At 67.9% G+C, this 57,309-nt stretch carries 48 protein-coding genes and 1 riboswitch (2 of these 49 only partly in view); of the genes, 32 read left to right on the top strand and 16 right to left on the bottom strand.

The window, feature by feature from the left end:
• The 5 genes from lanKC to ACFVWG_RS00790 form a co-directional block, all read left to right on the top strand.
• A protein-coding gene (lanKC, locus tag ACFVWG_RS00810; RefSeq protein ID WP_391541030.1) for a class III lanthionine synthetase LanKC crosses the window boundary here: on the top strand, nucleotides 1–2,515 show its 3' portion. Its footprint begins 110 nt before the window's first position; the window shows 2,515 of its 2,625 coding nt (coding positions 111–2,625); the start codon falls outside the window, past its left edge; its stop codon occupies nucleotides 2,513–2,515.
• 3 nt (nucleotides 2,516–2,518) lie between these two features.
• Nucleotides 2,519–2,653: a SapB/AmfS family lanthipeptide gene (locus tag ACFVWG_RS00805; protein ID WP_391541029.1), complete on the top strand. Its 135-nt coding sequence runs from the start codon at nucleotides 2,519–2,521 to the stop codon at nucleotides 2,651–2,653.
• Nucleotides 2,654–2,761: 108 nt separating this feature from the next.
• Nucleotides 2,762–4,699, top strand: a complete 1,938-nt coding sequence (locus ACFVWG_RS00800; protein WP_391541028.1) for a prolyl oligopeptidase family protein — start codon at nucleotides 2,762–2,764, stop codon at nucleotides 4,697–4,699.
• The gene (locus ACFVWG_RS00795) at nucleotides 4,696–6,348 is read left to right on the top strand and encodes an ABC transporter ATP-binding protein (RefSeq protein WP_391541027.1); all 1,653 of its coding nucleotides are present in this window, start codon (nucleotides 4,696–4,698) and stop codon (nucleotides 6,346–6,348) included. Before ACFVWG_RS00800 ends, ACFVWG_RS00795 begins: the two co-directional genes overlap by 4 nt.
• Nucleotides 6,349–6,412: 64 nt before the next feature.
• Entirely contained in the window at nucleotides 6,413–8,101 is a 1,689-nt protein-coding gene (locus tag ACFVWG_RS00790) for an ABC transporter ATP-binding protein (protein WP_391541026.1), read from the top strand.
• On the opposite strand, the gene ACFVWG_RS00785 is transcribed toward ACFVWG_RS00790, so the two are convergent.
• A complete protein-coding gene (locus ACFVWG_RS00785) occupies nucleotides 8,080–8,670 on the bottom strand; it encodes a DNA-binding response regulator (protein WP_391541527.1) in 591 nt (196 codons plus the stop codon). The two genes, ACFVWG_RS00790 and ACFVWG_RS00785, sit on opposite strands and share 22 nt — an antisense overlap.
• A gap of 106 nt (nucleotides 8,671–8,776) precedes the next feature.
• On the opposite strand from ACFVWG_RS00785, the gene ACFVWG_RS00780 reads away from it, so the two are divergent.
• Together ACFVWG_RS00780 and ACFVWG_RS00775 are read left to right on the top strand one after the other, a co-directional pair.
• On the top strand, nucleotides 8,777–9,313 hold the full coding sequence (locus tag ACFVWG_RS00780; protein WP_391541025.1) for a DUF5946 family protein: 537 nt from the start codon (nucleotides 8,777–8,779) through the stop codon (nucleotides 9,311–9,313).
• Between the two features lie 252 nt (nucleotides 9,314–9,565).
• On the top strand, nucleotides 9,566–10,201 hold the full coding sequence (locus ACFVWG_RS00775; protein WP_391541024.1) for a transglycosylase family protein: 636 nt from the start codon (nucleotides 9,566–9,568) through the stop codon (nucleotides 10,199–10,201).
• A gap of 26 nt (nucleotides 10,202–10,227) precedes the next feature.
• Here ACFVWG_RS00775 and ACFVWG_RS00770 read toward each other — a convergent pair whose 3' ends face one another.
• The 3 genes from ACFVWG_RS00770 to ACFVWG_RS00760 are packed head-to-tail and all read right to left on the bottom strand — an operon-like array spanning nucleotide 10,228 to nucleotide 12,062.
• Nucleotides 10,228–10,872 (bottom strand): hypothetical protein, encoded by a 645-nt coding sequence (locus ACFVWG_RS00770; protein ID WP_391541023.1) that lies wholly within the window; start codon nucleotides 10,870–10,872, stop codon nucleotides 10,228–10,230.
• A gap of 10 nt (nucleotides 10,873–10,882) precedes the next feature.
• Entirely contained in the window at nucleotides 10,883–11,461 is a 579-nt protein-coding gene (locus tag ACFVWG_RS00765; protein ID WP_391541022.1) for a Pr6Pr family membrane protein, read from the bottom strand.
• Nucleotides 11,462–11,501: 40 nt separating this feature from the next.
• Nucleotides 11,502–12,062 carry a 2TM domain-containing protein gene (locus tag ACFVWG_RS00760; RefSeq protein WP_391541021.1) on the bottom strand — a complete coding sequence of 187 codons (561 nt, stop codon included), beginning with the start codon at nucleotides 12,060–12,062 and terminating at the stop codon, nucleotides 11,502–11,504.
• Between the two features lie 76 nt (nucleotides 12,063–12,138).
• Here ACFVWG_RS00760 and ACFVWG_RS00755 point away from each other — a divergent pair, with 76 nt between their 5' ends.
• From ACFVWG_RS00755 to ACFVWG_RS00745, 3 genes are read left to right on the top strand one after another with little or no spacing between them, the layout of a single operon-like run.
• Complete coding sequence (locus tag ACFVWG_RS00755; RefSeq protein WP_391541020.1) at nucleotides 12,139–12,831, top strand: TetR/AcrR family transcriptional regulator; 693 nt, start codon at nucleotides 12,139–12,141, stop codon at nucleotides 12,829–12,831.
• Between the two features lie 30 nt (nucleotides 12,832–12,861).
• Nucleotides 12,862–13,374 (top strand): phosphotransferase, encoded by a 513-nt coding sequence (locus ACFVWG_RS00750; protein ID WP_391541019.1) that lies wholly within the window; start codon nucleotides 12,862–12,864, stop codon nucleotides 13,372–13,374.
• Nucleotides 13,375–13,409: 35 nt separating this feature from the next.
• A complete protein-coding gene (locus tag ACFVWG_RS00745; protein WP_391541018.1) occupies nucleotides 13,410–15,500 on the top strand; it encodes a molybdopterin-dependent oxidoreductase in 2,091 nt (696 codons plus the stop codon).
• A 292-nt stretch (nucleotides 15,501–15,792) separates the two neighbouring features.
• Here ACFVWG_RS00745 and ACFVWG_RS00740 read toward each other — a convergent pair whose 3' ends face one another.
• Nucleotides 15,793–16,863: a LacI family DNA-binding transcriptional regulator gene (locus tag ACFVWG_RS00740; RefSeq protein WP_391541017.1), complete on the bottom strand. Its 1,071-nt coding sequence runs from the start codon at nucleotides 16,861–16,863 to the stop codon at nucleotides 15,793–15,795.
• Nucleotides 16,864–17,145: 282 nt separating this feature from the next.
• Between ACFVWG_RS00740 and ACFVWG_RS00735 the strand changes: the two genes are divergently transcribed.
• The 8 genes from ACFVWG_RS00735 (at nucleotide 17,146) to ACFVWG_RS00700 (ending at nucleotide 25,744) form a co-directional block, all read left to right on the top strand.
• Nucleotides 17,146–17,895: a sugar phosphate isomerase/epimerase family protein gene (locus ACFVWG_RS00735; RefSeq protein WP_391541016.1), complete on the top strand. Its 750-nt coding sequence runs from the start codon at nucleotides 17,146–17,148 to the stop codon at nucleotides 17,893–17,895.
• A 76-nt stretch (nucleotides 17,896–17,971) separates the two neighbouring features.
• Nucleotides 17,972–19,069, top strand: a complete 1,098-nt coding sequence (locus ACFVWG_RS00730; RefSeq protein WP_391541015.1) for a Gfo/Idh/MocA family protein — start codon at nucleotides 17,972–17,974, stop codon at nucleotides 19,067–19,069.
• A 10-nt stretch (nucleotides 19,070–19,079) separates the two neighbouring features.
• Nucleotides 19,080–19,688, top strand: a complete 609-nt coding sequence (locus ACFVWG_RS00725) for an SGNH/GDSL hydrolase family protein (RefSeq protein ID WP_391541014.1) — start codon at nucleotides 19,080–19,082, stop codon at nucleotides 19,686–19,688.
• A 78-nt stretch (nucleotides 19,689–19,766) separates the two neighbouring features.
• The gene (locus ACFVWG_RS00720) at nucleotides 19,767–22,199 is read left to right on the top strand and encodes a glycoside hydrolase family 2 protein (protein ID WP_391541013.1); all 2,433 of its coding nucleotides are present in this window, start codon (nucleotides 19,767–19,769) and stop codon (nucleotides 22,197–22,199) included.
• A 255-nt stretch (nucleotides 22,200–22,454) separates the two neighbouring features.
• Nucleotides 22,455–23,201 carry a 3D domain-containing protein gene (locus ACFVWG_RS00715; RefSeq protein WP_391541012.1) on the top strand — a complete coding sequence of 249 codons (747 nt, stop codon included), beginning with the start codon at nucleotides 22,455–22,457 and terminating at the stop codon, nucleotides 23,199–23,201.
• A 196-nt stretch (nucleotides 23,202–23,397) separates the two neighbouring features.
• Nucleotides 23,398–24,072 (top strand): polysaccharide deacetylase family protein, encoded by a 675-nt coding sequence (locus tag ACFVWG_RS00710; RefSeq protein WP_391541011.1) that lies wholly within the window; start codon nucleotides 23,398–23,400, stop codon nucleotides 24,070–24,072.
• 38 nt (nucleotides 24,073–24,110) lie between these two features.
• Nucleotides 24,111–24,524 carry a hypothetical protein gene (locus ACFVWG_RS00705; protein WP_391541010.1) on the top strand — a complete coding sequence of 138 codons (414 nt, stop codon included), beginning with the start codon at nucleotides 24,111–24,113 and terminating at the stop codon, nucleotides 24,522–24,524.
• Nucleotides 24,524–25,744, top strand: a complete 1,221-nt coding sequence (locus ACFVWG_RS00700; RefSeq protein ID WP_391541009.1) for a glutathionylspermidine synthase family protein — start codon at nucleotides 24,524–24,526, stop codon at nucleotides 25,742–25,744. Before ACFVWG_RS00705 ends, ACFVWG_RS00700 begins: the two co-directional genes overlap by 1 nt.
• A gap of 33 nt (nucleotides 25,745–25,777) precedes the next feature.
• Here the strand turns inward: ACFVWG_RS00700 and ACFVWG_RS00695 are convergent, their stop codons facing one another.
• Together ACFVWG_RS00695 and ACFVWG_RS00690 are read right to left on the bottom strand one after the other, a co-directional pair.
• Nucleotides 25,778–27,238, bottom strand: a complete 1,461-nt coding sequence (locus tag ACFVWG_RS00695; protein ID WP_391541008.1) for an NAD-dependent succinate-semialdehyde dehydrogenase — start codon at nucleotides 27,236–27,238, stop codon at nucleotides 25,778–25,780.
• Nucleotides 27,239–27,258: 20 nt separating this feature from the next.
• Complete coding sequence (locus ACFVWG_RS00690) at nucleotides 27,259–28,332, bottom strand: MsnO8 family LLM class oxidoreductase (protein ID WP_391541007.1); 1,074 nt, start codon at nucleotides 28,330–28,332, stop codon at nucleotides 27,259–27,261.
• 556 nt (nucleotides 28,333–28,888) lie between these two features.
• Between ACFVWG_RS00690 and ACFVWG_RS00685 the strand changes: the two genes are divergently transcribed.
• From ACFVWG_RS00685 to ACFVWG_RS00665, 5 genes are all read left to right on the top strand, one after another.
• A complete protein-coding gene (locus ACFVWG_RS00685) occupies nucleotides 28,889–31,771 on the top strand; it encodes a type 2 lanthipeptide synthetase LanM family protein (protein ID WP_391541006.1) in 2,883 nt (960 codons plus the stop codon).
• Between the two features lie 28 nt (nucleotides 31,772–31,799).
• Nucleotides 31,800–32,015: a hypothetical protein gene (locus tag ACFVWG_RS00680; protein WP_391541005.1), complete on the top strand. Its 216-nt coding sequence runs from the start codon at nucleotides 31,800–31,802 to the stop codon at nucleotides 32,013–32,015.
• A 50-nt stretch (nucleotides 32,016–32,065) separates the two neighbouring features.
• Nucleotides 32,066–32,287, top strand: a complete 222-nt coding sequence (locus ACFVWG_RS00675) for a hypothetical protein (RefSeq protein ID WP_391541004.1) — start codon at nucleotides 32,066–32,068, stop codon at nucleotides 32,285–32,287.
• Between the two features lie 109 nt (nucleotides 32,288–32,396).
• Entirely contained in the window at nucleotides 32,397–35,321 is a 2,925-nt protein-coding gene (locus ACFVWG_RS00670; RefSeq protein WP_391541003.1) for an AAA family ATPase, read from the top strand.
• A 70-nt stretch (nucleotides 35,322–35,391) separates the two neighbouring features.
• Nucleotides 35,392–36,621, top strand: a complete 1,230-nt coding sequence (locus tag ACFVWG_RS00665) for an ROK family protein (RefSeq protein ID WP_391541002.1) — start codon at nucleotides 35,392–35,394, stop codon at nucleotides 36,619–36,621.
• Here the strand turns inward: ACFVWG_RS00665 and ACFVWG_RS00660 are convergent.
• Both ACFVWG_RS00660 and ACFVWG_RS00655 read right to left on the bottom strand, forming a co-directional pair.
• Nucleotides 36,618–37,364 (bottom strand): alpha/beta fold hydrolase, encoded by a 747-nt coding sequence (locus tag ACFVWG_RS00660; protein ID WP_391541001.1) that lies wholly within the window; start codon nucleotides 37,362–37,364, stop codon nucleotides 36,618–36,620. The two genes, ACFVWG_RS00665 and ACFVWG_RS00660, sit on opposite strands and share 4 nt — an antisense overlap.
• On the bottom strand, nucleotides 37,300–38,046 hold the full coding sequence (locus ACFVWG_RS00655; RefSeq protein ID WP_391541000.1) for a DUF998 domain-containing protein: 747 nt from the start codon (nucleotides 38,044–38,046) through the stop codon (nucleotides 37,300–37,302). Before ACFVWG_RS00655 ends, ACFVWG_RS00660 begins: the two co-directional genes overlap by 65 nt.
• Nucleotides 38,047–38,155: 109 nt before the next feature.
• Here ACFVWG_RS00655 and lysX point away from each other — a divergent pair, with 109 nt between their 5' ends.
• The 3 genes from lysX (at nucleotide 38,156) to ACFVWG_RS00640 (ending at nucleotide 43,387) form a co-directional block, all read left to right on the top strand.
• Nucleotides 38,156–41,512, top strand: a complete 3,357-nt coding sequence (gene lysX, locus ACFVWG_RS00650) for a bifunctional lysylphosphatidylglycerol synthetase/lysine--tRNA ligase LysX (RefSeq protein ID WP_391540999.1) — start codon at nucleotides 38,156–38,158, stop codon at nucleotides 41,510–41,512.
• 80 nt (nucleotides 41,513–41,592) lie between these two features.
• The gene (locus tag ACFVWG_RS00645) at nucleotides 41,593–42,498 is read left to right on the top strand and encodes a hypothetical protein (protein WP_391540998.1); all 906 of its coding nucleotides are present in this window, start codon (nucleotides 41,593–41,595) and stop codon (nucleotides 42,496–42,498) included.
• Between the two features lie 61 nt (nucleotides 42,499–42,559).
• Entirely contained in the window at nucleotides 42,560–43,387 is an 828-nt protein-coding gene (locus ACFVWG_RS00640) for an alpha/beta fold hydrolase (protein WP_391540997.1), read from the top strand.
• Between the two features lie 259 nt (nucleotides 43,388–43,646).
• Here the strand turns inward: ACFVWG_RS00640 and ACFVWG_RS00635 are convergent, their stop codons facing one another.
• Complete coding sequence (locus ACFVWG_RS00635) at nucleotides 43,647–45,020, bottom strand: L-serine ammonia-lyase (protein ID WP_391540996.1); 1,374 nt, start codon at nucleotides 45,018–45,020, stop codon at nucleotides 43,647–43,649.
• 79 nt (nucleotides 45,021–45,099) lie between these two features.
• Nucleotides 45,100–45,197: riboswitch (glycine riboswitch) on the bottom strand.
• On the bottom strand, nucleotides 45,195–45,569 hold the full coding sequence (locus ACFVWG_RS00630) for a DUF3817 domain-containing protein (RefSeq protein ID WP_391540995.1): 375 nt from the start codon (nucleotides 45,567–45,569) through the stop codon (nucleotides 45,195–45,197). It overlaps the preceding riboswitch by 3 nt.
• Before the next feature lie 97 nt (nucleotides 45,570–45,666).
• Between ACFVWG_RS00630 and ACFVWG_RS00625 the strand changes: the two genes are divergently transcribed.
• Entirely contained in the window at nucleotides 45,667–47,064 is a 1,398-nt protein-coding gene (locus ACFVWG_RS00625; protein WP_391540994.1) for an alpha/beta fold hydrolase, read from the top strand.
• Nucleotides 47,065–47,187: 123 nt separating this feature from the next.
• On the opposite strand, the gene ACFVWG_RS00620 is transcribed toward ACFVWG_RS00625, so the two are convergent.
• From ACFVWG_RS00620 to ACFVWG_RS00610, 3 genes are all read right to left on the bottom strand, one after another.
• Nucleotides 47,188–47,415 (bottom strand): hypothetical protein, encoded by a 228-nt coding sequence (locus tag ACFVWG_RS00620; protein WP_391540993.1) that lies wholly within the window; start codon nucleotides 47,413–47,415, stop codon nucleotides 47,188–47,190.
• A gap of 174 nt (nucleotides 47,416–47,589) precedes the next feature.
• A complete protein-coding gene (locus tag ACFVWG_RS00615; protein ID WP_391540992.1) occupies nucleotides 47,590–49,014 on the bottom strand; it encodes an aminopeptidase P family protein in 1,425 nt (474 codons plus the stop codon).
• 47 nt (nucleotides 49,015–49,061) lie between these two features.
• A complete protein-coding gene (locus ACFVWG_RS00610; protein ID WP_391540991.1) occupies nucleotides 49,062–49,784 on the bottom strand; it encodes a GntR family transcriptional regulator in 723 nt (240 codons plus the stop codon).
• A gap of 105 nt (nucleotides 49,785–49,889) precedes the next feature.
• Between ACFVWG_RS00610 and ACFVWG_RS00605 the strand changes: the two genes are divergently transcribed.
• From ACFVWG_RS00605 to ACFVWG_RS00595, 3 genes are read left to right on the top strand one after another with little or no spacing between them, the layout of a single operon-like run.
• Nucleotides 49,890–50,642 carry a LamB/YcsF family protein gene (locus ACFVWG_RS00605; protein WP_391540990.1) on the top strand — a complete coding sequence of 251 codons (753 nt, stop codon included), beginning with the start codon at nucleotides 49,890–49,892 and terminating at the stop codon, nucleotides 50,640–50,642.
• Entirely contained in the window at nucleotides 50,642–51,247 is a 606-nt protein-coding gene (locus tag ACFVWG_RS00600) for an allophanate hydrolase subunit 1 (RefSeq protein ID WP_391540989.1), read from the top strand. Before ACFVWG_RS00605 ends, ACFVWG_RS00600 begins: the two co-directional genes overlap by 1 nt.
• Nucleotides 51,244–52,086 carry a biotin-dependent carboxyltransferase family protein gene (locus tag ACFVWG_RS00595; RefSeq protein ID WP_391540988.1) on the top strand — a complete coding sequence of 281 codons (843 nt, stop codon included), beginning with the start codon at nucleotides 51,244–51,246 and terminating at the stop codon, nucleotides 52,084–52,086. Before ACFVWG_RS00600 ends, ACFVWG_RS00595 begins: the two co-directional genes overlap by 4 nt.
• Before the next feature lie 126 nt (nucleotides 52,087–52,212).
• On the opposite strand, the gene ACFVWG_RS00590 is transcribed toward ACFVWG_RS00595, so the two are convergent.
• Nucleotides 52,213–55,278, bottom strand: a complete 3,066-nt coding sequence (locus ACFVWG_RS00590; RefSeq protein ID WP_391540987.1) for a glycoside hydrolase domain-containing protein — start codon at nucleotides 55,276–55,278, stop codon at nucleotides 52,213–52,215.
• A 113-nt stretch (nucleotides 55,279–55,391) separates the two neighbouring features.
• Nucleotides 55,392–56,372, bottom strand: a complete 981-nt coding sequence (locus tag ACFVWG_RS00585) for a GlxA family transcriptional regulator (protein WP_391540986.1) — start codon at nucleotides 56,370–56,372, stop codon at nucleotides 55,392–55,394.
• A gap of 58 nt (nucleotides 56,373–56,430) precedes the next feature.
• On the opposite strand from ACFVWG_RS00585, the gene ACFVWG_RS00580 reads away from it, so the two are divergent.
• Together ACFVWG_RS00580 and ACFVWG_RS00575 are read left to right on the top strand one after the other, a co-directional pair.
• Nucleotides 56,431–57,069 (top strand): HD domain-containing protein, encoded by a 639-nt coding sequence (locus ACFVWG_RS00580; protein ID WP_391540985.1) that lies wholly within the window; start codon nucleotides 56,431–56,433, stop codon nucleotides 57,067–57,069.
• A gap of 170 nt (nucleotides 57,070–57,239) precedes the next feature.
• On the top strand, nucleotides 57,240–57,309 hold the 5' end (the start) of the coding sequence (locus ACFVWG_RS00575) for a UBP-type zinc finger domain-containing protein (protein WP_391540984.1). It continues 278 nt past the right edge of the window; the window shows 70 of its 348 coding nt (coding positions 1–70); it begins with the start codon at nucleotides 57,240–57,242; the stop codon falls past the right edge of the window.

Raw genomic sequence — 57,309 nt, 5'->3', positions numbered from 1 at the left:
GAGCGTGGAGCATCCGGACTTCGAGCCGGCCACGCGGCCAGTGCCCGAAGGCTGGCAGCACGTCGCGGGCGACACCTGGATGCACTACGCACCTGAGGGTCTGCAGTTGCCGGCGCAGGGCTGGAAGATCCACGTCTCGGCCCGGCTCGCGGATGTGGAGCGGACGCTCGAGGCCGTCTGGGAGTACTGCGTACCCCGCGGCATCGCGTTCAAGTTCCTCCGCAACGAGGCCGTGCTGGTGATGGCGAACTCGAAGGCCGCACCGCGGGGCTCCAGCGGCAAGCTGGTCACGATCTACCCGACCGACGAGGCGCAGCTGGAGCTGGTCCTCAAGGAGCTCGACGACGTCCTCGACGGCGTCCAGGGCCCGTACATCCTGAGCGACCTGCGCTACGGCAACGGCGCCCTCTTCGTCCGGTACGGCGCTTTCGTGAGCCGCTTCTGTCTGTCGCCGAGCGGCGAGCGGGTGCTCGCTCTCGAGGACGACCACGGCCGGCTCGTGCCGGATCACCGCGGCCCGACGTTCAGCCTGCCGTCCTGGGTACAGCTGCCGAGCTTCCTGCAGCCGCATCTCGAGGCCCGCAACGCGGTCTCCACCAACGATCTTGCCTACACGATCGAGAGCGTCATCCAGTTCTCCAACGGCGGCGGCGTGTACCTCGGCCACCACAAGGAGTCCGGTGACCGCGTCGTCCTGAAGGAAGGCCGTCCGTACGCAGGCCTCGACCTGGCCGGCCGGGACGCAGTCACCCGGATCGCCCATGAGTACGAGATCCTGCAGCGCCTCGAAGGCCTGGACGTCGTCCCGAAGGTCTACGAGCATCTCGAGCTCGGCGAGCACCACTTCATGGTGCAGGAGCACATCGACTCGGTGTCGCTGCAACGCGAGCTGGTCGGTCGCTACCCCCTGAGCAAGCCGGATGCCACCGAGGAAGACCGCGCTGCTTTCGCCGAGTGGGCGACGCAGGCAGTCGAGCGCGTCGGTCAGGCCGTCGCCCAGCTACACGAGCGTGGCGTGGTGTTCTGCGACCTGCATCCGGACAACGTGCTGCTCGATGTCGACGGCCGGATGGTGCTGATCGACTTCGAGGTGGCGACACTCGCCGAGGACCAGGCCCGCTCCACGCTGGCCCACCCCGGGTACGCCGCACCGGCGGATCGCCAGGGTGTCGACGTCGACCGCTACGCGCTGGCTTGTATCGGCCTCGGTGTCTACGCACCGCAGACGACGATCCTGCTCAATCTCCATCGGGGCAAGGCGTTCCAGCTCGCCGACATGATCACCGAGACCTTCCCGGTGCCGAGGGCAACGATCGACGCGGCCGTCCGCGCCGTCGTCGGTCCCGATGTCATCGGCGACCCGGAGATGGCCGAGCTCGCCCTGCCCGGCAAGGCCGCGTGGACCGACGTCCGCGCCGCGCTGACCAAGGCGATCGTGGCCTCGGCAACGCCCGAGCGCACCGACCGGCTGTTCCCCGGCGACATCGCCCAATTCCACGGTGGCGGCGGAATCGACCTCGCGACCGGCGCCGCCGGTGTCCTCTACGCACTGGCCAAGTCCGGAGCCGGCCGCTTCGAGCAGTACGAAGACTGGCTGCGCGAGCGAAGCCTCAGCACCGAGGCGGGCCCCGGCCTGTACGACGGCCTGCACGGGGTAGCGCATGTGCTCGACGAGCTCGGTCATCGTCAGCACGCACTTGACCTGGTCGAGCGCACTCTGGCCGACGACTGGAGCACTCGCGAGCTCGGGCTGCACTCGGGTCTGGCCGGTATCGGCCTCAGCCTCCTGCACTTCGACACCGAGCCTGCCCTGCGGGCCAAGGCGGTCCGGGTGCTCGATCTGGTCGCAGACCGGCTCGGCGACGTGAACGACGTACCGGAGATCAGCGGCGGGCAGTATCCGCACGCCGGGCTGATGTACGGCTCGTCCGGACCGGCGCTGCTCTTCATCGCAGCGTTCGAGCAGCTGGGTGACACCGGCCTGCTCGACCTGGCCGAGATCGCGATCCGGCAGGATCTGCGGCGCTGCTCGGTATCGCCCGACGGAGCGATGCTCCAGGTCAACCAGGGCTGGCGGACCTTGCCGTACCTCGAAGAAGGTTCGGCCGGGATCGCCCTCGCTCTCGCGCGTTACCTGAAGCACCGCCCGACCGACGAGCTGCAGGCGGTCCTCGCCCAGCTCGAGCGGGTGGCGCACTGCTCCTTCTACGTCCAGCCCGGCCTGTTCATGGGTCGCGCCGGTCTGCTTCTCACCGCAGCCTCACTCGGTGCGCAGCAGGCAACGGTCGACGACCTCGTGTCCGGACTCGGCTGGCACGCGATGCCTTACGCAGGTGGCCTCGCGTTCCCCGGTCAGCAGCTGCTCCGGCTGTCGATGGACCTGTCGACCGGATCGGCCGGCGTCCTGCTGGCCCTGGGATCGGCGCTGCACGCGGCGCCCACGTCCCTCCCGTTCCTCGGACCTCCCCAGTGGTCCGAGTCCCCATCCCTACTACATGCTTCGAAGGAGGTGTAAATCATGGCACTTCTCGACCTTCAGGGCCTCGAAACCCCGGGTTACGGCGGCGGTCACCACCACGGTGGCTCCACGCTGACGGTGCTCGGCTGCGCGTCGCAGACCCCGAGCAACCTGAGCCTTCTGCTCTGCCACTGATCGGATCCTGGGTGACCAGGTTCCGGAGGCCCTGGGTGGGCGGCATACCCACCCAGGGCCGAACCTGTCTCCAGATCCGGTCCGTCCCGACCGACGGAAGGAGCTCTGTTGTCCGATTCCGTGCAGTCCTATCCATGCGCCGAGCGGCTACCGCTCGTGGAGCAGGTGCACGGCCACACCATCGCGGATCCCTACCGCCGGCTGGAGGACCCCGAGTCCTCCGAGACCAAGCGCTGGCTCGCGGCCCAGGACGAGCTCTGGCTGAATCATGCGGCCACCCTGTCCGGCCGGTTCCAGTTCCGTCACCGGGTGAAGGCCCTTTCGAACGTCGGCACTGTCTCTACTCCGTCCTGGCACGGCGGGCGCTGCTTCACGCTGCGCCGCGATCCCGGACAACAGCACCCGGTCCTGTACGACGGCCGGCGCGCGATCCTCGACCCGATGGCTCTCGACCCCACCGGGCTCACCACCCTGGACGCCTGGCAGCCCTCGCCGGACGGATCCCTGGTCGCGTATCAAGTCTCCCGCGGTGGCACCGAACAGTCCGTCCTGTATGTCCTGGACGTCGACAGCGGTGAGCTTCTCGGCGATCCGATCGACGGCTGCCGCTACTCCCCGGTCGCCTGGTTGCCCGACGGGAAGTCCTTCTATTACGTGCGTTTCCGGCAGGTTCGCCGCCGGCACCTCGACCTCCCCGACGACAAGATCGAGCTGTCGACCGAGGCATCGTACGGGCTGGAGCTCAGTGCTGATGGTCGCTGGCTGACCATCTCCGCCGCTCGCGGCGGGGCGAACGACCTGTGGCTGCAGGATCTCGAGAACGCTGAACCACCGCGCCCGATCCAGCAGTGCATCGACGCGCTGACCGTGATGTCGGTCGGCCCGGACGGCCGCTTGTACGTCGTCACGACCAAAGACGCGCCAACCGGCCGGGTCTGCGTCGGCGACCCACACAATCCGCTGATCTGGCAGGACCTGGTCACTCCGAACGCGCCGCTCACCGGCCTCGCGATTCTGGACGACGCACTGCTGCTCGCGAGCCCGACGGGGATCGCCGTCCACAACCTGCAGACCGGAGCGCACGTCAGCGATGTTGTGCTCCCCGGTACCGGTTCGGTCGGCTCGCTGACCACTCTCCCGGACGGCGGACCGCAGGCCTGGTTCAGCTACACGGACAGCGTGACTCCGTCGGCCGTCTACTGCTACGACCACATCACCGGCCAGGCAACACTCTGGTCGCAGGCTCCTGGTGTGACCGCGAAGGCAGCGTCGCACAGACTCGTCGCGGCCAGCCCCGACGGCACCGAGGTGCCGCTCCTGGTGATCGCCAGGCCCGGCGACCGCGGCCCGCGACCGACCCTCCTTTACGGGTACGGCGGATTCGGGCAGACGCTGACTCCGACGTACTCGGCGTTTGCACTCGCCTGGGTCGAGGCCGGCGGCATCTTCGTCACCGCCGGCACTCGCGGCGGCGCGGACTCACATCAAGCCGGGATTCTGGATCGCAAGCAGGACGTCTTCGACGACTTCATCGCAGCGGCTGAGCACCTGATCGCTACCGGCTGGACGACGGCCGAGCAGCTCTCGTTGTGCGGCGAATCCAATGGTGGCTTGCTGGTTGCAGCCGCACTGACTCAGCGGCCGGAGTTGTTCGCCGCTGCCGTCTGCTCGGCGCCACTCACGGACATGCTGCGCTACGAGCTGTCCGGGCTGGGTGCGCGCTGGGTGCCGGAGTTCGGATCCGCCAAGGACGCTGCGCAGTTCGAGAACCTGTTGTCCTACTCTCCGTACCACCGGGTCCGCGAGGGTGTGAAGTATCCGGCTGTGCTGTTCACAGTGTTCGGCAACGACACCCGCGTCGACCCACTGCACTCCCGCAAGTTGTGCGCGGCCTTGCAGCACGCGACGGCAAGCGAAGGGCCGGTCATGCTGCGGCTGGACCCAGATGCCGGTCATGCCGGCGGCTCCGCGAGTCAGGGCATCGGCCTGGCCGCGGACATGCTCGCGTTCCTTGCTGACCGCACCGGCCTTCGGGTGTCGTCGTGATCACCTTCACGTCGGTCGCGAAACGCGGCGGCGGCTGGCTGCCGCTGATCGGGCTGAACGCATTGATCGGCAGCGCGGTCACGTTGGCTCTGCCGACGATCCTCGGCCGCTCGGTGGACTCGATCATCGCCGGGACCGGCTACACCCGCTGGCTGATCATCGCCTCGGCCGCTATCGGTCTCGGAATCGTGGCGAGTCTGATCGACGCCTTCGCCGGCGCTGCCTGTGTCGCCGAAACGGCTGCCTGGCTGCGGCATCGCTTGGTCCGGCAGGTGGTTCGCGGTGGACCCGACGGCAGCCGTGGCTTCGAGACCGGTGATCTCGTCACCCGGGTCTCGGCCAACGCGAACGACGCAGCGCAGGCCGGCCCCGCCGCGGTGACAGCGATCGCGGCCATCGCACCGCCAATCGGCAGTCTGGTGCTGCTGGCCCTGATCGATCCTTGGCTGGCGGCCGCGTTCTTCGGTGGCGTGCTGCTGGTGATCCTGGTTCTGCTGGCTTTCGCCAAGCGGACAGCCGATGTGAGCCTGGCCTATCAGGAGACGCAGGGGCGGATCGCCGCGCGGCTCTCCGAGTCGCTGACCGGAATCCGCACCATCGCCGCCGCCGGGACGGCGGGGCGCGAGGAGCGACGCATCCTCAGTCTCCTGCCTGAGCTGCATAAACAAGGTGTCGTCACCTGGCGCATCCTGGCGCGTTCCGGAGCGCAGGCCGCCATTGTCGGTCCGCTCGTCTTGGTCGCAGTGCTCGCCGTCGGCGGGGTTCAGTTGGTCGCCGGGCACATCACCACTGGCGATCTGTTCGCCGCTTCGCAGTACGCCGTACTCGGTGCCGGCCTTGGGACGCTGACCGGTGTGATCGGTGAGATCGCGCGGGCGAAGGCCGGGGTTCAGCGGTCCGCCGAGGTGGACGCGATCGCCACGGTGCCGCATGGATCGCTGGCTCTGCCGAGTGGTGCGGGGCATCTGACTTTCGACCACGTCAGTGTCGTTGCGGACGGCAACATTCTGCTGCGGGACGTGAACCTGGATCTACCGGGTGGGCTGACCGTTGCGGTCGTCGGACCGAGCGGCGCCGGCAAGTCGGTGCTCGCCGCGGTCGCCGCGCGGTTGCGTGATCCGTCCACCGGTCATGTCTCGCTGGACGGCGTACCGCTCCAGGCCGTCAGCCGGCATGCGTTGCGGCGCGCCGTCGGCTGCGCCTTCGAGCGACCACAACTGGTCGGCCGGACGATCGGGGAGTCGATCGCTCCCAACGCGATCAGCCCGGTCCGGACCCTGGCCGCAGCCCGAGCTACCCACGCACACGACTTCGTCAGTCGGCTGCCCGACGGATACTTCACTTCGTTGCGCAGGGCCCCTATGTCGGGCGGCGAGCGGCAGCGGCTCGGCCTGGCTCGGGCTTGGCCGGCCGAGCGCTTGCTGGTGCTGGACGACGCCACCTCGAGCCTCGACACCGCAACCGAACGGCAGATCGGCCGAACCCTCACCGAGGACCGTCACCACCGCACCCGCCTCATCGTCACCCACCGACCCGCCACCGCCGCGCGAGCCGACCTGGTCGTCTGGCTCGACCACGGCCAGGTCCGCGCGGTTGCTCCCCACGCCGACCTCTGGAACGACACGTCGTACCGGGAGGTCTTCGGGTGACCCATCCCCTCCACTCCGACCGGCCCCTCCGCGCATCGCGGTGGGGCCTGAAGGCGTTGGCGGGATGAAGCGGGAACTCAAGTACGGCGGCGCGTCGTTGCGGAAGCGGGCCACGATCAAGCTGGTGGCTTGGTCGGTGCCCGAGATCCTGCCGACGGCGATCTACGGGGTTGCGGTTGCGCGGGCGACGGACAACTTCCTGGCCGGTCATGTCTGGCAGGGGATCGCCTGGCTCGGCGGACTGGTCGCGACAGCCGGTCTAGGCGCTGCGGGAGCGCGTCAGGTCTACACGCGGCTGGGTGATCTGGTCGAGCCGGTTCGGGACGACCTGGTACGACGGGTTGTGGTCGGCGCCCTGCGGACGGGAGACGACAGCGCGGTCGCGAGGCTGAACCGGCAGGTCGAGATCGTCCGGGACACCTTTGCCGGGCTCGTGCTGGTGATCAGGAGCTTCGCGGTCACCCTGTTCGGCGTACTGGCGGGTCTGTTGTCTTTGGCGCCGATGGTGGCGGCGTTCGTCGTACCGCCGTTCCTGCTGGGATTTGCGCTGTCCGTGGCAGTGCTGGGGATGGCATCCGATCGGGTCCGGGCGTCGCTGCAGGCTGATGAGGATCTGGCCGCTTCGGCCGGGATGGTGTTCGGCGGGGTCCGCGACATCACCGCGACCGGCACCGAGGAGTACGCCGAGTTCCTGGTCGGTCAACCGATCGAAGCGCACGCATCGGCTGAGCGGGCGCTGGCCAAGGTAGCGGCGCTGCGAACGCTCTGCTTCGCGGTCGGCGGTTGGCTGCCGCTGCTGATTCTGCTCGCAGCTGGACCGTGGCTGGTCGGGCGCGGCGTGAGCACCGGGACCTTGCTGGGCGGTCTCACCTACGTGCTGATCGGACTGCAACCGGCACTCAGCCAGGTGATGGGCGCACTGGGCGACAGCGGCCTGCGGTTCGTGATCACGCTGGGCCGGATCCTGGATATCAGTCAGCCGGACGAACCCTTGCGGCCGGTCGACGTCACCTCCGGGTACGACGTCCGCACCGACCGGCTGACCTTCGCGTATGGGCCAGCGGCTGAGCCTGTGCTCGACCGGCTCGAGCTATCGATTCCTGAGGGCGACCACCTGGCTGTGGTCGGACCCAGTGGGATCGGGAAGTCGACCTTGGCCGCGTTGATCTGCGGAATGCTGACGCCGACCGGGGGACGGATATTGCTGGGTGGAGTGCCGCCGACCGTTGTGAGCACCGACAAGTTGGCGGAGACGCGCGTACTGATTCCACAGGAGGCTTATGTCTTCAGCGGGACCGTCGCGGAGAACCTCTCCTACTTACTTCCCGATGCGACCGCTGCGGAGTTGCATGCGGCCGTCGACACGATCGGCGCGACCGCACTCATCGAACGGATCGGCGGCCTTGAGGCGGTCGTCAAGCCTGGCGATCTCTCCGCCGGTGAGCGGCAACTGCTCGCGCTCGTGCGGGCCTACCTGTCGCCGGCGCCACTCGTCGTACTGGATGAGGCGACCTGCTTCCTCGATCCGGAGGCGGAGCGGCAGGCTGAGGAGGCGTTCGCCCAGCGCGGCGGGACGCTGGTGGTGATCGCGCACCGGATCAGCTCAGCTCTCCGCGCCCGCCGGATCCTCGTCCTCGACGGCAACCAGGCCGCGCTGGGCACTCATCACGCCTTGATGCGCAGCTCCAGCCTGTACCGCGATCTGCACGGCAACTGGGACCCGATCATCAGTCAGATCCAGCCGGCGTCTTGAGCCTTGTTGATCGCCTCGATGCGGCTGCGGGAACCGGTCTTCGCCAGGATGCGGGACAGGTAGTTGCGCACCGTGCCCGCACTCAGGCTGAGCGTCCGCGCGACCTCCTGCGCGGTTGCCCCCGTGGTGACCTGCCGGAGCACCTCGCACTCGCGATCGGTGAGCGGGTTGTCACCCGCCTTGAGCGCCGCCACCGCGAGCCGGACGTCGACGACCGGCAGCCCCTTCGCCACGTCGCGAACCGCCTGGACCAACTGGTCGGTGGTCGAGTCCGTCGCGATCAGGCCGATCCGTGGCGCCTGCTTGACCAGCGCGAGACTGGTCGCGGCGATCGCCTCGTGGTCGATCACCACCAGCACTCCGCGGCCGGTGAGCTTGCGGCAGAGCTCTTCGATCCGGATCCGTCCTGGCAGCTGTGGATCGAGCAGCACGACGTGCGGTCGTCGGCCGGCCACCTGGAGGACGTCCTCCGAGCGGTCCAGCTCGGCCACGACCTCCATGTCCGTCTCCCTTGCCAGCACCGCGGCCAGTGCGCCTCGCACCATCGTGCCGCGGTGGCCGAGAGCCACTCGGATCAACGCATGCCCCCATCACGTCCGTCGCCTCATCTGCCGGCCACCACCCGCACGGCGAAAACCAGCTGCCGGACGGCGGTGCCCGTGTTTCCATCAACGAGTGAACTCCGCAGATGACACGCACGAATCCACCCGCTGCCCCGGCTGCCGGGTCGAGCTGCCGGTGACTGCGTGGCCGGAGAACCCGAAGTCGAACGCTTCGGCGGCGTGTCTGAAGGTCGCCGGTGACCTGCTCGGCTTCGAGCTCGAGCACCAGGTCAAGCTCGGTTATCTGCACCAGCTGCGGATGGACGCCTATCACGCTCAGCACGTACACCAGAACGCTCCGCGGATCGGCCCGGTCTTCGCGCTGAACGGCCTGTACATGTTCCTCGAGCGCGGTTCCGGCAACATCGACGTCCGCACCGCACACGGCATCATGGCGAACTCGTTCGACGACTGGCCCCGGCTCACCGCACCAGACGAGGTCGGGCCGCTCACCGCGTACGACGTACTGGCGGCCGGCGGTCCGGAAGACGTCGAGCGGGCGATGCTGATCTGGGCTGCCCAGGTGTGGGATTCCTGGCCGGACAGTGACCGGGATCTGGTCCGGAAACTCACGATCGAGCTCGTCCCGGCGCGGTATTTCCACCGCTAAAAACCGATCGGTTTATGGCCCGGAAACCGTTCTGTTGTTGGGCTTTCGGTACGTCAAGGGACAGAAAAAATCGGGGCAGATCCCGATCTGGCCTTGCGTTCCCGGCAGTCGTCCCACAGGATGACTCACATCGCGTCGTGACCTGGACGTGATCATCCGGACTCCCTTTCGTTACCTGTCCGGGTGCCCCCTCCCCTGCCTGGGGGGCTGGTGTTCTCCACCATGCCCAAGCTCACAAGGAGCGCCTTACCGATGTCCAAAGCCCGACATGCGCGCCCCCGGCGAAGTACCCGCCGGGTGGTCCGGACTCTCACCGTCGCCGGTCTCGGCGCCGGCATCACCGTCGCCGCCACCGGCGCGGCGTTCGCGACCGACTACAAGGTGAAGGCCGGAGACACGCTCTCCGAGATCGCGCAGGCGAACGGCGCCGACTGGCACCAGCTGGCGAAGCTCAACAACCTGAAGGACCCCGATCTCATCCTGATCGGCCAGACCCTGACGCTGGACGGCACGGCCAAGGCCACCGCCCCGAAGCGGGTCTCCCCGAAGACCAAGGTCGTGACGAAGAAGAAGGTCGTCGCGAAGCAGACCGTGCGCAAGCCGCGGACCAACCGCTCCGCCGAGCGCCCGTCGAACAGCGGCTCCGTGAGCATGAGCGCCGCCTGGCGCAAGGTCGCCAACTGCGAGTCCGGCGGCAACCCCCGCGCCGTCAACCCGACCGGCAAGTACTTCGGCCTGTTCCAGTTCGACAAGCAGACCTGGCGCAGCGTCGGCGGCAGCGGCAGCCCGGCCTCGGCCTCGGCGGCCGAGCAGCTGATGCGCGCGAAGAAGCTCTACGCGCAGCGCGGCAACTCGCCGTGGCCGGTCTGCGGGCGCTTCCTCCCGTAACACCGACCGGCACGCACTCGGACCCCTCAGGAGTGCGTGATGACGAGCATCTCGTCGGCGCCCGTCTGGAACTCGTAGGGAACCTTGCGAATCTCCCAGCGGACGCCGTCGAGCTCGTCGAGCACCTCGGGCAGGAACGGCACCGGATCGCCGGTCCCCTGCAGCACCAGCGGGAACACCCGGACCTCCTTGCTGCTCACCCGGATCAACTCCCGCAGCGCGGCCAGATGCCAGGCCCGGTCGAAGGTGTCGGCCCAGGTGAAGAGCAGGTGCGAACACAGCGCCAGCTCGAACTTCCCGTCCTCGAACGGCAACTCGGGCAGCCCGCCCGCGACGTACCGGTCCGGTGCCTCGCCGATGTCCTGCAGGAACCGGTCGGCCGCCTCGAGCCGGAGGTCGTCCCGCCGCTGCGGCGTCCCGTACCACTGCCAGACGAACCGGTCCTCGTTCGCGTCGATGATCTGCATCCCGTGCGGCAGACTGCGCCGTACCGTGTCGACGAGCTCCGGCATCGACAACGCGTACGCCGGGTCCACCGCCACCACGTCGACCCCGCGCGCGGCGGCCTCGGCGGTGAAGCTCGAGCCGCCGGCGGAACAGTCGAGCACGGAGGCGGGGAGTTCGGTCAGGTCGAACATCGCTTCGTACTCGGCGTACGAGCGAGAGGTCACCAGCAAGGTCTTACCTTTCGACGGTGGTCCGTAGCCGGCGATCCAGGGCTGTGGCCCCGGCCGCCAGAGCCAGGAACAGTACCGCGACGAGCAGACAGTTCAGCAGAACCTGTCCATATCCGTGCTCGGTGACATTGACGAACGGATACGGATAGAACCCGTCGGCCGCACCGCGGATCAGCGTGAACGCCAGCCACGCCAGCGGGTAGATGACCGACAGCCCGGCGATCCGCCAGCTGGTCAGACCGCGGGGGCCGAAGAACACCCAGCCGAGGACACCGAGCAGTGGACTCAGGGTGTGGAGCAGGAAGTTCGCTACCGCCGCCCAGCCGGACAAGTCGTCCGTGCCGGCGAGTACGGCGTGGTAGACGATCCCGGTCACCGCGATACAGAGAACGCCGTTCAGTCGGAGCACTTTGTACGGCGTGCTCCGATGACCCAGCAGCAACGCTGTCACCCCGAGCAGCAGGTTGGACTGGATCGTGAAGTAGGCGAAGACGTTCCAGATCGGCGACACCACCAACTGGAGCACCACGCCCCCCAGGGCGACAGCCGCAGTGATCACAGACACCACTCGTCCGGTCGTCATAGCTGCAATCTACGACGACCGGACGGGCGGAACCGGGAGGTCAGGCGTCTTGTTCCACTCGCGGCGCCTGCTTCTTGTCGGAGTCGTCATCGTCGAAGCTGTAGCTGAACGAGACGAACCCGTCGATCACCAGCACGATGGTCCACGGCCACGCCGGGGCGAGCGCCGCGTCGTACCCCTGACCGGACAGCAGACCAAGCGCGATCATGATGCCGACGCCGATGACGTACGCGAGCAGGTGGTGGAACCAGCCGGACCGCTCGCGCCGGGCACGCTCCCGGCCGCCCTTCGGCGGCTTCACCGGCCGCGGCCCGCCGGCGAACCTGTACGCCGCCCAGCCGTCGGCCCACTTGAGCGTCTGGTGCCCGAATCCGACACTGACCCCGATGAAGATCGCGGCCAGCGAATGCTTGAACGACGGCGCGGCGCCCCGATGGATGTCGATCACGCTGGCGACCAGCATCACCACGTCCACCAGCGGAACCATCATCAGCAGGACCATCCCGGCTTTCGGCAGCCGGAACAGGTAGCGCGTCGCCATCCCGGCGGCGAGCAGCACCCAGAAGCCGATCTCACACGCAGCGATCACAGCGAGCAGCACAGCGATTCACCCCAAGCTTGTTTTAGTACGACTGTGTTGTGAAAAGACGATAACACAGGTGTGCTAAAAAGAGCACATGCCGAAGATCGTCGACCACGACGCCCGCCGCGAGGAGATCGCCCAGGCCCTGTGGCGGGTGGTCCGCCGCGACGGCATCCGCGCCGCCTCGGTCCGGACCATCGCCGCCGAGGCCGGCTGGTCCGCCGGCGCCGTGCGCTACTACTTCCCCGACCAGGACGGTCTGCTGAAGTTCGCGATGGAGCTGGTCTCCCGCCGCGTCGGCGAGCGAATCACCGCGCTGACCGCGCGCGGCGGCACCAAGGGCAGCGCCACCACCGTCGTCCTGCGGTATCTCGAAGAGGTCCTCCCCCTCGACGCCGAGCGGATGGCCGAGTTCGACGTCTGGCTCGCCTTCACGGTCCAGGCTCAGGCCGAGACCGGCGCCGGCACTCTGCACGACAACGTCGAGACCGTGCACGACGGCCTGCGCGCCCTGTGCGCGGAGCTGATCAATGCGCTCTCCGACGCCGGCTCACTGCGCGACGGTCTGGACCTGCGCCTCGAGGTGGAGCGTTTGCATGCCTTGATCGACGGCCTGGCCCTGCACGCCGCCATCCAGCCCGGGCGCACCACGCCGGCCCGGCTCCGACGGCTGCTTCGCCTTCACATCGACTCCTTGCTGGCCCAAAACCCCTTACAAACCAAGGAGTTTGGCCAAACCAAGGATTTCGCGCCAGCTGCACGACAAGTTCGCCAGAAACCTGACTAAAACATTGCCTACCGTGGCACCATCCTCAGCATGGAGTCCGCGGGCGTCATCGTCGTCAGCGGAATCATGGCGTCCGGGAAGTCGGCGGTCGCCCAGCTGCTGGCCGAACGCTTCCAGTACGGCGTCAACATCCCCGGCAACACGTTCCGCCGGATGATCGTCAGCGGGCACCCCTCGATGGCCGACGATCCGACCGAGGCCCAGCGGCAGATGCGGCTCGGTTTCCGGCTCGCCTGCCAGGCCGCCGACTCGTTCGCCGAGGCCGGGTTCACCGTCGTACTGCAGGACGTCGTGATCGGTGAGCTGCTCCGCGAGTTCCTCGACGGCATCCGCACCCGCCCGCGCTACCTCGTCGTACTGACGCCGCGGCCGGACGTGATCTCCGGCCGGCTCGGTGGTTCACATCATCTGGTCGACGAGCTCGACTACGAGCTGCACGCCTTCAGCCCGCGCCGCGGTCTGTGGCTGGACAACTCCGATCTGTCCGCCGGCGAGACCGTCGACGCGATTCTCGGCCGGTTGGACGAGGCACGCTTCGAGTGATGGCGAGCGTCGCTACTCGGGGGTAGTTTGGCGGGATGGCGACCACGGTACGGCGGACTTCCTGCAACCTGTGTGAAGCGATCTGCGGGGTGCTGGTGACGGTCGAGGACGGCCACGTCACCGACATCCGGGGCGACGAATCCGACCCGCTGTCCCGCGGTCATATCTGCCCGAAGGCGGTCGCGCTGCGTGACCTGCAGGAGGATCCGGACCGCCTGACCACGCCGGTACGACGTACTGCCGACGGCTGGCAGGAGATCGGGTGGGACACGGCGTACGAACTGATCGTCACCAAGCTCACCGCGGTGCAGAAGAAGCACGGGCGAAACTCGGTCGGCGTCTACCTCGGCAACCCGAACGTGCACAGCCTTGGCGCGCTGACGCACATGCCGACGACGGTCCGGCAACTGCGGACGCGGAACAAGTTCAGTGCGACGTCGATCGACCAACTGCCGCACATGCTGTCGTCGTACCTGCTGTACGGACATCAGCTGATGATCGCGGTCCCCGATATCGACAGGACGTCGTACCTGCTGATGCTGGGCGCCAACCCGCTCGCGTCGAACGGCAGCATGATGACCGCGCCGGGATTTGGCCGGCGGATCAAGGAAGTGCGCAAGCGCGGCGGCAGGGTCGTCGTGATCGACCCGCGCCGGACCGAGACAGCGGCGGTCGCCGATGAGCACCACTTCGTCCGGCCGGGCACGGACGCGGCATTCCTGCTGGCGCTGATTCATCAAGTGATCGCTGATGGGCACGCGCGACCGGCGTCGTACGTCGATGGGCTGGCGGCCGTGGAGGCTGCGGTCGCGGAGTGGACGCCGGAGCGCGCTGCCGCGCTGACCGGGATCGACGCGGAGGTGATCCGGCGGATCGCGACCGAGTACGCGACGGCCGGGCGGGCTGCGGTGTATGGACGTGTCGGGGTGTCGACGCAGCAGTTCGGTGCACTGTGTCAGTGGGCGATCCAGGTGCTGAACATCATCACGGGCAACCTGGATCGGCCAGGCGGCACGATGATCCCGCGACCGGCGGTGAACGCGCTGATCGGGCTGGGCCGTGGGCATATCGGCGTGTGGTCGAGCCGGATCCGCGGGCTGCCGGAGTTCGGCGGTGAGCTGCCGGTGTCGGTGATGGCCGAGGAGATCCTGACGCCGGGCGACGGGCAGATCCGGGCGATGGTGACGATCGCCGGGAACCCGGTGCTGTCGACGCCGGACGGCCGCAAGCTCGACGAGGCGTTCGAGTCGCTGGAGTTCATGGTCGCGGTCGATCCGTACATCAACGAGACCACGCGGCACGCCGACGTGATCCTGCCGCCGGCTCCGCCACTCGAGCGCGAACACTACGACCTGATCTTCCACCAGTTCGCGGTTCGGAACACGGCTCGCTGGAATGACGCCGTACTGGCGAAGCCGCCGTCGGCTCGGCACGACTGGGAGATCTTCCGCGACCTCGGCATCGCCCTGGTACGACGTACGCCGCTCAGCCGGAAGCGGCTCACGGTCGAGGCGCGCCTGCGGTTGGCGCCGCGCCGGATCGTTGACGCGGGTCTGCGGATCGGTCCGTACCGGCTGTCGTTGCGGAAGCTGCGGAAGGCTCCGGGCGGGATCGACTTCGGACCGCTGCAACCGGCCCTGCCGAAGGCGCTGCTCACCAAGGACAAGCGGATCAACCTCGACCAACCGATGATCCTCGCCGACCTCCCCCGCCTGGACTCGTTGCAGGCAACAGCCGAGGGCGAACTCCTGCTGATCGGCCGGCGGCACCTGCGCAGCAACAACTCCTGGATGCACAACTCGGCCCGCCTGGTGAAGGGCAAACCCCGCCACCACCTGCTGATGAACCCCACCGACCTGGCCGACCGCTCACTGACCGAAGGTCAGCTCGTCACCATCACCTCCGCCGCCGGCTCCCTCGCCGTAGAAGTTGCCTCCAGCAACGACATGATGCCCGGCGTGGTCTCCCTCCCGCACGGCTTCGGCCACACCCGCCCCGGCATCCACCTGGCCGTAGCGTCGCAGGTACCGGGCATCTCCCTCAACGACCTCACCGACAGCGCCCTCACGGACCCCATCTCCGGCACCGCCGCCGTAAACGGCGTACCGGTAACCGTCACCGCCTAACCCCACCAACCGACCCGCGCCACCGCCCCCTCCCCCCAACCCCTCACCCGCCCGCCCGCCCCATTTGCCTGGCTAGGCAGCCAAATCAGGGGTTCCACACCCTCATGCGAGTACCTAACCCCCAATCTCAGTGGCTAGGCAGGCAAATGCGGTTGCCGCGGCTGGGACCGGGGGCGCGGGCGGTCGGCGTGCCGGGATTTGAGTGGCTGGGCAGGCGAATCGGGGGTTCCGCACTGTGGATATGGGTGCGGAACCCCCGATTTCGGTGGGTAGGCAGGGAAATGGCGGGGCGTTAGGGGGTGGGGTGGGGGCGGGGGGCGTAGCGGGGTGGGCGGTTGCAGGTGGGGGCGGTGGGTGGGGGCGGGGCGGAGCTGTCCCGGATGTTCAGGAGGGGTGTGGAGTAGAGGTGGGGTTGGGGTGGGGCGCCTTCCAGGAGGTCCAGGAGGCGGTGGGTTACTTCGGCGCCGAAGCCGACGATGTTGTGGCTCATCGCCGTCAGGCGCGGGTGGGTGATGCGGCAGAGGGTGGAGTCGTCCCAGGCGACGAGCGTGATGTCGCGGGGTACGCACGCGCCGAGGCCTTGTACGACGGAGAGTCCGGCGACCGCCATCAGGTCGTTGTCGTAGATGATCGCGGTCGGGCGCGGGTCTGAGGCGAGCAGGTCGCGGGTCGCGCTGGCACCTTCGTCGGCGGAGTAGTCCGTGTGGATCACGTTGACCTGCAGGCCGAACCGGCTGCTGGCGGCCGCGAACGCGCGGTCGCGGATCCAGACATCGCCGTACTCGGGTGGGCCGGCGACCCGGGCCACGCGGCGATGGCCGAGGGATGTGACGTGGGCGAGCGCGGTGTTCATCGCCGCGGTGCCATCGCTGTAGACACACGGCAGACCCTGAGCGAGTTCAGGGTCGCCGACCAGGATGGCGGGGAGGCCGAGCTTGCGGAGCAACGGGATCCGTGGATCGTCGACGCGCAGGTCGACCACGATCACGCCGTCGACGCGGCGCTCGGCGGCCCATTTCCGGTACGTCGCCAGTTCCTCGTCCAGGTTGGTCACCACCTGAAGGGCCAACGCGTACGAGCGCTCGGCGAGCACGGACTCGACACCTCCCACGAAGCCCATGTAGAACGGCTCCTCGGTCAGCGTCTGCGCGGTCCGCGCAAGCACCAGGCCGAACGTCTCACTGCGCGCCGCGGACAACTGACGGGCGGCGCGGTTCGGGACCCACTCCATTTCTTCGGCAACGCGAAGGACCCGCGCACGGGTAGCCGCGGACACTCCGGGCTGATTGTTCAGCGCGTACGACACCGCGCCTTTGGAGACGCCGGCGCGGCGTGCGATCTCCTTGATGGTGACTCGGGGCACAACTAACTCCTCACGGGCGGCCGGACCGCTGACGGTCGGTCCGGAATCCTCTAGTGTGCGCGCGTTTCCACGGCGTGTCACCAAGTGGGAGCGGAGAGTGATTGTTTTGTTCACATATCGGAACTCGCCGGTTTCGGTCGCGGCTGCCCGAGGTCTGGGCGGACCCTAGTCTGAGCGCGCTCTCGTGGGATACGGTTGCCAGCGTTACTTAACCGGTTCGGCTATCACGCCGGTACGGCGGCTCCAGGGCAGCGGGCGCCGTACCGGTCACGAGGAGAAACCATGGTCGCAGTGGACAACCTGTCCCTCCAGCTGTACACCGTCCGCTACAAGCTCGAAGAGGACTTCGACGCCACCTTGGCCCGCATCGCGGAGATCGGCTACACCAAGGTCGAGCCGTTCGGCATCCCGGGCAACGCGGACAAACTGGCCGAAGCGCTGCCCAAGCACGGACTCTCGGCGCCCACCACGCACGCCGGCCTGCTCCGTGACGACGCCGCGCCGATCTACGCCGCTGCCAAGAAGCTCGGCATCAGCACCGTCATCGACCCGTTCGTCGACCCGGCCCGCTGGCAGTCGGCCGACGACATCAAGGCGACCGCCGAGGCTCTGAACCAGGCGTCGGTCGAGGCCGCCGAGCACGGCATCACGGTCGGGTACCACAACCACCAGTTCGAGTTCGAGAACAAGATCGACGGCGCCCACCCGCTGGAGATCTTCGTCGACCACCTGAACGACGACGTCATCCTCGAGGTCGACACCTACTGGGGCGTCGTCGGCGGCGGCGACATCCCCACCCTGCTGAAGAAGTGGGGCAACCGCGTCCAGGCGATCCACGTCAAGGACGGCGACGGAACCCTGAACAACAAGGCCCAGACCGCTGTCGGTGACGGCACCATCGCGATCGCCGACATCCTGGCCGCGGCCCCGCAGGCGCTGCGCGTCGTCGAGCTCGACGACTTCACCGGCGAGATCTTCGACGCCGTCGAGGGCAGCTTCAAGTTCCTCACCGGAGAGGGCGCACCCTCATGAGCGAGCGGAGCGAGGTCATCAAAAAGCACAGTGTGCTTCGTGCCTCAGCGGCGCCCGGAGCGAAGCGAGGACGACGATGAGTTCAGTTGGCGTAGGTGTCATTGGCGCCGGAGTGATCTCCGACGCCTACATCAAGAGCATGCAGAGCTTCCCCGACCTGAAGGTCGTCGCGATCGGCGACCTGCGGCCGGAGGCGGCGAAGGAGAAGGCGAGCCAGTTCGGCATCGAGAGCCATGGGGCTCCCGAGGTCGTGCTGAACCACCCGGACGTCGAGATCGTGGTCAACCTGACCATCCCGGTCGCGCACGTCGAGGTGGCGCTGGCAGCCGTTGCCGCCGGGAAGCACGTCTGGAGCGAGAAGCCGTTCTCGCTGGACCAGGAGAGCGGCCGCAAGCTGCTGGCGGCCGCAGAAGCAGCTGGTCTGCGACTGGGCTGTGCTCCGGACACGATCCTCGGCCCGGGCCTGCAGGAGTCGCGCCGGATCATCGAGCGGGGCGAGATCGGTACGCCGTTGACCGCGCTCACTCTGATGCAATCCCCCGGCCCGGAGTCCTGGCACCCGAACCCGGCATTCCTGTTCCAGGAGGGCGCGGGCCCGCTGTGGGACATCGGCCCGTACTACCTGACCACGCTGGTCCAGCTGTTCGGGCCGGTCGCGGCGGTGGCCGGGATCGGGTCGAAGTCGAAGGAGAAGCGCACGATCGGATCGGGTCCGCTGGCCGGGACCGACTTCGACGTGACGGTTCCGACGCACGTCAGCGCGATCGCACGGTTCGAGTCGGGGCAGTCGTCGCAGAGCATCTTCAGCTTCGACTCGCCGCTGTCCCGGGCCGGGTTCGTCGAGATCACCGGCTCAGAGGCGACGCTCGCCGTACCCGACCCGAACGCGTTCGCCGGCGAGATCAAGATCCGCCGCCGGGGCGCCGAGGACTGGGAGACGCTGGAGACCACCGAGGCCACGGCCGAGCGCGGTACCGGAGTACTGGAGATGGCGCGGGCGATCCGGGCCGACCGGCCGCACCGGGCGAACGGGGCGCTCGCGTTCCACATCGTCGACGTGATGTCGTCCATCACCCAGTCGATCGACAGCGGCGCGTTCGTCGACGTGACGAGCACGGTCGAGGTCGCGCCGGTGCTGCCGGAGGACTGGGACGTTCACGCGGCGACCCTGTGAAGATGGTCGCGTGAACAAACTTGAACTGGATCCCCGGTGGACCGTCGTGTTCGCCGGGGACTCCGTCACCGACGGCGGTCACCGCACCGATCCCACCGGCCTGGGCGACACCTACGTCCGGGACATCGCTCATGATCTCGGCGACGACCGGCCGCGGATCGTCAACGCCGGGACGAGTGGCAACCGCGCGGTCGACCTGGTTGCGCGGTGGTCCACCGACGTACTGGCGTTCGAACCGTCACTGGTGTCGATCCTGATCGGCATCAACGACACCTGGCGGCGCTACGACAAGAACGACCCGACCACGGTCGAGGCGTTCGAGGCGTCGTACCGGCAGTTGCTCGAACCGCTGCGTTGCCCGCTCGTGCTGGTCGAGCCGTTCCTGCTGCAGGTGAAGCCGGAGCACGCCGCGTGGCGGGAGGACCTCGATCCCAAGATCGAGGTCGTCCGCAAGCTCGCTCGCGAGTACGACGCGATCCTGGTGCCGGCCGATGTCGAGCTCAACAAGCTCGCTCTGTCGGTAGGTGCGGCCACTCTGGCCGACGACGGTGTGCACCCCAGCGCGACCGGCCACCAGGCACTCGCCGATCTGTGGCGCCAGTACGTTCTCGCTCCCTGAACTACCTCTCCCGGACCTCACTCCGGGGGAAGTAGTTTGTTCTGACTAAACCGGTTCACGCTCTCCTGGAGATCCGCTGTGACTGCTCGCAAGAATCTGACCACCGAGGGTGGCGCCGCCTGGACCGTTGAGGCGGTCGGTCATGGACCGATCGCGGCGACTGTGCCGGGTGAGGTGCACACCGACCTGCTGGCGGCCGGTGTGATTCCGGATCCGTTCGACGGGGACAACGAGAGCAAGCTGGCCTGGATCGGGTCGACCGACTGGTCCTACCGGACGACATTCGACTGGGCGGCGGACGGGCACGCCGTTCAGGAACTGGTGGCCGACGGACTCGACACCGTCGCGACCGTGACGCTCAACGGGACGCAGCTCGCACAGACCGCCAACCAGCACCGGAGCTACCGCTTCGACGTCACCACACTGCTGGTTGCCGAAGGCAATGAACTCGTGATCGAGTTCGCGGCGCCGGTGGAGGCCGCGAAGAAGCTGGCCGAGACGCTCGGACTCTGGCCGCACACCAACAAGCATGCCTACAACGCGATCCGGAAGATGGCCAGCAACTACGGCTGGGACTGGGGACCGGATCTCGCCACCGCGGGTATCTGGAAGCCGATCGGGATCGAGTCCTGGTCCGGCGTACGGATCGACACGGTCCGCCCGCTGGCAAGCCAGGACGGCACTCTCACTACACACGTCGCGCTCGCCTGGCGCGAAGGCGCGGCCGAGACGACCGTGACCGTCGAGGTCGGTGGCACGTCGGCGTCGACGACGGTTGCCCCCGGCACCGAATCCGTGACGCTGACCAACAGCGTCGCAGACGTTGCCGTCTGGTGGCCGCGCGGCCACGGCGAACAGCCCCTGTACGACGTCAGCGTGGCGACCGGCGATGACGCCTGGACCGGCCGCGTGGGCTTCCGCGACATCACCATGAACGTTGCCCCCGACAAGGACGGCGGTCCGTTCGTCCTGTCGGTGAACGGCAAGCCGATCTACATCCGGGGCGCGAACTGGATCCCGGACGACGCCTTCGTGACCCGGCTGAACCGTTCGACGTACGAGACCAGCATCCAGGACGCGCTCGACGCCGGCATGAACCTGCTGCGCGTCTGGGGCGGCGGGATCTACGAGACCGACGACTTCTACGACATCTGCGACGAGCAAGGCGTCCTGGTCTGGCAGGACTTCCTGTTCGCCTGCGCCGCGTACTCCGAGGACGAGCCGCTGTGGAGCGAGGTCGAGGCGGAGGCACAGCAGGCCGTCACGCGGCTGAGCAAGCACGCCAGCCTCGCGGTCTGGAACGGCAACAACGAAAACATCTGGGGGTACGTCGAGTGGGGCTGGCGCGCGCCGCTGGCCGGGCGCAAATGGGGTGAGGGCTACTACTTCGACCTGCTGCCGAAGATCGTCGCCGAGCTCGACCCGCGGACGCCGTACTCGGAAGGCAGTCCGTACTCGTACGACCACTTCATCCACCCGAACGACGAACGCAACGGGACCATGCACATCTGGGATGTGTGGAACCAGGTGGACTACTCGACGTACCGCAAGTACAAGCCGCGGTTCGTGTCGGAGTTCGGGTTCCAGGGACCGCCGGCCTGGTCGACGCTGACCTCGGTGGTGCACGACGAGCCGCTCGACCCGTACGGCGAGCAGATGCTGGTGCACCAGAAGGCGTATGAGGGCAACCTCAAACTGGAGCGCGGTCTCGGTGACCACCTGCCCTTGTGGAAAGCCGACCGGGGTGGGGTGGGAAATGTATCTAGAATGGATGACTGGCACTGGACTACGCAGCTGAACCAGGCGCGGGCGATCGTCTACGGCATCGAGCACTTCCGCAGCCTGTTCCCGTTGAACACCGGCGCGATCATCTGGCAGCTCAACGACAACTGGCCGGTCGTCTCGTGGGCCGCGGTCGACGGGCACGGGATCCGCAAGCCGCTCTGGTTCGCGCTGAAGAAGGTGTACGCCGAGCGCCTGCTGACCGTGCAGCCGCGGGAAGACGGTCTGGTCGTTGCCGCGCACAACGATTCCGATGTGCCGTGGTCGACCCAGCTGACGCTGACCCGGCGGTCGACCGGGCCAGGTGGTGAGGTGTTCGCACGGGAGAGCATTGCTCTCGAAGTAGAGCCCCGCTCCGCGACCCTTAACACGGTCCCGGTTTCACTACTCAGCGAGGACTCGACCTTCGAGTACCTGGAGGTCCGCGGCGACGACGGATCGACGGCGTACTGGTACTTCGTCGAAGACACCACGCTGCAGCTGGCACCCGACGCCTACACAGCAGCCGTGAAGCCGACCGACAGCGGGTACGACGTCACGGTCACGGCAACCGCATTGGCCAAGGACCTGGCGCTGTTCCCGGACCGCCTGGACCCTGCAGCCCGGGTTGACTCCTGCCTGATCACCCTGTCCGCCGGGGAATCCCACACCTTCCACGTGACCGGCGCAGACGCTCCGGCCGAGGTCGGCGTACCGGTCCTGCGCTCGGCGAACGACCTGCTGAACTGACTTACGACGAGACCTTGACTAAGGGTGGGGCGAGCCGCCTACTGGGGATGAATGCCCTGGGTGTGGCTGGTGACTCCGCGCCGTAGCGAGCATGTGCTCGGTGCGGTGCATCGGTGCGCTGGGGCGAAGGGTTCGATGCGGAGCATCGTGCCCTTTGCACCAGTGCGGCGAGGTGCCGTGCCGAGTGCAGCGCAGTAGGCGGGGAGTTGCCAGCCACACCCCAAGGTTCCGCCCCGCCTTGGAGGTCTTGTCGTCATGCCCAGATTTCGTGTCATCAGCCTTGCGCTGCTGAGTTTCGGCGCGCTCCTCGTCGCTCCGGCCCAAGCACACGCCGCGCTGCCGGTCTGTCAGCACTTCTACACCGGCACCATCCCGGACCGGCCCGTCTCCGGTGGTCACGGGAACGGGACCACCGCACCGGCGTACAGCGTGGCCGGTCGGCTGCCGGCACCCACCGGCATCAACGGTGGGCTCGGCACGGACGGCAAGGTCACGTTCACGTTCAACCGCGTGACCGGCGCCAAGGCGTACCGCGCGTTCAAGAACGGTCAGGCGCTGCAGTGGATCAGTGACTGGGGTCAGACGACTCTCACGGTCACTGACAGCAGTCCGTGCCAGGGTGCGCACTACCAGGTGTATGCGATGTCGGCCGAGGACACTGCGGCCTCGTCGATCGGCCAGATCACCACCTCGTTCCGGCTGAACGCCTCCAACCAACTGGCGGCGTACACGCTGCCTGTCGGCACCACGCTGAACTACCGCGTCTCGGCGTACAACGACGTCGCCCAGACCGCGCTCGGCTACAACGCAGGGACCGGCATCTGTGCAGTCGACGCCCGCAACATCCCCTGGGGTACCCGCCTCTGGGTCCCGGGCTACGGCCACTGCTACGCGGCTGACATCGGCAGCTGGATCAAGGACGACATCGTGGACGTCTGGTTCCCGCCCGGCTCCGCCGCCGACAACTGGGGCATCCAGCGCCTCACGTTGACCGTGGAGTGACGCATACTGGTCGCTCGTGACTGGGGCTCGGGGGATTGCGCTGCTGCTGGCAGCCGTAGTGATGTTGGCCGGTTGTGGCGATCAGCAGTCGTCGACAGGCGTCGTGCCCTTGACCACGACGCCTAAGACAACACCGTCGGCGACGCCCCCGCCTCCGCCTCCGTCCACTCCGTTCACCCCACCGACTAGTCATGTGATGCGGGTCATCGACCATGGGCCGCGTGACAAGAAGCTGGTCGCGCTGACGTTCGACGCCGACCTCACAGCGGTCATGCGGAAGCGGCTGCAGAGCGGGAAGGTCAAGTCGTACTACAACGCCACTCTGATCCAAGAGCTCCGGCAGTTACAGGTTCCGGCCACCATGTTCCTCACCGGGATGTGGATGGAGCAGTATCCAGAGGTGACGAGGGAGCTGGCTGCTGACCCGCAGTTCGAGCTCGGCACACACACCTACGACCACCGCGCCTTCACCAAGCACTGCTACACGCTAGGAACGGTGCCCCGCGCGGAGATGCTGGCTGACGTCCAGAAGGCGGTCAAGCAGCTCGATGCCCTGGACTCCCACGCCACCCGCTGGTTCCGGTTCCCCGGTGGGTGCTACGACGGTACGGCGTTGCACGAGCTCGCACCGGCCGGTGTGACCGCGGTCGGGCTCGACGTACCGGGTGCTGACGGTTTCGCGAAGTCACCGAGGCCCATCATCAGGCAGGTGCTCTCCCACGTGCAGAACGGCTCAATCGTCGTACTGCACATGCATGGCGGCGACAACGCGCCGTACACGGCACAGGCGCTCATACCGATCGTGAAGAAGCTGCGGGCGCGTGGCTTCCAGCTGGTCACTGTGACTCAGCTCATGAACGGGAACCGCTGACACGCCTGTCCCGTCAGTTTCTTGTGAACAACAGGCGGATGCGGAGTGCCGGCATCACGCTCGGCCTGACCGCTCTGGTCGCGGCCACACTGACCGGGTGCTCCAGCGACGACGACACTGCCGACTACGCGGCCATCTGTGTCGATCCGCAGACGGAGACCCGGGTCGACGACACCAACTGCAAGGACGAGCGGGAGTACCACGGCTCGGGCGCAGGGTTCTTCTGGTTCTACATGGCGACTCGCAGCGCGGCGTACGTGCCGGCCATCGGTGGGCGGTACTACGCGGGCAACGGCACCTACACCGTGCCCCGGCAGCGCGACGAGCGCACCGGCGGCGGTAGTGGCTCGCCGACGGTCCAACGTGGTGGACTGTCCAAGAGTGGTGGCGATATCGGCACCATTTCGCGCGGTGGCTTCGGCCACTCCAGTCATGGGAGGTCCGGCGGCTGATGTGGCGGCATGCGAGCAAGCCACGCCCCGGCTGGCGGGACAAGGTCGTCGAGCAGGGTCTGGTGTTCCCGATGACCGACATGCCCGACGGCACCGAGCGCCCGTACTGGAATGAGAGCGCCTGGTACGAGGTGACCATGGACGAGGTCCTGCACCTCGAGAGCGTCACCGAGGAGCTCTACGCGATGTGTCGGCACGCAGCCGAGGTCATGGCGACCGGAGACCGGTTCTCCGACGCTCAGCTCGGCCTTGCACCTGGCACGTTGCCCATGGTCCAGCAGTCGCTGAAGCGCGAAGACCTGTCGATGTACGCGCGTTTCGACCTGGCCTGGAACGGCACCGACCCCAAGATGCTGGAGATCAACGGGGACACCCCCACCGGCCTGGTCGAGTCCGCAGTGATCCAGTGGAACTGGCTGGAGGACGTCTTCCCGGACGCGGACCAGTGGAACTCCGTGCACGACCGCCTGGTGCAGTGGTGGGCCCGACAGCTCGCAGCGGGTCGCTTCCCCGGTAACGAGGCGCACTTCTTCAACTCGGCCGCGGAGACGTCCGGTGAGGAGGAGATGACGGTCGCGTACCTGCGGGACACCGCCGCGCAGGCCGGATTGGCGACGTACGGGCATCAGATCGAGGACGTGGGCTGGGACGCCGCACAGCGCGCCTTTGTGGACTGGGGCAACCGACAGATCCGTACGGCGTTCAAGCTGTACCCGTGGGAGGACATGCTCGACGAGGAGTTCGGCCGCTTCATCCTCGCGGGTACCGAGCGTCAGCCGGTGCAGTGGATCGAGCCGATCTGGAAGACCATGCTGTCCACCAAGGCGATCCTGCCGGTGCTCTGGGAGCTCTACCCCGACCACCCGAACCTGCTCCCCGCGTACTTCGGTCACCCGGGCGATCTGACCGAGTGGGTAGCCAAACCGCTGCACGGCCGCGAGGGCAGCAACATCGTCATCCACACCGCCGACCAGGACCACACACAGGAGGGTCCGTACGACATGTCGACGATGGTCTACCAGCAGTGGTACCCACTTCCGTCGTACGACGGCAACCAGGCGGTGCTGGGCAGCTGGATCGTCGACGGCTCGGCCGCCGGCATGATGGTGCGCGAGTCCGACGGGCCGATCACCGACTACTACGCCCGGTTCGTCCCGCACGCCATCGGCACCAGTCCGCGCCCTGATGCCGAGACCGTCCAGCGCTGGCTCGCTGAGTAGAACACATTTCCCACCCCACCACCCCGGTCGCAGCTAATCCAGGTTGATGGCGATGTACTTGGTCTCCAGGTACTCGTCGATGCCGACCGTCCCACCTTCACGACCGAGGCCGGACTGCTTGACGCCACCGAACGGCGCGGCCGGATTGGACACGATGCCCTGGTTGAGGCCGATCATGCCGGTCTCGAGGCGTTCGGAGATGCGCAGCGCGCGGTTCAGGTCGTTGGTGAACAGGTAGGAGACGAGCCCGTACTCCGTGTCGTTCGCCATCGCCACCGCTTCGTCCTCGGTGTCGAAGGCGGTCAGTGGCGCGACCGGCCCGAAGATCTCCTCCTTCTGCAACCGGGCGTCGCGCGGCACGTCGGCCAGCACGGTCGGCGGATAGAAATAGCCCTTGCCCTCGGCAACCGTTCCACCGGTGAGGACCTGCGCACCATGCGCGATCGCGTCGTCGACGAGGTCCTTGACCTTGTCCCGCTGGGTCGCATCGATCAGCGGCCCGAGGTCGACACCGTCCTCGGTGCCGCGGCCCACCGTGAGAGCGCCCATCCGCGAGCTGAGGCGCTGCGAGAACTCCGCCATCACTGGCGTCTCCACGTAGATCCGGTTGGCCGCCGTACAGGCTTCGCCGCCGTTGCGCATCTTCGCGAGCATCGCGCCCTCGACCGCCTTGTCCAGGTCGGCGTCGGCGAACACGAGCAGCGGCGCGTTGCCACCCAGCTCCATGCTGGTCTTCAGCACCTGCTCGGCGGCCTGCTCGATCAGCTTGCGGCCGACCTGGGTGGAGCCGGTGAAGGACAGCTTGCGAGCGCGGCCGTCGCGGATGAGCGGTTCCATCACGCCACCGGAGTCGCTGGTCGTCAGCACGTTGAGGACGCCAGCAGGCAGGCCGGCTTCGGTCATCAGCTCGGCCAGCTTCAGCATCGAAAGCGGCGTCTGCGCCGCAGGCTTGATCACCATCGTGCAGCCGGCCGCGACCGCCGGGCCGATCTTGCGGGCGCCCATCGCGGCCGGGAAGTTCCACGGTGTGATCAGCAGGCACGGGCCGACCGGCTGCCGCATCACCAGGAAGCGGCCCTTGCCGTTCGGAGCGACCTGATAGCTGCCCTCGATCCGCACGGCCTCTTCCGCGAACCAGCGGAAGAACTCGGCCGCGTACGCGATCTCGCCCTTGGACTCGGCGACCGGCTTGCCCATCTCGAGCGTCATCAGCAGTGCGAGCTCGTCAACGCGCTCGGTCATCAACTCATAGGTACGGCGGAGGATCTCGCCGCGCTCACGTGGTGGTGTGGCTGCCCAGTCCGCCTGCGCGGCTACGGCTGCGTCGAGTGCGGCCATACCGTCGGCCGGACTCGCATCGGCGACCTCACACAACGTCGTACCGGTGGAGGGGTCCTCGACGGCCAGTGTCCGGCCGCCCTCACCCGCTCTCCACTTCCCCCCGATGAACAGCTCAGTCGGACAACCCTCGACAACAGCCTGCTCCTGGTCCATGTACCCACCATAGGTCGCTGTCAGGCGGTGGCAATGAGCGGCGGAGCGTGCCGCGGGACTGTCCGGATCGACCGCGTCAGACCGGCGGCAATCGTGCGCAGGATCGATGAGCGGACCAGACCATCAAAGGCGAGCGGTACGAGCATCAGCTCATCAGCTGTCGTAGCGGCGACCAGATCACCAAGTGCCGACACCACAGAGGTCCGTGAGCCGACGATGTGGCTCGGGTCGTCCAGGAGCCGTTCGGCGCGACCGCGCTCGCGTCCGGTCAGTGGCGGCTCCAGCAACGCCATGAGGTCGGCTGTGGTCGCACGAGGCGACGCCACACTGAGCCGCGTCTTCACGCGCACGTACTCGGCGAACCGGACGATGGCTTCCTGCTCGGTGTCCGCAGCAACCACTCCGATCGTCACGACCAGATAAGGCTTCACCGTCGGCCCGCTGGCCTCAAAGTGATCCCGGTACGCCGCCACTGCCGCACTGGTCATCGCAGTCGCACTGTGATGCTGCACCACAACAGGCAACCCCCGTACGGCGGCAACTGCGGCCGCACCGGGGTGATCGGCACACACGAGTACCGGTGGAGGCAGTCCGGCCAGCGACAGCCGTACGTCGCCAACTGGTGCACGGCCAGGCATGCCGTCGCGGAGGAACCCGCACAGTTCGTCGAGTCGTTGCGGGAAGGTGTCCCGGGCACCACCGCCGAGTGCGGCCGCCGTACTGGGTGCATGACTGAACTGCTGGCCCACACCGAGGTCGATCCGGCTCGGGTACGCCGCAGCGAGCGCAGCGAACTGTTCGGCGATCACCAGCGGCTGGTGGTTGGTCAGAAGCACGCCGGCCGAGCCCAGCCGGATTTGGTCGGTCCGTGCTGCGAGAACGGCGGCAAGAACGGCAGGTGCCGCGCTGCCGACGCCCCGGACGCCGTGCTGCTCCCCCAACCAGAACCGGCGGTAACCGAGGTCGTCGGCAGCCTGTGCGACCTCCGCGGTCTCCCGGAGAGCGGCCGCAGCCGACTGACCGGGCAGCTGCGGAACGGTGTCCAGCACCGAGTGCGCAGACACCGGCAGACCAGGAGTCAGAGGAGATAACACCCGACCACCGTCGCAGCGCGCACGCGTTTCCACATGGGGGTCCAGCCCCCATGTTCTCGCCCGCCGGTACCCCGAAAGATGGGGGCACCAATCCCTTGCCGTCTACCTGATCCGTCAGGCATTGTTCCCGGCGTTCCTTCCAGAATTCGCGGCAGAGGAGGCCAAGGACGAGTGCAGACAACGAACTGGGAGCCGTAGTAGGGCGTGACTCGCAGGTCCGCGCCGTAGCGAGCAGGTGCTCGGTGCGGTGGCTCGGTGTGCTGGATCGGAGGGTTCGATGCGGAGCATCTAGCCCTTCGGGCCAGTGCGGCGAGGTGCCGTGCCGAGTGCCGCGCAGTAGGCGTGGGCCTGTGAGTCACGTCCTGGCGCTCCCGCCCTGATCCGGCCCGCCTTCCACCAAAGGCCGGCCGGGCGCTGCTGCCGCGGGGTGATCAACCCCCAGTCGTCGCCCCGCGGCAGTTGCCCATCGTTGTCATCCCTAGGTAGCCCGCCGAACCGGAAATATGGGGGCCTGGTACCCATGTCGAGCACCAACTGCCGGTGGCAGCCTGAGCGAGTGCTCAACTCAGTGACCACCGGAACGCTCCGGACCGACCAGCGCGACGCCGCCTGGTGGTCCGCCGCACTGCGTCCGGACGAACGGTCCGCAGTGGCACCGCTCTGGGCCCAGTACGTCGAGCGCAGCCGCACCGCCGGCCCGGGCACACCGTCCGCCGAGGTGAACGACGACTGGCGGCAGGCGCTCATGCAGTGCCTGCAACCGTTGCTGACCGTCGCCCGCGACGACCTGACCGCCGCCGGCCACACCGGCGTCCTGACCGAGCAGTTCATCCACCGCCTCGGTCTGAAGCTGGTCAGGCTCTCCACCCGCACGCTGGTGCTCGAACTGGCCCGGGCCCGCGACCGCGGCGACCTGGTCGGCGACACCTCCGCGCTGCGCTTCCTCGACTTCACCCACCGGCTCGTTGGAGGGAGCGAGCTGGCGGAATTCCTGGCCGCCTATCCGGTGCTGGCCCGGGTCCTGGGCGAGTCGTGCCGACAGAGCATCGAGGCCCACCTCGAGCTGCTGGCACGACTCGCCGAGGACCGAGAGTCGCTCGTCACCGACCTGCTGGACGGCCGCGATCCCGGCGCCCTGATCTCCGTAGAGCCTGGTGGCGACTCGCACTGCCGCGGCCGCAGCACCGCCACCCTCACCTTCGCCGACGGCCGCCGCCTCATCTACAAGCCACGTTCGTTGGACCTGCACGACCACTTCAACGAGCTCATCGACTGGCTCAACAGCAAAACCGGCCTGGACCTGCGCACCGTCCGCCTGGCTCGCCGCGCGGGATACGGCTGGTTGGAGTTCGTCACCACCGAGCCCTGTGCCGATGCCGCCGCCGTCCGCCGCTTCTACCACCGCCAAGGCGCCCTGCTCGCCCTGCTGTACGTCCTCGACGGCACCGACATGCACTACGAAAACCTGATCGCCGCCGGCGAGCATCCGGTCCTCGTGGACATCGAAACCCTCTTCCACCCGTCGCTGACTCCGCCTGGACCGACCAGCGACGATCCGGCGAACCAAGCCATTCGGAGCTCGGTTTCCCGCACCGCCCTGCTGCCGCTGCTCATCGTCGGTGCTACGGGCTCAGTGGCCGACATCTCCGGGCTCGGTGGAGATGTCGAAGCAACAGCGACGGTCCGCGTCGAGTGGGCCGACGCAGGCCTGGACTCGATGCACCTGGTTCGACGGCCCGCGGCCGTTCCCACCGGAAACAACAGGCCGATCCTTGACGGCGTAGCCATCGAACCGCGCGACCACGAGACCGCCGTGCTGATGGGATTCCGGGACGCCTACCAGGCGATCGCCCGGAATCGCCGCGAACTCCTGGGGCCGGACGGAATGCTGGCCCGCTGCGCACGCGACCAGGTGCGCTTCGTACCACGCAACAGCAGCCTGTACGCCGGCCTGCTCGAGGAGGCGACGCATCCGAACGCCTTGCGCGAGGCAGCCGGACGCAGTCAGCTGCTCGACCTGTTGTGGGATGCCGGCTCTTGGTTGCACAGTCTCGTCCCGCACGAACTGGACGACTTGTGGGCAGGGGACGTCCCACTGTTCACAGTCACCCCGGGCAGCCGCGACGTCTGGGCATCAGATGGCACGCGCATCCCTGGTGTCCTTGCGGCTGAAGGGCTCGCCGAAGTCGAGCAGAAGATCGCGTCGTTGAGCGATGTCGACGAGCACCGGCAGCGGTGGCTGATCTCCGCGACGCTGGCGACTCGTCCGGAGCCGATCAGCCACTGCACCACGACAACCCGGCCCTGGCTGGGCACCACGGACGCGCACCCGGACGGCGTACTGGCAGCCGCCACCGACATCGCCGACGAGATCGTTGCCCAGGTCATCGGTAAGACCGGCGGTGCAGCGAACTGGATCGGTCTGGAACTACTGGATGACAACCACTGGGCAGTGCGCCCCATGGGCGCGGGCCTGACCAATGGCTACACCGGTACGGCGCTCTTCCTCGCGCAGGTCGGCGCCCTGACCGGAGAGCGTAAGTACTGTGAGCTGGCCCGCGATGTCATCCGCCCGATCCCGCAACTGCTGCAGGCACTCGAATCCGACCTGGAGTCAGCGCAGCTGATCGGTCCGGGGCTGCACGGCCTCGGTGGGATCAGTTACGGACTGGACCGCTTGTCCACGCTGCTCGGCGATGCCGACCTGTCGACCTGGCTGCACGCGTCGCTCGACCTCGCGGCCCGGCTGACACCAGACCCTGCCGAGTTCCCGAACTACGCCGAAGGCGCAGCCGGCGGACTCACCGCCATGCAGGCGATCCGCGACGTACCGGCCGCTGTCCGGCTCGCTCAGCGCTACGCCGATGAACTGGTCCAGGCAGTCGGCAGCAATCAGGCCGCACCCCACCACGGCTTCACGCGCGGCTATCAGGGGATCGCCTGGGCGCTCGGCCGCTACGCAACGCCCGGCGACAAGTACGCGGCTGCAGCCGCTACCGCAGCTGATCTAGACCGAAATGACCAGAAGCCCAGCCCTGGTTGGTGTTCCGGCGACGCCGGAACCACCCTGGCGCAGCTGGCGGCGGCAAAAACTGTGGACCTCGAGATGTATTTGAGGTCCGCCTCCGAACGTCCGGTACTCGCAGACCTCAGTTTGTGTCATGGCGAGCTCGGCGCGGTCGAGCCACTGGCGTGGCTGACCGAAAGCGATCACCCAGCCGTAGAGGGGGTGCGGCAAAACCGTATCCGGCTGGTGCTCGCCGCAGTACAGCAGTACGGACCACAGTGCGGTACACCTCGTGCGGTTCCATCTCCAGGTCTGCTGACCGGTCTGGCGGGAATCGGCTATGGGTTGCTCCGGCTGGCGTTCCCAGAACGCGTGCCCTCCGTGCTGTTGCTGGAATCAACCACCGGATGGAAGCGAGCCATGCGCCGCTGAGATCCAATCAGCACCAGGGGAGAACAACATGACCGCCCAGAACCACACCCAGAACGACGAGTGTCGCGACCCAGCTGACCAGGCCGCGACCGAGACCGACCCGCTGGGTCCGATCAACCTGCCCGCCCGCATCCGGATCGGCGGCAGGGCGCTGGCGCTGTCCGGCTTCGTCGGACTGTCCACGCTTGCGATGGCCGTGGCATCGCCCATCTGCCAGACCACCACGATCGGCGACACCCACTAAGCGATCGCCAGCTGTCGCTGGAATCATCCGATCTGCACCAGGGGAGAACCATGACCGCCCAGAACCACGACCGCACCAACGACGAGTGTCGCGACCACGCTGACCAGGCCGCGACCGAGACCGACCCGCTGGGTCCGATCGCCCTGCCCACCCGCACCCGCATCGGCGCCAGGGCGCTGGCGCTGACCGGCTTGGTCGGACTGGCCGCAGCCGCCGTCGCCAACGGCGACCCGACCACCATCATCAACACCACCACGATCAGCTTCTACTGATCGCACCATCCAGCGAGCGTTTGAATCAGTGGGGTCGGCCGGACATTCCGTTCGGCCGACTTCGCCGATGCCGCTGCGGTATCAGGAATCGGTGATTACAGTGGCCACCATGCAGACCCGTTCGCCCAGGGTGGTCGGCAGGAACCCGGAGATCGACCAGCTCCTTCAGATGCTGGCAACGGCACGCGCCGGGCACGGGGGCGCCGTGTTCCTCGTCGGTGAGCCCGGAATCGGCAAGAGCCGCCTCGCGGCGCTCGCTACGGCTCGCGCCCTCGACGACGGCATGGCCGCGCTGCGCGGCCGGGTCGGCGCTCTGGGAACGAGCGTTGCCTTCCGCCCTTTCGCTGAGGCGCTACTGGCCTTGATCCGGCGTGGCGAGATGCCCGACCCGAACAGCCTCGGCCCGTACCGGCAGGTCCTCGGGCGGCTGATTCCCGAATGGGACGACGGGACCGCCCATGAAGCCACAGCCTCGCCGGTTGTTCTCGGTGAGGCTGTTCTGCGCCTGCTCTCCTTGGTCGGCCGTGGCCGCGGCTGTCTACTGGTTCTCGAAGACCTGCACGACGCGGACCCGGAGACGATGGCCGTCGTGGAGTATCTGCTCGACAACCTCGAGGACCAGCCGATCACCCTGGTCGCGACGATGCGACCGGATCACTGCCCGGCCACCGAACTGGCGCGGATCGCCGCCCAACGGGGTTCGGCAAACCTGCTCGAACTCCAGCCACTCCAGCCGGCCGAGGTCGTCGAGCTCGCGGCAGCCTGCCTCGAGGTGCCGGTCGACGGCTTGCCGCAAGAGCTGGGTGACCGCCTGTGGCAAGACAGCGCCGGCATCCCGTTCATCGTCGAGGAACTGCTGCAGGAGGCCAGCCGGTCCGGCCAGCTCCTGGCGAGGCCGGACGGCAGCCTCCAAGTGGTCGACGGACTGCGAACCAATGTGCCGGCCGCGGTGGTCCGCAGTATCACGAGCCGCACCGACCAACTGGGGAGCGAGTCTCGCGACATTCTCGTCCTGGCCGCCGTGATCGGGCACCGGTTTCCGCTCAGCGTCGTCCGCAAAGCCACCGGCACGGACGAACGGTTGCTGCTGGCAACCCTCCGGGCGGGCGTTGCGGCACAGCTGGTCGGGCCGGACGAACCGGTGCCGGACTGGTATGCGTTCTGCCATCCGCTGACCGCGGACGCGCTGCTGGCCGGCCTGACGCCGACCGAGCGCGCCGAACTGGCGCGGCGGTGTGCGGACGCGATCGAGGAACTGCATCCAGGCCTGCCCGGCGAGTGGTCGCCGATGGTGGCCGAGCTGGCCGAGACCGGCGGCGACCGGAGCCGAGCGGGCCAGTTGTTCGCGCAGACCGGCCGGCGATCTTTCGAGGAGGGATCCATCAGCTCCGCGGTGAAGCTCCTCGAGCGCGCGAACACACTGCTCGCCACGGATGCCGACCTCGAGCGGCGCGCCGAGGTGCTCGGGCTGCTGCTGGTGGCCTTGAGAACGGCCGGGCAGTTCGACGACCTGGTCCTGCACGCGGCTGCCGTCGATGACATGGCGGACCGCAATCTCGACCACTGCAAGGTAGCCAAGCTGCACGTGCACCTTGCCTTCGCCGAGCACACGGCCGGTCGCCAAGCGGCCGCGGAGACGCATCTGGCCGTGGCTCGGTCACTGCTCGGCAACGGCGCCGACCCGGCAGACACGGCACCGGTCGACATTCTGGCGGCGAATCTCGAACTGGACCGGACGAACCCCGGCCGCCTGCGCACTGCGACCGAACTGGCGACCAGGGCCGCCGCCGCCGCCGAGCAGGCCGATCTGCCAGAGGTGGCCTGCCAGGCCTACCAGATGCTCGGGATGCTGGCCCGCGAGCGGGATCTCGACGAGTCGATCGCCTACTTCCAGCGCGCTCGCCAGGTCGCCGAAGAGCACGGCATGGCCCTGCAGCGGGTGCTGGCGCACGTGTACGAGGGTGGCAGCATCTGTCTGGCCACCGGCAGTGTCGTCGAGGTGGAGCGGGCTCGCCAGCAGGCCTTGCGGATCGGCGCGATCGCGCTCGTCTACGAGGTCAACTGCGTCCTCGCTCTGCAGGCGGTCCTGCGCGGGGAGTACAGTCTCGCGGCCACGACCCTCGACGAGGGTTTCCAGGTGACTCGCCGCCTCCGGCTCAACGGCATCGCAACGTTCTTCCTGGCCTACAAGGGGATCCTCGCAGGCCATCGGGGCCTCCGGAACGCGATGGAGCAGACCTTCGACGAAGCAACCAGCCTGGCCCGCGAGAACACGCCGTACGAGTTGCCGGTCACCTACGGGCTCGGCCGGGCCTTCTGCGCGCTGCTGGAGGAGAACCGGGAGCTCGCGGAATCCGACCAGGCGCAGGCACTCGCCTACGACGCACAGAACCCGACCGCGTTCCACACCTCCGGTAAGAGCGGCCTTGCCCTGCTTCTCGGGGTGCTGGCCGGCCGGAACAGCTGGCCCCACTTCGAGCTGATCAACGCGACGGCCGCGGCCGGGATGCGCTGGAACAGGCAGTTTGTGCAGATGGCTCATGCGGTTCTGCTGGGCCGCGATGGGCAGGTCGCTGCTGCGAACGCGAAGATGACTGAGGCGATGGAGTCGGCGTCGCTTTATCCGATGGCCCGGCATCTGGGGATGCGATTGGTGGCTGAGCCTGCTCATGCTGACGGGTGGGGCGATCCGATCGGGTGGTTGCGGCAGGCTGAGGAGTACTTTCACGGGGCGAACATCCAGCCGGTGTCGAGTGCTTGCCGCAGCCTGCTCCGGCAACTCGGGGCGACGGTTTCACAGCGCCGTACCGGCAGTGATCAGGTGCCGGCGGATTTGCGGCGGTTGGGGATCACTACGCGTGAGTACGAGGTGTGCCGGCTGCTGGTCGATCGGATCGGGAACAAGTCGATCGCGTCGCGGTTGCACATCTCGCCGCGGACGGTGGAGAAGCACGTTGCGAGCCTGATGACCAAAACCCAACAGCCCGATCGGGAGGCGTTGAGCAGTTTCGCGCGCACCGTGCTGCAAGACTGACCCCCAGCAGGTAATTTATGAACGCTCGCTTTGTATATAGAGTGGGCGAGTGGCAGGCAAGGGGTCGGACATGAGCAAGGGAACGGTCGGCGGCGGCGGTACGACGATGCTGCGGCGGATCAACGTCGCCGCGGTGCTGGACGCGGTCCGCCGGTCCGCGCCCGCGCCGCTGCGCGTCGCTGAACTGGTCGAGCGGACCGGGCTGGCGAGGCCGACCGTCGCGCAGGCCGTCGACGAGCTGCTGGATGCGGGGTGGCTGCAGCAGCACGGGCCCGATTCCGCGGACCGCTCGCTGGGGCGACCGGCGATCCGGGTGTCGCTGCGGGGCCGCGCGGCGCCGGTTCTCGGGCTGGACGTCGGCCCGCACCGGGTGACCGTCGGCGTCTCCGACCTAGCCGGTCGCAAGCTTTCGCTGGTACGGCGTTCTGGTCCGGGCTGGACGGCTCAGGAGCTGCTCGGGGTCATCAGCGAGGTGATCACCGAGGCGCTCGCGGAGGCCGAGGTGCCGGCCGATGACATCGCTGCCGCCGTCGCAGCGAGCCCGGGCATCGTGGACGAGCACACCGGCCGGGTCCAGCTGGTCCCGAGTGTGCCGGGCTGGTCCGCGATCGACCTGACCAAGCACGTGCGCAGCCTGCTCGACTGCCCGGTCATCCTCGACAACGACGCGAACCTGGCCGCCTTGGCCATCGCGGCTGCCCGTGGCGGCACGGGCACACTGCTCGCGGTCCAGTGGGGTGAGCGGCTCGGTGCCGGCATCGTGATCGACGGGCGTCTGCACCGTGGCACGGGCGCGGCCGGTGAGATCGGCTTCATCGCGACCGCACCGGACGACGTGATCAACCCCGAGGACAGCCGAGGCCCGCTGGAGCGCGCGGTCGGCTCGGAGGCCATCGCCGCGCTGGGCCGCCAGGCTGCGCTGGATCACCCGGACTCCCGACTCGCTGAGCTCGGCGGTGACCAGCTCGATACTGCCGACGTCTTCGCCGCTGCGGCTGAGCGTGATCCGGTGGCTCAGGCCGTCGTGCAGCAGGTTGCCCGCGACTTCGCCCGCGCGCTGGCGCCCGCCGTACTGGTCCTGGACCCGACGGCTGTGGTGATCGGTGGCGGTGTGGCTCGGGCCGGTGCAGTCCTGCTGGATGCCATCTCCGACCAGTTGCGGCTGCTCACCCTGAACCACCCGAAGCTGGAGCTGTCCGCTCTGGCCGAGGACGCGGTCGTCACCGGCGCCATGCGGATGGCACTCGACGAGGTGTGGCAGCGCAAGCTCCCGACGCCGACCCTGACCAGCACCACCTAAGGTCGCAACGTCCGTACCGCCTCGGCAATTGCGTCGGGGCGGTCGATGTGGACGAGGTGCGCCGAATCCGGCAGCACCTCAACGGTTCCGGACAGGGCTGCAGCCAGCTCGCGTTGATCAGCCAACCAGGTGTCGGCACCCACACTCGAGCTGCCACCAGTTGCCACGAGCAACACAGTCGGTACGCCGCCGCCCGGCAGAAGCTTGCCGACATCAACCGCCGCGATCCAGCTGGCCGTGAGCTCGACCCAGAACCGTTGCCAGCAACGAGAATCGCCGTACAGCTTCCTGATCATTGTCTTAGGCAAGGGATCGTGATTGGTCACACTGCCGACCCGGATCATCGAGCGACGGACCAGCGGACCGAAGAGGCGCGGCAGACCGGTCCGGCCGAGGAAGCCCAGCGCCCTACGAACCACCCGCTCCGCCCCGGTCCCCGGATAGAGCCAACGCCGCCCGGTCTCCGACGGCAGCGTGGAGTCGACCAGGACCAGCCGGGCCACCTCCTGCGGCCGGGTCAGGGCCCAACGCAACGCCGCGAGCCCGCCGATCGAGTGCCCGATCAGACCGATCGCCACCTCGGCCGGTACGCCGGCAGCCTCCCGCAGTACGGCGGGATCGGCGTTCACCGCGGTCTGTGCCGGATCGATCACCCGCAGGTCGATCCCCGGCAGCAGGTCACGCAGCGACTCGAACTCCGCCGCGGTCTCGGCCATTCCGGGCAGCACGAGCCAGATGGTCATCGCTGAAACCTCGCTTCAGAGCGGGAAGTAGTACAGCGAGCAAAACACACACGAGCAAGATCGCCACGCGCTGCAGGACGCCCGGCGGGTGCAGGTCGTCGCCACTGATCACTTCCAGCCCGGTCTCGATGCCGAGCCAGGCGTTCGTCAGCGAGACGGCTGCGGCCAGTACGGCGACCGCCCGGCCCCGGCGACCGGCCCACCCGATCCGGCGCAGGACCAGGATGGCGAACAGCCCGATCGCGATGGTTCCGAGCCCGGCCAGCGTCGAGGTCACTTCGTGGATCACCAGCTCGGCACCGTCATGACCGTGCTTCTCCGCGATCCGGCACGCTGCACTGGCCGACGGCGCGCAGTCCATCGGGAAGAACGAGTCGGCCAACGTGCCGAGGCCGAAGAACGCCGTACTGATCATCAGACCCATGACATCGCGGTGCATCCGCGCTGCCGGCCGTGCGAGCACCGCGGCGACCAGCACCAGCACGCCCGCGCCCAGGTCCATTGCCCGCGCAGGCAGGCTGGTCGATTGATCCAACGCACCCAGCTCACTGAGGAACGAAGTGTGGATGTTCAGCGGGTAACCCGCGGCGGCTTCGAGGATCAGGCTGCAGTAGAGGACCCCGGCGGCGATCATGAGATTCCGGGTCAGTCGGTACGGGAATCCGGCGGGTACGGCGAACATGGAAGCAACTCTTCCACACCCGGCCACCCGCTGACTGCCTACTCAGGTATACCCCTGGAGTAGACCTAAGTCGACCGTCAGATGGCCCCGGGAGTGGGATGATCGCACCGTGCGGTCCGAACAGACGAAGGTGATTCCGGCGTGGCAGCACCGCGCTGCGGTGTGGGTCGGGCGCGTTGTCGTGCTCGCCTCGGTGTGGTCGTTCCTTGCGATTGTGTTGCATCTGTTCGCTCCGGCGTACGTGCGACGGGTCGACCAGGCCTTCGACTTCGTCGGCATTCCGGCCGGGCACACCTTCTTCCCGGCGGTGTACCTGGCGGTGGTCGGAAGCGCGCTGTTGCGCGGAAAACGGGCCGCGCTGCTCTGGGTGCTCTGGGTCTTCGAGGGGCTCTGGCTGCTCGGCCTGATCGCGTATGTGACGTTCAGCTCGGTGCTGCTGGCCAACCCGGAGTCCGACTGGGTCGACGACCTGGACCGGATCACGATCAAGGATCTCGAGTTCGGCATCCTGCAGGTCATCGTGGTGAGCGCGCTGATCGTGCTGCTGTGGAAGATCCGCGGCGCGTTCCCGGCCCGGCTGGCACCAGGTAGCCGGCGGCTCGCCATCGGCGCCCTGATCACCGGCATGCTGATCTCGGTCGCCGTCAGCGTCTCGCTGAGCCAGGTGTTCCCGAACACACTGACCGGCCAGCGGCAGAAGATCGGCTGGGCGATCGTGGCCGCGTTCGGCCAGCAGCACAGCAAGCTCAGCGGGCACAAAGGACATGCCTGGGTCGGACTGGTCGTCAGCGCGATCTCGGCCGCGTCGCTGGTGATCGCCTTCGCGATCTTCCTGCGGTCGGCCCGCCGGGTCCGCTACCTCACGCAGCCCGAGGAGCTCGGCGTACGGCGCTTGCTCCTCGAGAACGGCGAGCGCGACTCCCTCGGGTACTTCGCCACCCGCCGCGACAAGGCGGTCATCTTCTCCACGGCCGGCGACTCGGCGATCGCGTACCGCGTGGTCAACGGGGTCAGCCTGGCCAGCGGTGACCCGCTCGGCGATCCGACGGCCTGGCCCGGAGCGATCGAGGCCTGGACCGAAGAGGCCCGCCTGTACGGCTGGACGCCGGCGGTCCTGTCGGCCAGCGAAGAGGCAGCTCGCGCGTACGTCGATGCCGGGCTGCGCGCCCTCGCAATGGGCGACGAGGCGATCATCGACGTCGCCGACTTCAGTCTTGAGGGCCGTACGATGCGTCCGGTCCGGCAGGCGGTGACGCGAGCCCAGCGGGCCGGCTACCGCGCCGAGGTCGTCCGGCACGGCGACCTCTCCCCCGAGGCCCTCGCTCAGTACGTCGAGCTTGCCGAGAAGTGGCGTGGTGCACAGACCGAGCGCGGCTTCTCGATGGCGCTGGGCCGACTGGGTGACCCCGCCGACGCGCGTTGCGTGATGGTGATCGCCCGCGATGCCGACGGCGCCGTACGCGGGCTGCTGTCCTTCGTGCCGTGGGGTGTGCGTGGAGTCTCACTGGATCTGATGCGCCGCGACCCGGAGTCCGTGAACGGCCTGATGGAGTTCATGGTCACGTCGCTGGTGGAGGCGTGCGGTGACCTCGGCCTGCACCGGATCTCGCTGAACTTCGCGATGTTCCGGGAAATCTTCAGCGACGCCGAGCGGGTGGGCGCAGGCCCGGTCCTGCGGCTGACGAATGCACTGCTCACGGCCGCGTCGCGCTTCTGGCAACTGGAGAGTCTCTACCAGTCGAACGAGAAGTATCTGCCGCGCTGGTCACCACGCCTGGTCTGCTACGCCCGTGGCGCCTCGCTGGCTCAGGTGCTGCTGGCTGCTGGGACAGCCGAGGGTTTCCTGCCCGCGCCGCGGCCCTGGACCCGTGTCGACAGCGCGACTGCGGGGGAGCGGCATGCGATCCAGGCTGGCGACGGTGACCACTTCGCGGCGGCGGTCCACGAGCAGGAGGAGACGCTGCTGCGGCCGACCCTGCCGGAGCGCAAACTCACCGAGCAGGAACAGATCCGCCGTACCAAGCTGGTCGGGCTTGTTGCCGCCGGCATCGACCCGTACCCGGTCTCGGTCAAGCGGACCGAGACGATCGAGCGGATCCGCGAGCTGCACCAGAACCTGCCCGCCGACCACCACACCGGCCAGATCGTCTCGGTGACCGGCCGAGTACTGCGAATGCGGGACCACGGCCGCCTGTCGTTCGCCCAGTTGCAGGACGGGCTGGTCCAGCTGCAGGTCATGCTGTCCGCCGACGCCTGCAGCGAAGCCGCGCTGGATCACTGGCAGCGGCTCGTCGACATCGGCGATCACGTCAGCGTCACCGGCGAGGTCGTGACGAGCAAGCGCGGTGAGCTGTCGATCGCCGCCACCGAGTGGATGATGGCGGCCAAGTGCCTGCACCCGTTGCCGGACAAGCAGAAGGGGTTCACCGACCCCGAGGCGCGGGTCCGCCAGCGGCACATCGACCTGGTGATGAACCCGGACTCACTGCGGATGATGCGGCACCGCAGCGCCGCCGTACGGGCCCTGCGCAACGGGTTCGAGACGCGCGGGTTCATCGAGGTCGAGACGCCGATGCTGCAGGCGGTCCACGGTGGCGCGAACGCGCGGCCGTTCCAGACGCACATCAATGCCTACGACACCGATCTGTTCCTGCGGATCGCGCCGGAGCTGTTCCTGAAGCGGCTCAGCGTCGGCGGGCTCGGCAAGATCTACGAGCTGAACCGCAACTTCCGCAACGAGGGCGCGGACGCCACCCACAACCCGGAGTTCACGTCGGTCGAGGCCTATCAGCCGTATGCCGACTACCACGTGATGCGCGAGCTGACCCGGGAGCTGCTGATCGAGGCGGCGACCGCGGTCTTCGGCAAGCCGATCGTGAAGCGGCCGGACGGCGAGATCGACATCTCCGGTGACTGGCCGGTGATCACTGTGCACGATGCGGTGGCCCGGGCGGCCGGCGTACCGGTCTCTCCCGACACTTCTGTGGAGACGCTGCGGGAGCTGTGCAACCAGCACGGTGTGCACACGACGTTCGATCTTTCCGCTGGTGAGCTGGTTCTTGAGCTGTACGACGAGTTGGTCGAACCGCACACCACGTTGCCGACGTTCTACACCGACTTCCCGTTGGAGACCTCACCGCTGACCCGGACGCACCGCACCGAGCCCCGGCTCGCCGAGCGCTGGGACCTGGTCGCGTTCGGGGCAGAGATCGGTACGGCGTACTCGGAGCTTGTCGACCCGGTTGAGCAGCGGCGGCGGCTCACCGAGCAGTCGTTGAAGGCCGCGGCCGGTGATCCCGAGGCGATGTCACTGGACGAGGACTTCCTCAGCGCGCTCGAGTACGCGATGCCGCCGACCGGTGGACTCGGCATCGGCATCGACCGGGTGATGATGATGCTGACCGGCCAGAACATCCGTTCCACGCTCGCATTCCCGTTCGTCCGGCCCGCGCCGCGGGATTCTTAACGTTGTGCCGGGTCGTCCCTAGTTGGGTTGACCCGTAGCCTGGAGGAGGGCGCGGGGCTGGGGATACTGGGGCGGGGTGGATGAGGCAGGTTGCGGTAGTTGGGGCACTGCTGTGCGTGCTCGTGGGGTGTTCGGCGACACCGGTCGACGGTGCGGTATCGCCGACGCCGAGCGGAGGGACGGCGGCGGCCGCGTCCGTGACACCACGGGGACCGTTGGGTCAGGCGGCGTACCAAAGTGAGCTGACCAAGGCCGAGAAGTCGCTGGCGGTGAGCCTTCGGACGCTCTCGCGGGCGCAGACGGCCGAGGGGTTGGCCCAGGCGATGGGCGAGCTGTCGAAGGCGTTGAACGGTGCCTCCGGGCGATTGGCCGCGTTGACGGTCGAGGGGCGACTGTCCGCCGTACATCAGCTGTTGCAGGACCGGATCGGAGTGGCGGCGTACAAGCTGTCCGACTCGGAGCAGGCCGAGCTCGATGCGCGCTGCGGTGGGAGTGCATACACCTCGCAGAAGGTTCAGCGGCGGCTACGCACCGACCTCGCCCCGGCGTTGGCGGCGCTGACGAAGCTCAAGCTGAACTTCGGGAGCACGTTGCCGAACCCGGGCGCGGCTCCGAAGCCGGAGCGGCCCGAGAACGGCGAGACGCTGGTGCGTCATGGGGAGACCGGGATCGGACGGTTGTCGATCACGAACGGTACGTCGAAGGATGTCGCGATCTCGGTCGTCACCGACGGGAAGCCGCCGCGCGATCCGCACGTGATGACGTACATCCGGGCCGGCAAGGCAGCCGCGATCACCCGGATCGGCGGGGCGTACCACCTGTACTACAAGAGTGGCGCGGAGTGGAGTTCGGATCGGCGCCAGTTCGGGAGCGGGTGCTCGTTCCAGAAGTTCGACCAGGCGTTCGGGCCGGACAAGTCCTGGAAGATCAACCTGGAACCCACAGTCACCGGCAACGCCGCTACCAGCGAGGTCGAAGCTTATTAAAGCTATGTGACATCGACCATGTCACGATGACAGGACGCGGTAGTAGGTTCACGATGAGGTCATGAGCGCAACCGCAAGCGTCACCGTGGCCGGCGTCCCGGGCGTCGAGGTCGCCTACTACCGCAAGGGGTCAGGCGACCCGCTGGTGCTGCTGCACGGCATCGGTCACCACTGGCAGGCCTTCGCCCCGGTGCTCGACGAGCTCGCCGAGCACCACGACGTGATCGCGCTCGACTTCCCCGGCTTCGGCGAATCCCCCGACATCCCACTGGGTGTCCCGGACGAACTCGACAGCCTCGCCTACACCGTCGACGCCCTCTGCAAGGCCCTCGACATCGACCGGCCGCACATCGCCGGCAACTCCCTCGGCGGCCTGGTCTCGCTCCGCATGGGTCAGCTCGACCTGGTCCGCTCGGTCACCGCCCTCGCCCCGGCCGGCTTCTGGACACCCCGCGAGAACCGCTGGGCCATCGGCCTGCTCACCAACCTCCGCCGCGTCGCCCGCCGTACGCCGGATCCCACCGTCCAGCGCCTCTCCCGCACCCCCGCCGGCCGCCGCGTCCTCACCGGCACCATCTACCACCGCCCGGCCCTCCGCGACCCCGACGCCGTCGTCGCCGAGTCCCGCGCCCTCCGCGACTGCGTCGGCTTCGACCGCGTCGCCGCCCACGCCCGCGCCGGCGCCACCTTCGAAGGCGACGTCCCCAACCTCCCCGTCACCATCGCCTGGGGCACCCACGACCGCATCCTCCCCCCGGTCCAAGCCGCCCGCGCCCACCTCCAACTCCCCAGCGCCCGCATCATCCCGCTCCTCGACGCCGGCCACGTCCCCATGAACGACGCCCCCGCCCTAGTAGCCCAAACCATCCTCGAAACCACCCACCCCTGACCCCGCATCTCATGGGTGGACCCATCACGTTGTGGGTTCCCCACCCGCATGCGGGTCCAGAACCCACAAGCTCGTGGGTGAACCCATCAGATGGGGTTCGCTGGGTTGCCGCGTTACGTCCGAAAGATCGGAGGGCCCGTCTCCGGTTCTTCGGACGTTAGGTGGTCGGGTACGGCGGAGTCGGCCGGTCGCCGCTTGTCAGCGTCCGGTCCAGAGGAGGACCGGCATCAGGACAGTGTCGGTGAGCGGCGCCTGCACGTCAGCATTCGATCACGTTGACGGCCAGGCCGCCACGGGACGTTTCCTTGTACTTGATCTTCATGTCCGCGCCGGTTTCACGCATAGTTTTGATGACCTTGTCGAGCGTCACAACGTGGACGCCGTCGCCGTGCATCGCCATCCGGGCCGCGTTGATCGCCTTCACCGCGGCCATCGCGTTCCGCTCGATACACGGGATCTGCACCAGCCCGCCGACCGGGTCGCAGGTCAGGCCGAGGTTGTGCTCCATCGCGATCTCGGCCGCGTTCTCGACCTGTTCCGGCGTACCGCCGAGCAGCTCACACAGGCCGGCCGCAGCCATCGAGCACGCCGAACCGACCTCGCCCTGACAGCCGACCTCGGCCCCGGAGATCGACGCATTCTCCTTGTACAGAACGCCGATCGCCGCCGCCACCAGCAGGAACCGAACGCAACCGTCATCGGTCGCCCCCGGAATGAACCGCCGGTAGTAATGCAGTACGGCGGGAATGATGCCCGCGGCACCATTCGTCGGAGCCGTGACGATCCGCCCACCGGAAGCGTTCTGCTCGTTGACCGCGAGGGCGAACAGGTTGACCCAGTCCATCACCTTCAGCGGGTCGACCGACCACGGATCGCGGGTGAGCTTGTTGTGCAGCAGGTGCGCGCGCCGCGGCACCTTCAGACCGCCCGGCAACACGCCCTCGGTCTCGCAACCCTCCTGCACGCAGTCCTGCATCACCTGCCAGATCTTCAGCAGGCCGCCGTGGATCTCTTCCTCGGTCCGCCAGGCCTGCTCGTTGGCGAGCATCACCTCGCCGATCGACAGCCCCGACTCCCGGCAGCGGTCGAGCAACTCTGCACCGCTCAGGAAGGGGTACTTGAGCACGGTGCTGTCCGGCACGATCCGGTCGCCGGCCGCCGCGTTTTCGTCGACCACGAACCCACCGCCGACGGAGTAGTACGTGCGCTCCCGCAGTACGGCGCCGTCTGCACCGCGAGCCACGAAGCTCATCCCGTTCGGGTGGTACGGAAGGGCCTTCCGCCGGTGCATCACGAGGTCGGTGTTGTCGTCGTACACGATCTCGTGGACGCCGGCCAGCAACAGCCGGCCGCGCTCGCGGATCGTCTCGACGCGGGCGTCGACGGAGTGGGTGGCGACGGTCTCGGGATCTTCACCCTCGAGCCCGAGCAGCACCGCCTTGTTGCTGCCGTGGCCGTGCCCGGTCGCACCGAGCGACCCGAACAACTGGGACTCGACCCGGGCAGTCGCGGTCAGAAGACGCGCATCCTGCAGGCCGAGCACGAACGTGCGGGCGGCGCGCATCGGTCCCACGGTGTGTGAGCTCGACGGGCCGATCCCGATACTGAACAGGTCGAAGACGCTGATCGCCATACTGGAGGTCCCTTCCGGTCGTCGTTGACCGAGAGTGGTGTCCTCCCCGCTCTGTCAGGCTGCTGCCTTCCAGAGGTGCCTCGCCCGTACGGTGAAGGTGCCTGAGAGATTCTTGGGGAGAGTTGCTCCTACGGCGCCCAGGTCGAACGCAGCCTGGGTCTCTCCCGCACGGGTTCATGCGGCTGTTGAATTAGCTTCCGTCGAGGACGGTACGGCGGCCTTCGGGCCGGCGTCAATCCGGCCGGTGCGTAGGTCGGGAGCGGTGGTCTCACGACCTCTAGCCCAGATCTCGAAGAACCAGGTGAACAGCGGCGGAACACTGGCGGCCAGCGCGGCCAGCGTCACTGGCCACGACCAGCGCAGCGGCTTCCGCACGACCAGCACGGTGACGACGTACACGACGAAGACGCCGCCGTGGATCGGGCCGAACAGCTTCACGCCGGCCTCGTTGTCGGACAGCACGTACTTGAACAGCATGCCGATCAACAGACCGGTCCACGAGATCGCCTCGGCGATCGCCACCGTCCGGAACCACCGTGAGTGTGTCATCGCGCTCGACCCTAACAAGTCCCCCAAGCCGCAGCCGGGGTGGTCTGGGGGACTGTCCCCGATGTGGGGAGCAAGCGGTTGCCGAAGGATCGATCAGATGAGACTCAGATCGCTCGCGTGGGGTGTGATCCTCACCGTCACCGCTTCAAGCCTCGCCGTCCTGCCGGCATCGGCCGCTGTCCACTGGACCGACTGCAAGGTCGAAGGCAAGGAAGATCCGCTCGTCGTCAAAGGCTCGGAGTGCGCGACGTTGCAACTCCCCGTCGACTGGCGGGACCCGAACGGACCAACCTTGGGCCTCGCGATCGCCCGCCGTACGGCGAAGAAGGACCGCGTCGGCGCACTCGTCTTCGGACCGGGCGGCCCGGGTGACTCCGGCGTCGACCGGATCAAGACCGGGATCAGCCGCTTCAGCCCGGACCTGCAGGACCGCTTCGACATCGTCAGCTTCGACCCGCGCGGGATCGCGCGCAGCAACCCGGTCAAGTGCACCGCCAGCCTGTACGCCGCGATGCCGTCACCGCTCGTCCCCGACCAAGCAGGCTTCGACGCGCTGATCGACTACAACCGCCGCCTCGCCGCCGACTGCCGCGCCCACACCGGCCCGCTCTACGACCACGTCGACACCTGGCAGACCGTGCGCGACGTGGACGCGATCCGCCGTGCTCTCGGCGAATCCCGCATCACGTTCCATGGCAGCTCCTACGGCACCCCGCTCGGAGCGCAGTACGCCGAGACCCACCCGCAGCACGTGCGCGCGATGGTCCTGGAGAGCGTCCTCGACCACAGCCTCGCGACACCACGCCAGTTCCTCGACCCGCAGGCCGCGTCGGTCCAGGACTCGTTCGACGAGTTCGTGAAGTGGTGCGATCAGACGACGACCTGCGCGCTGCACGGTCAGGACGTCCGCGCCCGCTGGAAAGAGCTCAGAACCCAAGCAGCCAACCCGTTCAACGCATCCTTCGTGGTCTTCCGCCAGCTCTACGGCCCGCAGTGGAACACCCTGGCGACCATCCTGAAGTCGGGCGTCATCCCCACCCAGCCGCCGCCAACCACCGAGCTCGTCGCCAACACGCTCGTCCCGTTCTGCCAGGACTGGAATCTGCAGGTCCGCACCTACCGCGACTACAAAGCTCTCCTAGACCGACTCGCCCGCAACAACCCGGACATGCCGTACCCGGGTCAGTTCATGGCGATCTCACTCTGTCTAGGCGCGCCGAAAGCCAACAATCCCCAGCACCGCCTGGACGTTCACAACCTCAAGACCCCAGTCCTGCTGGCGAATGCGATCCACGACCCGGCAACGGCGTACACGATGGCCCAGAGCGTGCAGCGCCAGCTCGGCCGCAACGGCGTACTGCTCACCTACGAAGGCTGGGGCCACGGCAGCTACTACAAGGGCACCTGCATGACCTCGACGGTCGACAACTACCTCATCAACCTCGCAGTACCAAGACCCGGTACGACGTGCGCCGCCGTACCGCCGACCGGCTGACCCCCGCCAACGTCCGAAGCAACGCAGTACGTAGTCGGCGTGTTTTCGGACGTTAGCGCAGTGACCTCATTAGCGTCCGAAGGAATGCAGTACGTGGACCGCGTGTCTTTCGGACGCTACGGATCAGACTGCTACGCCGGTGACCTCGAGGACTCGGTAGAGGCGGTCGCCGCGGACTACCCGGCTCGTCAGAGTGGCGAGCTGGGCGCAGGCGGCCTCAAGTGCTTGGGCGTGGGTGCGGCAGTGGTCGACGTACCAGAACGGGTCGTCGGGCTGCGGATCATCCGCGTCGTCGATGTCGGCGTACCAGTGCGCCTGGCCGTAATGGACGACCCTCACTCGCAGATTCATGGCCACTCCCCCGTGGATCTCCCCTGATCCGGGTTCCGAATCCGGCCGGCGCGTGACCGCGGCCCCCCACTGTCACGCGCCGGGCCGAGTTCGACCCTCCCCGACGACTACATCGTGGCGCCGCCGGGATTCGTTACTGCAGGTGACCGGTAATTTTCGGTGATCGGACGATTACTATCTGTTGAGGTGCTTCCGGGTCCACTTCTCGAGGCCGTCGGTGTCGATCGGGAGGGCCTCGGTGAGGATTTCCAGCCGGTCAGAGTGCACCACGACGTTGTCCTCGATCCGGATACCGATCCCGCGCAGTTCGGGCGGCACGGTCTCGTCGTTCGGGTGGAAGTAGAGCCCAGGCTCGACCGCGAGCGCCATCCCGGCCTCGATCTCGCCGGCGAAGTACGTCTCCGGGCGAGCCGCGTCGCAGTCGTGGACGTCGAGGCCGATGTAGTGGCCGGTCCCGCAGACGATGAAGCGGCGGTGCTGCTGACCGTCCGGCCCGAGCAGCTCGTCGACCGACGCGTCGAGCAGGCCCCAGTCGCGCAGGCCCTCGGCGAGCACGACCATCGCCTCATGCTGGAAGGCCCGGTACGGCGCTCCTGCCTTCACTGCACCAAGTGCCGCGAGCTGCGCCTTGTGCACCAGGTCGTGAACCTGCCGCTGAGCCGCGGTGTACTCGCCGGTGGCCGGGAATGTCCGCGTCACGTCAGCCGTGTAGAGGGTGCGGGTCTCGACACCCGCGTCGAGCAGGATCACGTCGCCCTCGTTCACAGCGCCGTCGTTGCGAACCCAGTGCAGCACCGGCGCATGCTTGCCCGCAGCAACGATCGACGCGTAGCCGACGCCGTTACCGGCCGTCCGTGCGCGACGGTCGAAGGTGCCTTGCAGCCACCGCTCGCCCCCACCGCGGATCGCCTCGGGCAGTTCGCGCGCCACATCCTCGAACGCGAGCACGCTGGCCGCGACAGCCTCGCGCAGCTGGTCGAGCTCCCAGTCGTCCTTGATCCGGCGCAGCTCGGCAATCGTCTGCCGCAGCTCGTTACCGTCGTACGGCGCGGTCCGCACCAGCGCGTCGAGCATCGGATCGACGCCGGGGATGGACAGCATGAACGGAACCGCGCCACGCACCGCGGACGGCAGCTCCTCGATCGGGCGGCAGGCGATCTGCAGCGCGTCCGACCAGTCCTTGAGGCCCGGTACCGGGCCGATCCACAGCTCACCGTCGCGCGCGTTCGCGAAGAAGTCGGCCTCCTCCGGCCCGGCCGCCTCCCGCAGGTACAGGGTGGCGTCACCGTTGGCCGACAGCACCAGTACGGCGCCCTCGGCCTGGCAACCGGTCAGCCAGACGAAGTCGCTGTCGGCGCGGAAGTCGTAGTCGGTGTCGTTGGAACGCACCGGCGCATGCCCGGCCCCGATCGCGATCCGCCGGCCCGGCAGAGCCGCGGTGAGCTTGCGCCGATGCGCGGCGGCGGCCTCGGCCAGCCCGTCCGGCACGCTGACGGAACGGTCCACCGCGCCCCAGCCCCGCGCGATCGACTCGCGGAAACCTTTGGCGTCGATAGGGCGGTAGGACTTGGGCGTCTGGTCGGTCCGCTCGTCGGTCATGGATCCATCAACTCAGGTCGTGCTGGGGGCGCGCAACCCCTTATGGATCAGCGGGCGCGGAAGGCTTCGAGGATGGCGATTTCCGACTCGACCAGGTACTGATTCAGCGCGGCCGCGGCGTCGTCGTACTGGCGGGCCTCGAGGAGCTCGAAAAGCGCGCGGTTCCGGGCGATATAGGGCTCGTGCAGCTCGCGCGGCGTCGCGATCACGTGAAAGAGGAGCCGCAGCTCCGCGAGGAGACGGCCGGTCATCGCGTCCATCCGGGCGCTGTCGGCCAGCCCGATCAGATGCTGATGGAAGCGCATGTTCGCCGTACCGACGGCCGGCCAGCGATCCGCCAGGGCCGCAGCCTCAGCCGCCTCGACGTCGTCCTGCAGCGGTTCGAGCCGAGCCGCGGGCAGCTCGGGGTCACGCTCGGCGAGACCGCGGACGACGTCCACCTCGAGCACGCGGCGCAGCCGGTAGAGGTCGACCACGTCCGCCTCGTCGAGCTCCGGGACGAAGACTCCGCGGTGCAGTTTGTAGATCAGCAGGCCCTCGTGGGTGAGCAGCCGGAACGCCTCGCGCAGCGTGTTCCGGCTGACCTCCAGGACCTCGGTCAGTTCGACCTCGGACAACTGGGCACCGGGCGGGAGCGCACCCTCGGTGATACTGCGCCGCAGGATGTCGGCGGCACGCTCGGCGGAGCTGCTGCGGTCGAGCCGCGCGACATCCGCGGCGACCGTCCGCAACCACGCCTGCCGGTTGCCGTCTGCCTCACCGCTACTCATGGCCGCATCATCGCTCACCACAGGTGATCAGGGAAAGTAGAACCATCCTCTTGCAGGATTGTTGAACAATCTCTAGTCTCGTTCTACCGGCCGAGGAGGACAAGGATGGACCTCAACGCAGACCTGGGCGAGGGCTTCGGCTCCTGGCCGATGGGTGACGACAGTGCGCTGCTCGACGTCGTCACGAGTGCCAACGTCGCCTGCGGCTTCCACGCCGGCGACCCGTCGATCATGCGCCGGGTGACCGGCCAGGCGGTCGAGCGCGGCGTCGCCATCGGCGCCCACGTCGGGTACGCCGACAAGGCCGGGTTCGGCCGCCGCTTCGTCGACATCGAACCGGATGCGCTGCGCGACGAGATCGTCTACCAACTCGGCGCTCTCGACGCGTTCGCCCGGATCGCCGGGGATCGCGTTCGCTACGTGAAGCCGCACGGCGCGCTCTACAACACGATCGGCCACCACGAGGCCCAGGCGGCAGCCGTCGTCGGCGCAGTCGCGGACTACGACCGCACGCTCCCGGTGCTCGGCCTCCCCGGCTCAGCGTGGTTGCGACTTGCCGCCGAGGCAGGCCTCACCGTGATCCACGAAGCCTTCGCCGATCGCGCCTACACACCCGAGGGCACGCTGGTCTCCCGCCGCGAAGCCGGCTCAGTGCTGCACGACGCCGACGAGATCGCAGCCCGCTGTACGGCGATGGCCACCGGCCGGCCGATCACCGACAGCGCGGGTGGTGAGCTGACTGTGGACGCCGCCTCGATCTGCGTGCACGGTGATACGCCGGGGGCGGTCGACATCGCCCGCCGGGTTCGCGCCGCGCTGGAGGATGCCGGCGTCACGCTGAGCCCGTTCGGCCGCTGATGCGGATCCTGCCCGCGGGCGACTCCGCGTTGCTGGTGGAGCTCGATGATCTCGACGAGGTGCTCGGCTACTACACGGCACTGCTCGCCGATCGGCCGGTTGATGCGGTCGACATCGTTCCGGCCGCTCGAACCGTACTCGTGACAACTCTTGGCAGCCTGGATGTCCTGCATCGCCATCTGCTTGGCGTGCAGCCCTTGACCACGGCTCGGAGCGCGGGCGATCTCTTGGAGGTCCCGGTCTGGTACGACGGCGAGGACCTGCGCGACGTCGCCGAGTTGCTCGACTGCAGCCCGGCTGAGGTCGTCGAGCGTCATACCGGTGAAGAGTGGACCGTGGCGTTCTGCGGGTTCGCTCCCGGTTTCGGCTACCTGACCGGTACGTCGGACTGGAACATCCCGCGCCGTTCGTCACCCCGCACCAAGGTCCCGGTCGGCGCGGTCGGCCTGGCCGGCGAGTTCAGCGGGGTCTACCCGCGGGAGTCGCCCGGCGGCTGGCAGCTGATCGGACGGACCGAGCTGAAGATCTTCGACCAGCAACGTGATCCCGCGGCCCTGTTCCATCCCGGCCGCCGGGTCCGCTTCGTCGACGCGGGCCGCGGATGATCCCGTCCAGTGTCACCGTGTTGGAAACGGGGCCCTTGGCAACGATTCAGGACGTGGGCCGGATCGGTCAGGGCGCCCTCGGTGTCCCCACCTCGGGCGCGTGCGACCCCACGTCGTACGCGCTATCCAACCGGTTGGTTGGAAACCATCCCGGCGCGGCCGCCCTCGAGATCACCTTCGGCGGCCTGGTCCTGCATGCCGACGTCGACCTCACGATCGCCATCACCGGCGCCCCGTGTACCGGCGTACCGCTGAATGCACCGACTGTGTTGCGCGCCGGGGAGGTCCTGCGTTTCGGCCCGCCACGCAGCGGATTGCGCACGTACATCGCGGTTCGCGGCGGCATCGACGTACCGGCGGTTCTCGGTTCTCGCTCGACCGACCTGCTCTCCGGCCTCGGCCCGGCACCCCTCCAAGCCGGTACGACGTTGCCGGTCGGCCGCACGTGTGGACCGATGCCGGGCGTCGACCTGGCCGCGGTCGCGGACCCCGCGGCCGGCACCGTGTCCGTCCGCATCACCCCGGGCCCACGCCGCGACTGGTTCACCGATGCCGGCTGGTCGTCGTTCCTCGGACAGACCTACGAGGTCAGCAGCAACAGCAACCGCGTCGGCGTCCGCCTCGACGGCACCCCGCTGGAGCGCGCCCGCGACGGGGAGCTCTCCAGCGAAGGCATGGCCCTCGGCGCGATCCAGATCCCGCCCTCCGGCCTCCCCGTCGTCTTCCTCGCCGATCACCCCGTCACCGGCGGCTACCCCGTGATCGCCTACGTGGCGGCGGCGTCCCTACCGGCGTGCGCCCAACTCCGCCCCGGCCAAGGAATCCGCTTCACCAGTTGATCCCCGCCCCGGCCATCACAGGTGGCCGGAGACAAGAAGTGACGGGCGGAGACCTGTGGCAGCAGGTCTCCAGCGCCCGCGTCCTGTCTCCGGCCGCATCTGGTGGCGCGGGTCAGTTCGGGCTCGTCAGCTGGGGTAGACCGCGATCTCGTCGACGAAGATCCAGTCGGCCGCGTTGCCCTGTGAGTACTTCTCGTACTCGACCTGCACGTACCGCGCTTTCGTCTGCACGGGGAACCGGAACCACTGCGCCGACGAGACACTCGTGGCGGCGATCTCGGTCACGCTGTCCAGGGTCTCACCGGCCGAGATCCGCACCTTGTCCGGCGAGTACTTGGTCACCCCGTCGAAGTTGTCGTGCACCTCGATCCGCCCGAGCTGCTGCACCGACCCCAGGTCCACGGTCACCTTCCGCCAGCCCGTCGTACCGACTCCGAAGTTGTAGCCGTAGCTGAAGGTGTCATCGTGGTGCCCGGCGATCACGCCGTCCGTCGACTCCTTGTTCCCGGTGTCGGGGTAGTTCGCGTGCGGCGGGTTGTCCTTCGTGTACGACGCGCCTGCGGCGAGGTTGGCCGGGCCGATGGCGCCGTACGCCTCGATCTCGTCGACCAGCATCACCGACGCATCGGCCGTGAACGTCTTGTTCAGGGTCACCCGGACATAGCGCGCGGTGGTCGGCGGGAAGTCGAACTGGTACCAGATCTTCGACTGGTCGTTCGGCGTCCCGGGCAGGAATCCCTTCTGCTGCCAGGTCACGTTGTCGGTGCTCGTCGCGATCGTCACCCGGTCCGGCCGGTACGCCGGGTACTCCTCGTACGCATGCAGCCGAACCTCGTCGATGGACTTCGCCGACCCAAGGTCGAACTGGATGGTCGCAGTCCCTTGCCCGGCCCCGAAGCCGTAGGTCCGACCGTCGTCGTGCGCGTCCGCCAGGACTCCGTCGGTCGACTCGAATCCACTGTCCGGCTTGTCGTTCGGCGCCGGATTAACCGAGTAGCTGCGACCGCCGAGCAGGTTCTGCTTCGCCAGCGGGCTGCCAGCAACCTCGAGGCTGTTCAGCCCGGACACTCCACTGCTGAACTCGACCCGGACATACCGCGCCTTCCCGTTGATCCCGGCGAAGGCTCCACCACCACCGCTGTACGCCGTACTCCACCGAGCGCCGTCGTACGAGACCTTCACGTCATAGCTGCCTGCTGCGGTGCCCGACCAGTTCAGCTGGAGCCCATCGAGCTGCACCTGCCGACCGAAGTCGACCTGCAACCACTGCGCACCCGTACCGCTCGGCTGCCAACTGGTCGTGTTGTCACCGTCGACCGCCTTCGCAGCCTCGTGGCCGGCGGTGACACTCGACGCGGTCGCGGTGGTGTTCCTCGCCAGGTCCGGAGCGATCGGCTTGCCGGCGGCGGCGTCCAGCGCGAGCCGCCGGATCCGCGCCTGGTAGCCGGTGTCAGGGCTGTACTTGTCCGCGCGCTGGGTCAACGCGGTCGCCAGATCCCTTGCCAGCTTGGGATTCGTCGTGCCGAGGATGTTCAGGACTTCATAGTCCTCGATCCCGTCCCGCAGCGACTCGTACCGGATCGACGACTGGATCGTGTTGTTGTCCTTGTCCGGCCAGACGATGTAGTGATCGCCCTTCGACTCCACGTCGTCAAGGTTGGCCAGCCAGCCGTTCATCGAGTAGTGCAGATAGCCGTTGGCACCGCGAGAGTAGGCGTACCACGGCGTCAGTCGCTGGTTGAACTGCGGCTGGTCGATGAAACGGTTGAGGTAGTTGCCGACCGGGATGTTGCAGTTGTAGAGGTAGAGATCTTTGCCCTGGGCCCGCAATGCGTCGTACGCGGCCTGGTTCTGGTCGTAGTTGAGCAGGTTCGGGATGACGACCGACATCTCCTTCGAGACGCTCGCCGCCACCGGCTCGTGGAAGGCGGCGTCACCGACCCGGACGGTCGGCCACTTCGTCCGCATCCGGGCCAGGATCCCGCGCCAGGCCGTCTCCTCCTGACCGCCGCCGATCCCCGGCTCGTCGCCGACGTGCATCCAGTACTCGAGTCCCTCGGTCCAGCCCTTGGCGTCCAGGTGCTTGTGCAGCTCGGGAATGAACTGGTCGATGAAGTTCTTCGCCTTCGCCGAGTCCCAGTTCACGTAGTTCCGGCTGCCCTTGCCGCCGGTTCCGTCGACGATCTCGACCTCGCGAATGCCGTCGGCCGGCCGGCCCCAGTTGTCGGTGTCGGCCGACACCCAGAAGCCCTCCAGCCGCTTCACCACGCCACGGTCGACCATGAACTGGACGACCTGGTCGATCTTGCTCCAGTCGAAGCTGTAGACGCCGGTGCCGCTGCTGTTGTTGGTGACGGTCGTGTTCCCGTCGAGCAGCATGTTGACCAGCGGGAGGGTCAGCGTGTTCGTCCGGTGCCGCTTCATCTGCACCGCGACCTTCTCCATCAGATCCCAGTACTGCGGCGTGTACCGCTCGTACTGGTAGGTCTGCTCGATCGTCCTGCCGTCGGGTTTCCAGGAGATCTCACCGAAGAACGTGTTCCACAACGTGGTCTCGAACGTCTGGTCCTTCGGGTCCGGCAGCGTGATTCCCCGGACATCGACCGAGATCGGCACCTCGAGCGGACCGGCGTTCGTGGCCACTGTCGCCGTACCGGTGTAGACCCCGGCCGCCGTTCCCTTCGGCACCGCGGCGGTCACCCAGATCGACAACGACGTCCGCGGGCCGACGCTCGCCGTACGGGCGTTCGACAACGGGTCCGGGAAGTCGCCGGGCGCCTTGCGCACCACCGGATAGATCGGCTGGTTGCCGCCGAACACGGTGTTGGCATTCAGATGCTTGTAGGTCACGAAGTTGTACGACAAGTTGCTGGCGGCAATCGCCTTGCCGGTGCTGGTGAGCGCCGAGAACGACACTCCGTCGACCGTCACAGTGGACGACGAGCGGAGCACGATCTGCGCGCTCTCCTCCTCGTTGGCCGCGGCGTCCAGGGCGATCGCGCGGCCGGATTCCTTGCTGGGCAAGGAGTCCTGGAACACACTGGCGCTCGACGGTTCGGTCCAGTAGTCGATTCCAGGCGCGACCTGAACGGACTGCCGCTGCGTGGGCGGCGGCGTACCGGCTTGTGCGTTCGGAGCAAACGCCACAGCAGCCACCACGGCGGCGATGACGAGACGGCGGACTGACGGCATGACACGTCCTCTCGGAGCGGCGGCGGGGCGGCCACCTGATGCCGTCAACGATCTCCGTGCTCCGCCGAATTGGTCCAGCAACTCGGCTAGACCATTCGACGCCGTTCGTATACCTACTCGGCGACCTGCCGGAACCTCCGCCGGTACTCGGTCGGCGTCGTACTCAGATGTCGCGCGAACGCCCGTCGCAGGGTTTCGTCGCTACCGAGGCCACTGTGTTGTGCAGCCGCGGTGATGCTGTGGCCGTCCAGGATCAACTGCTGCGCCCGGTCGAGGCGGACTCGCTCGATCCAGCGGCCGGGTGTGGTCTGCAGTTCGGTCTGGAACAGTCGCGTCAGGTGTCGTGGGCTGACCGCGACCTGCTTGGCGAGCGCGGGCAGGCTGTGGTCAGCAGCGGGATCGGCCACCACGGCCGCAGTCGCCACTCGCAAGGGATCGCTCTTCGCCGGTGGGGTCGCGATCGCGGTCGAGAACTGGGACTGACCGCCCGGGCGCTGCATGAACACGACGAGTTCGCGTGCGACCTCTCGTGCGACAGCTGCGCCGTGATCGGCCTCGACGAGGGCGAGTGTCAGGTCGATGCCGGCGCTGATGCCGGCCGAGGTGACATACCGGCCGTCGGTGATGTGCAGTGCGTCGGGCTCGACGTGGACCTTCGGGTACTTGCGGGCGAGCGTGTCCGCATGCCGCCAATGCGTGGTCGCCCGCCTGCCGTCGAGCGCTCCTAGGTCCGCCAGCACGAAAGCTCCGGTACACACGGACGCGACGCGATCTGCCCGCTCCGCCAGTACGGCGGCGGTCTCCCGTACGTCGTCCGGCACGCGCTCGGCGAGGTGATCGGCACCCGCGATCACGACCGTGTCGACCCGACCGGCCTGGTCCGCTGTCACAGTGCCTGCGAGGGTCAGGCCCGCCGAGGTCCGCACGCTGCCGCCGGTGGGTGAGACCAGGAGCGGCGCATACCTGGGGCCGCCGCGATTGGCTTGGTGGAACACCTCGAGCGGACCGCTCACATCGAGCAGCGTCACGTCGTCGTACACGACGAAGGCGACCCGGCATGTCCGAATCTGTGGTTCTCCCGGCCTTTTGGACATGGCGCCAGCATAGCCCGCACCGCGAGGCTGGAGACCCAACCTCCGGAAAGGCAGTCCGATGACCGAAGAGATCGCCGGCATCAAGATCCCCGACAGCACCCTGGCCCGCGAAGCCACCGAGCTGGTCCGGGACGCCGCGACACCGCTCGTCTACCACCACTCGCGCCGCGTCTTCCTGTTCGGCGCCCTCCGCGGTCTGGCCGACGGTCTCACCTTCGACCCCGAACTCCTCTACGTCGGCGCCCTCTTCCATGACCTCGGCCTGACCGATCGCTATCGCCGTACCGACCAGCGCTTCGAGATCGACGGCGCCGACGAGGCCCGCCGCTTCCTCGACTCCCACGGCGTCCCCATCCTCGACTCCGACCGCGTCTGGACCGCCATCGCCCTGCACACCACCCCCGAGATCCCCCTCCACATGGCCGCCGAGATCGCCCTCGTTACCCGCGGCGTCGAGCTCGACGTACTGGGCCTCGGCTACGACTTCCTCCCGGACGCCCAGCGCGCCGCGGTCGTCGCCGCCCACCCCCGCCCCAACTTCAAGCCCCAGATCCTCGCCGCCTTCACCGAAGGCCTCATCGACCGCCCCGCCACCACCTTCGGCAACGTCAAAGCCGACGTACTCGCCCACTTCGACCCCACCTACCACCGCACCGACTTCGTCGAGATCATCCAAACCTCCGCCTGGCCCGAGTGACCATTTCAGGGGATCTCCCCTCAAGTTGACGCTTCTCCGTTCAAAATTTGGGCAGAGAACCAGCACATTGAGCGGATATCCGGTCAAATGCGCGAGGGGTGGGGGCGGCTGGCCGGAGGAGGTGCGGGGGTTGCTTGTCCGGGGGGCTTGGGCAGGTAAGGATGTGCGGTATGACGGAGAGTTCTGGGATCGACAGCACGGTTCCGCCGAGCGGCACCGGGTGTGCGGAGTGTCTGAGCA

Source organism: Kribbella sp. NPDC058245 (assembly GCF_042882005.1).
Classification (GTDB): domain Bacteria; phylum Actinomycetota; class Actinomycetes; order Propionibacteriales; family Kribbellaceae; genus Kribbella.
The sequence above is the reverse complement of the archived record's forward strand: the minus strand, read 5'-3'. Positions and strand labels throughout refer to the sequence as shown.

What these genes read in the sequence shown, in the direction of transcription:
- ACFVWG_RS00805 (WP_391541029.1), top strand. Translation starts at nt 2,519, where the DNA reads ATGGCACTTCTCGACCTTCAGGGCCTCGAAACCCCGGGTTACGGCGGC.
- ACFVWG_RS00790 (WP_391541026.1), top strand. Translation starts at nt 6,413, where the DNA reads ATGAAGCGGGAACTCAAGTACGGCGGCGCGTCGTTGCGGAAGCGGGCC.
- ACFVWG_RS00775 (WP_391541024.1), top strand. Translation starts at nt 9,566, where the DNA reads ATGTCCAAAGCCCGACATGCGCGCCCCCGGCGAAGTACCCGCCGGGTG.
- ACFVWG_RS00765 (WP_391541022.1), bottom strand. Translation starts at nt 11,461, where the DNA reads ATGACGACCGGACGAGTGGTGTCTGTGATCACTGCGGCTGTCGCCCTG.
- ACFVWG_RS00755 (WP_391541020.1), top strand. Translation starts at nt 12,139, where the DNA reads ATGCCGAAGATCGTCGACCACGACGCCCGCCGCGAGGAGATCGCCCAG.
- ACFVWG_RS00750 (WP_391541019.1), top strand. Translation starts at nt 12,862, where the DNA reads ATGGAGTCCGCGGGCGTCATCGTCGTCAGCGGAATCATGGCGTCCGGG.
- ACFVWG_RS00745 (WP_391541018.1), top strand. Translation starts at nt 13,410, where the DNA reads ATGGCGACCACGGTACGGCGGACTTCCTGCAACCTGTGTGAAGCGATC.
- ACFVWG_RS00735 (WP_391541016.1), top strand. Translation starts at nt 17,146, where the DNA reads ATGGTCGCAGTGGACAACCTGTCCCTCCAGCTGTACACCGTCCGCTAC.
- ACFVWG_RS00730 (WP_391541015.1), top strand. Translation starts at nt 17,972, where the DNA reads ATGAGTTCAGTTGGCGTAGGTGTCATTGGCGCCGGAGTGATCTCCGAC.
- ACFVWG_RS00715 (WP_391541012.1), top strand. Translation starts at nt 22,455, where the DNA reads ATGCCCAGATTTCGTGTCATCAGCCTTGCGCTGCTGAGTTTCGGCGCG.
- ACFVWG_RS00710 (WP_391541011.1), top strand. Translation starts at nt 23,398, where the DNA reads ATGCGGGTCATCGACCATGGGCCGCGTGACAAGAAGCTGGTCGCGCTG.
- ACFVWG_RS00705 (WP_391541010.1), top strand. Translation starts at nt 24,111, where the DNA reads ATGCGGAGTGCCGGCATCACGCTCGGCCTGACCGCTCTGGTCGCGGCC.
- ACFVWG_RS00700 (WP_391541009.1), top strand. Translation starts at nt 24,524, where the DNA reads ATGTGGCGGCATGCGAGCAAGCCACGCCCCGGCTGGCGGGACAAGGTC.
- ACFVWG_RS00695 (WP_391541008.1), bottom strand. Translation starts at nt 27,238, where the DNA reads ATGGACCAGGAGCAGGCTGTTGTCGAGGGTTGTCCGACTGAGCTGTTC.
- ACFVWG_RS00680 (WP_391541005.1), top strand. Translation starts at nt 31,800, where the DNA reads ATGACCGCCCAGAACCACACCCAGAACGACGAGTGTCGCGACCCAGCT.
- ACFVWG_RS00675 (WP_391541004.1), top strand. Translation starts at nt 32,066, where the DNA reads ATGACCGCCCAGAACCACGACCGCACCAACGACGAGTGTCGCGACCAC.
- ACFVWG_RS00670 (WP_391541003.1), top strand. Translation starts at nt 32,397, where the DNA reads ATGCAGACCCGTTCGCCCAGGGTGGTCGGCAGGAACCCGGAGATCGAC.
- ACFVWG_RS00665 (WP_391541002.1), top strand. Translation starts at nt 35,392, where the DNA reads ATGAGCAAGGGAACGGTCGGCGGCGGCGGTACGACGATGCTGCGGCGG.
- ACFVWG_RS00660 (WP_391541001.1), bottom strand. Translation starts at nt 37,364, where the DNA reads ATGACCATCTGGCTCGTGCTGCCCGGAATGGCCGAGACCGCGGCGGAG.
- ACFVWG_RS00655 (WP_391541000.1), bottom strand. Translation starts at nt 38,046, where the DNA reads ATGTTCGCCGTACCCGCCGGATTCCCGTACCGACTGACCCGGAATCTC.
- ACFVWG_RS00645 (WP_391540998.1), top strand. Translation starts at nt 41,593, where the DNA reads ATGAGGCAGGTTGCGGTAGTTGGGGCACTGCTGTGCGTGCTCGTGGGG.
- ACFVWG_RS00640 (WP_391540997.1), top strand. Translation starts at nt 42,560, where the DNA reads ATGAGCGCAACCGCAAGCGTCACCGTGGCCGGCGTCCCGGGCGTCGAG.
- ACFVWG_RS00635 (WP_391540996.1), bottom strand. Translation starts at nt 45,020, where the DNA reads ATGGCGATCAGCGTCTTCGACCTGTTCAGTATCGGGATCGGCCCGTCG.
- ACFVWG_RS00630 (WP_391540995.1), bottom strand. Translation starts at nt 45,569, where the DNA reads ATGACACACTCACGGTGGTTCCGGACGGTGGCGATCGCCGAGGCGATC.
- ACFVWG_RS00625 (WP_391540994.1), top strand. Translation starts at nt 45,667, where the DNA reads ATGAGACTCAGATCGCTCGCGTGGGGTGTGATCCTCACCGTCACCGCT.
- ACFVWG_RS00620 (WP_391540993.1), bottom strand. Translation starts at nt 47,415, where the DNA reads ATGAATCTGCGAGTGAGGGTCGTCCATTACGGCCAGGCGCACTGGTAC.
- ACFVWG_RS00615 (WP_391540992.1), bottom strand. Translation starts at nt 49,014, where the DNA reads ATGACCGACGAGCGGACCGACCAGACGCCCAAGTCCTACCGCCCTATC.
- ACFVWG_RS00610 (WP_391540991.1), bottom strand. Translation starts at nt 49,784, where the DNA reads ATGAGTAGCGGTGAGGCAGACGGCAACCGGCAGGCGTGGTTGCGGACG.
- ACFVWG_RS00605 (WP_391540990.1), top strand. Translation starts at nt 49,890, where the DNA reads ATGGACCTCAACGCAGACCTGGGCGAGGGCTTCGGCTCCTGGCCGATG.
- ACFVWG_RS00600 (WP_391540989.1), top strand. Translation starts at nt 50,642, where the DNA reads ATGCGGATCCTGCCCGCGGGCGACTCCGCGTTGCTGGTGGAGCTCGAT.
- ACFVWG_RS00595 (WP_391540988.1), top strand. Translation starts at nt 51,244, where the DNA reads ATGATCCCGTCCAGTGTCACCGTGTTGGAAACGGGGCCCTTGGCAACG.
- ACFVWG_RS00590 (WP_391540987.1), bottom strand. Translation starts at nt 55,278, where the DNA reads ATGCCGTCAGTCCGCCGTCTCGTCATCGCCGCCGTGGTGGCTGCTGTG.
- ACFVWG_RS00585 (WP_391540986.1), bottom strand. Translation starts at nt 56,372, where the DNA reads ATGTCCAAAAGGCCGGGAGAACCACAGATTCGGACATGCCGGGTCGCC.
- ACFVWG_RS00580 (WP_391540985.1), top strand. Translation starts at nt 56,431, where the DNA reads ATGACCGAAGAGATCGCCGGCATCAAGATCCCCGACAGCACCCTGGCC.